This window comes from Mucilaginibacter glaciei (assembly GCF_014773245.1).
In the GTDB taxonomy this organism is placed as follows: Bacteria; Bacteroidota; Bacteroidia; order Sphingobacteriales; family Sphingobacteriaceae; genus Mucilaginibacter; species Mucilaginibacter glaciei.
This window is the reverse complement of sequence record NZ_JACWMX010000001.1, coordinates 1-57,671: the sequence shown is the minus strand read 5'-3', so window position 1 is coordinate 57,671 and position 57,671 is coordinate 1. Positions and strand designations below refer to the sequence as shown.

Below are 57,671 nucleotides of genomic sequence, written 5' to 3'. Positions count from 1 at the left end.
GATTCCCTTACCTATCGAGAAATCAGCTTTACGGCGCTCGTCAAGCAAGGCGCCGTTATCCGGTTCGCACTGGTCTATCCACCAGGCATCCCAGCCGTAGCGTTTCACCAGGCTATCGCGTGCCTGCTGCCAGTATAATTCGCGGGCTTTGGGGTTATGTGCGTCATAATAAGTATCAAAGGTATGGGTAACCACATTATCCCAGGTGATGCTGGTGAGGCCGCCCATTTTTTCTAAAGCATCATAGTTGGGTGTGCCTTTTCCAAACACAGGCCATATCGAGATCATGGCATGCAGGTTAGCCTTATGCAGTGCATCTACCAGTTGTTTGGGGTGCGGATAACGCTCGGGTTTCATGATGTGCGACCCGATAGGCAAGGGGTCCCAGTAATACCAGTCCTGCACCAGCACATCAACCGGGATGTGGTTGTTACGGTAATTGTCTTTCACGGTTAATATCTCCGCTTCGCTCAGGTACCTGTCTTGTGATTGGAACAAGCCGTAAGCCCATTTACCAAACATGGGCGCCTTGCCCGTGGAGATGCGGTAAGAATCGATAATGTGATCAAAATCCGGCCCGTAAAAAAAGTAATAATCTACCTGTTTGCCGCTTTCTGATACATATTTGAATTGGGTGTTACCCGCCTCTGCACCGTAAAAGTTAGATGCCGAATAGTTATCCCACATCAGCCCGTAACCTTTTGTAGACAGCATTACAGGGATAGCGCCGGTTAAATACTTAATGGCCATATCCTGGTTACGGCCCTTATAATTTATGGAAAGCGAATCTAAAGGGTGGCAGCCCATACCAAACAATGCTTCGTCGGCCGGTGACTTAAAGCTGGTGGTACAATTGTAAGTTTCAATGCCCGCAATAGTAGCGGCCTGCATGCTTTTGTTGCTGCTATCTTCGGCGGTGATCACCTTGCCCGCCAAATCCATATAGGTAATGGCGTTGGTAGCTTTGTTGATGCTGATCTTCAGTTTTGCGGTAGTGATCAGCACATCGGTTTTGCCATCCTTTACCTGGAAGGCAGTAGGCTGTGCCCACTTATTGTTCACCACTAACGATTCCTTTTCGTTAAAGGAGTTGAGGATGGTAAATTTTATTTCTACAATATCTGCCCGGCAGATATTGATCTTCATCAATCCTTTATCGAGTTTGAAAGTTACACTGTTGGCTGTTTTTGTGAAAGACAACACACCGGCATTTGCGTTACTGAAAACAAATACACAAAGCATGAGTGCCAGAAATTTACCGGCCCTTAAATTTAAATGAAGCATAGGTGTTATTAGGCTAATTTAGTTTTTAAATATAGCCTAAGGTAGGCTGATAACCAATACCACAAATGTTTCAACTTGATAACACTAATGTTAAATAGAGCGCTAAATTATGCCATAGCAGTAAAATGGGCTTGCTGATGGAGCGGGTGAACTGCTAATTTGGGATATTAATGTTTAAATGCAGTAAAGCACTCACCCTTAAGGGTGAGTGCTTTACTGCCCATTGCTTCAATGTCTATTTCAACACCACCTTTGTAGCACCGTAACCAAACTTCTCTTTACGGGCATCCATAAAGGTTTGTACTTTAGGGTGCTTACTTAACAGCTTGTGTAATTCATGTTTTAAAATACCGTTGCCTGTACCATGAATAAAAGTAATATCGGGCATCTGGTGTACTATAGCACCATCAAGCGCATGTTTAAAGGCATTCACCTGAATGTTCAGCATTTCGCTGCTGCCTAAAAACTGATGATCGTCGCGCAGTTTTTCGATATGCAGGTCAAGCTCTGCTACCGGCTTTTGTACCACTTGCTTCTCTTCGGCGGGTTTAAAAAAGCTTTCCTTCAGCTTTTCGGCATCGATAATTAATTCCGGCTGATCTAATTGTACCAGCCAGCCTTGTTGTTTTAATATCGGCACAATCTTTTTAGCGCCCGCAAAATCTTTGGCTTTAAATTGTTCGGTAACGTTAAGGGGTAATTCAAGCGGCTGGTTTTGGCGGGTATGGAACAACACCTGGAAAATAAACTTTGGCCATAGCTGCAGATCGGATAGTTTGGCCGAATAAACTTTTACTGCCGATTGTGGCTCTATCATCCCCACAAACTCCCCTTTAATGGTTTTCTGCGCATCTGTTACAACAGATGCCAACAGTTGGAAAGAGGTTTCGTTAACCAGGTACAAATGTACCAGCGCATTCGCTTTAACATCGGCAATTACAGCGATGTGTACCCCTTTGCTTTTAAATTCACCGGTAGTGATGGCACTGGTTTGCGTTACGGCCTCTTCATCGTGACTGGCCGCGCCATGCCCGTGTACATAGGTAACTTTACTTGCCAAAACCGGGATCTCGAAATCATCCTCCACCGTTACCCCTATCATCTGCTCGTCAATGATCTTGGTTATATAACCTTCCAGCTTCTCATCAACAAAACGCACAAAATCACCTAATTTATATCTCATAGTTTGTGTAGTAGTTTGCAAAGGTATCAAATACGCTAACAACGTTAATTAATTTATCTTTATACTGCTTTTAGTTTTTAATTTTGCTCAATTTTACTGCCTCTTCCCGGTCTGCATGTTTCGCCCGGCGATTGGCCATCCATATAGATGGTGGCGTAAGGCTGTCAGTAAACACAATAGTATACTTTACTAAACCGCTGATTATGAGATGTTCACATTTGTTCACGGTGTTCATGTGATGAACGTGAACATGAATTGGAGAAAAAAGGAGAAAAAGAGTATAGATAAAAATATTATTTAAATACCATGCCTGCAAATCACAACATCCCCGACAAAGCCTATTTAAAGGCTATCTTTCTGCATCACCTCAACCGTATTTATAACGGTAAATGTTTTTTACGAAAAAGCCTCGCTCATTTGATCAGCCTGGCATCTTTTGAAGGCCTGCGCCTTGCAATGCAAGAGTTTGGCGGTGATGTTCAAAGCCAGATAGACCGGATGGAAAAGATCTATGCTATTATTAATGAATCGTCTAAAGACCTTGAATGTAACCCTATTACCTCTATTATAAAGGATGAGTTCTGCATAGATAAAGATCAAACTATGCCGGTTTTGAATGATCTTGACCTGATATTGTACGTACAGCTACTGGAGCATGTGAACATTACCTCGTACCGGATGCTGATCATGATTGCCAAGATGCTGAAGTATGATGAGGCAAAGCAGCTGCTGATTGAGAACTTTGATGAATCGGCTGATAACGATAAACTGTTCCAACTCATCGCAAAGGAATATATCACAAAGGACTAATGGATAGCTTATAAAAAAACAAAGCCCGGCATAAAGCCCGGCTCTGTTAGTTATTTAATACCCCTACTAAAATAACTTACAACAAAGGAAAAAAATAAATTTTACGCCCGCAAGGATTTAACTAAAACGAATTGTAACAATTCGTTTACGCAAAAGTCTATACTTTGACTGTAATCCATTTTAAATTTGCCTTTATAAAAAGGCATTTAAACGATAATCCCCCAATATTTATGAAGATTCTGAAACCCATATTACTGAGCGCATTATGCAGTATGGCATTGATGCAAACGCAGGCGCAAAGCTTGTACATGCCGCGCGATATTAAACAGGCTTACACCAAAGGCACACGCGCTGCCGATGGTAAACCCGGCGCAAAATACTGGCAAAACCGTGGCCGTTACAATATATCTATCACCACCAACCCGCCGGGCCGTATGGTAAAGGGTGCCGAGCAGGTTACTTATATCAACAACAGCCCCGACACCCTAAGAAGGATCAATATGAAATTGATCCTGAATATTCACCGCCCAGGTGCTGCACGCGACCGGTTTACCGGGCCTGATTATTTAACGCAGGGCATCCAGATAGACACGTTCCTGATTAACGGGCAAAAGAAAACCTGGAATAACAATACAATGGGATCTACCAACCAGTCCGTTAGTTTGTCGGCACCGTTAATGCCGCATGATTCGATCAAGTTAAACATCGCCTGGCATTTTGATGTAAGCAAACAAAGCGGCCGGGAGGGCATGATCGATTCGACTACTTATTACCTGGCCTATTTTTATCCGCGCGTAGCTGTCTATGACGATTATAACGGTTGGGACCGGATAGAATTTGTGGATTCGAAAGAATTTTACAACGATTTTAACGATTACACCCTTAACGTAACCGTGCCGAAGAACTACATTGTTTGGGCTACCGGCACGCTGCAAAATCCAACGCAGGTTTTGCAAAAGACTTATGCAGACAAACTAAAAAAATCAATGACCGACGATAGCACAACACATATTGCTACGTTAGAAGATCTTGCCGCAAAAAAGATCACGGCGCAAAACGCCATGAATACCTGGATCTGGAAGGCTACCGACATCAGCGATATGGCTGTAGGTATCAGCGATCATTATCTATGGGATGCCGGTAGTGTTGTTGTCGACAAGAAAAGCGGCCGCCGTGCAAGTTTGCAGGCTGCTTATTCGGAAAAAGGTACTGATTTTAAAAAATCAGTTCAAAATGGGCGTAACGCATTGGGCTGGTTTAGCAATAACTGGCCGGGCGTGCCTTATCCTTTCCCTAAAATGACGGCTTTTCAGGGCTTTGCCGATATGGAATACCCTATGATGGTAAACGACAGCCAGGTGGGTAATGATTCCTTCGCCCAATTGGTGCAAGATCATGAGATTGCGCATACCTGGTTCCCCTTTTATATGGGTATTAACGAGAGCCGCTACGCCTTTATGGACGAAGGATGGGCTACCACACTGGAATATTTGATAGGCATCGACGAGAAGGGCCCGGAGGCAGCCGCTAACTTTTACAAACAATTCCGGGTAAATAGCTGGATAAATGACCGGTCAACTTCAGAAGACCTGCCGATTATAACGCCGTCTAACGAGCAAACCGGCGGCTACGGTAACAATGCCTATGGTAAGCCGTCACTAAGCTACCTTGCGTTGAAAGATATGCTTGGCGACGATCTATTTAAGAAAGCACTGCATGGTTATATGGAAAGATGGCACGGCAAACATCCTATCCCTTGGGATTATTTTAATTCGATGAGCAACGTGAGCGGTAAAAACCTTAATTGGTTTTTCAACAATTGGTTTTTCACAAATGGCTATATCGACCTTGCATTTGGCGAAACAGTAAGAGGTAAAGACGGCTACACCTTAACGGTAAACAACGTGGGTGGTTATGCCGTACCATTCGATGCCATACTTACCTTTGCCGATGGTACTACGCAAACCATACATCAAAGCCCACAGGTTTGGGAGGCCAATCAAAAACAAATGTACTTAACCATCAAGGCTACGCCCGGCAAAAGCCTTAAATCGGTAACGCTGGATGGAGGTATTTTTGTTGATGCCACCAAAGCTGATAATACGTGGGTAGTAAAATAGTATAAGCAATTTTCATTGCCAACAAAAAAGCGCCCTGATCAAATGACAAGGGCGCTTTTTATATCATATAATTAAGCTTATGAATTCTGGATAGAGTTGTTCCAGTCGTTAGCTGTAGCTTTTACTTTTGATTTTGCATCACCATAACCGTTTTCGGCATAGTCTGTTGCTTTTGATTTTGCATTATCAACAGCATCTTCAGCATCGCCAACAGCACTGTTAAATTTTGATTTCACAGAATCAACAACATCGCTGCCGTACTCTTTTGCATGGCTTGCATATTCTTTTGCACTGTTTGCAGTGGTTTGAGCTTTGTCTTTAGCTGTCTGGATAAGGTCGTTAACGTAATCAGCGATATCGCCTCTCAGGTCTTCACCTTTTTCAGGAGCCAATAATAAGCCTAAAGCGGCACCGGCTGCAGCACCCACTAAAAGTGCTGCTATAATTTTTGCTTGATCTTTCATATTCTTACTTTTTAGTAGATGATTTGTTACAACTTTAACAAATACCATACCGCACTGTTTAATAAATAAAAAAATAGTTTAAAATAGTACAGGTTAGCCTTAATACAAACTCAATTGATAATATTTACCTGATATGGGCCGCTTTTAATGGCTCTGTTTTTGATGACAAGGGTTTAAATGGATATACATCGCTTGCAAAACATACTGCAAAACCTACAATATCGTAAAGAGGCATTCATAATTGCTATTATTTTGGTAGCGGTATTAATGTTTTTGAACTATAAAATAATACCTGCATTAGTCGGCAACTCGCCGCGCGCATATAGCATCCTGCAAGGCATCATTAACTTTTTGTTGTTTTTGGTTTGCGGTATTATTGTTATAGGCGCGGCATTGCTTTGGTTAGTGGGCAACCGCCCTAACGTATAGGTTATAATGCAAAAAAACACCCTCCGTTGCCGAAGGGTGTTTTTGTAAGCTTAGTTTATTAATATAATTAATTAAACAACTTTTACGTTTACTGCGTTTAAGCCTTTACGTCCGTTTTCTACTTCGAACTCAACTTTATCGTTTTCACGAATTTCGTCAATTAGACCTGTTGAATGAACAAATACGTCTGCGCCGCCACCTGCTGGTGTGATAAAGCCAAAACCTTTTGTCTCATTGAAAAATTTTACTGTTCCTTCTTTTTGCATTATTTTATTTATTAAAGGCCGCAAGGTAGGGATAAAATTTCATATTTACGCAAATCGGGCAATTTGCCAACAACTTTAGCTGCAAAATGATGATGTAATTACTTTACATCAGGCTACAATAGCCAAATGACGGCCGTGCAGAGTATTCTCAGAATCTTTTACAATGCCACGGATCTTTTCGTCCAGCTCATTAATAGTAAGCTCCATCATCTCAAAATAGGTAAAATCGATGTTTTCCATCTTTAACAGGTCCATAATCCCTAATAATGATGCCACAGGGCGGCGCAGTTCATGCGATTGGATAATAGCTATCCGGTTCAATGCTTCGTTTTGGATGTTAATATATTCTTCCTGCTTCTTATGATGGGTAATATCGTTAGAATTCAGGGCCACTCCTATTACATCACCTTTTGCATTTTTAACAGGTATAAACGTAGTAATTTTCCAGCAGGCGTTGGCCGTTCCGCGCATCAGCAACCATTCGCGCTTGGTAGCACGACCGGATAAGGCCACATTAAAATATTTTTTGAACTGATTAAGAATTGCCTTGTCTATATAATCTAAAATTGAATCGCCGTTGGCTATTTTGTGCCGGTGCGTACTATTTATAAAAGTTGCGGCAGATTTGTTAAAGGCCAATACCGCATAATTCTTATCAATGAGTAAATGCGTATCGTTACTGCTGTCGAATAAAGCCTTCAACTTTAATTCCGACTCGTTAATGGCCTGGTTTTGCTTTTGCTCTGTTTTATGTTTTTCATCCAGGGCTTCTAAACTATAATTAAGCTCCATCAAATTAACCACCTGTTTGGCCATAACGGTCAACGTTTTTTTTTGGAGTGCCGAAAGTTCGCGGGGTTTCATATCAATTACGCAAAGGCTGCCAATGGGATAACCGTCTTTGGTGATTAAAGGGACACCCGCATAAAAACGCACATGAGGTTCGCCGGTTACAAGTGGGTTTTTCGCAAATTCACTTAACAGCATATCATTTATAATATGCAGCTCATCTTTGAGTATCGTTTTATTACAGAAGGCAACCTTTCTATCGGTACAATCTATCTCTGTACCTACAGCGGCTTTAAACCATTGCTTATCCTCATCAAGCAAAGTTACCAATGCTACAGGGCTATTACATGTATCGGCCACCAGGCTAACCAAATCATTCAGATCTTTGGTTATACCAGCACCAAGTTGCTTAAACCTGTTTACAGCATTCAGGCGTCGATGCTCGTTGTGTTTCATGATGGATTAACGCAAATAATTTCACTTAAACGATTAAATATGTCGCGCTACTTGCACTTATACGCAATTCGCTATTAACAGTTGCTTTGTACTTCCAAATAAAATAATTTGTTTATGAGGATATTGCTAAATACGTTTTTTTTACTCTGTTTAGTTTTATGTAAAAGCAAAAAAAGCCCCCGGCTCAACACCTTGGGGGCTTTGCTAAATTAATTAAGCTTGGGCATAAACCATGTACTCAGCTTAAAATATAGCCATATCATTTGCTTATTGCTTGAATATCAACAGCAAAGACGCATCTGTATAACGAAAATACGAGGTATGAAATGAAAAAGTTTTTACACTCCCAAAAGCAAAAAAGGTTACCGTTGTTGCCGGTAACCTTTAAATTAATTAATGTGATCATTTAACTATTCAGAATAGATGCTCTGCACAAGATCGCGCAGGTTATAGCCTGATGCCATCACTTCTCCGTAAGCACCTGCCGTACGGATAGCTATCAAATCGCCACGGTAGGATTGTGGTAGGTCTACATCCTTACGGAAACAATCTGTACTTTCGCATATCGGGCCTACAACGTCGTACTTGATTTCGGATTTCGGATGTTCCATTGCGGAATTATCATCTTTTGACTTTTGACTCAAATTCTCAATAGCGTGATACGCCTGGTAAAGCATCGGTCTCATTAACTCGGTCATCCCGGCATCCAGTATCAGGAAGTTTTTCTTTTGCCCGTTCTTTACATATAGTACTCTGGAGATGAGCGAGGCTGATTGCGCCACTAATGCGCGGCCCAATTCAAAGTGTACCTCCTGCCCCGGTTTTACATTCAGGAATTTTTTAAATATGCTGAAGTAGCTTTCAAAATCAGGAACAGGGTTGGTATCGGGATTGTAGTAATCTACCCCAAGCCCACCGCCGGCATTTAATATTGCTACAGCGAAGCCCTGGTTTTCAAACCAATCCTGCATTTCGTTAATACGGATACACAGACTGCGGTAAACCTCCATATCGGTAATTTGTGAGCCGATGTGAAAATGGATCCCTAAAAATCTCAGATTGGCACATTTGCGCAGCATCGCTGCCACATCGTTCAGCTGCCAGGTATTGATACCAAATTTATTCTCGTCCAGCCCGGTAGTAATATAATGGTGAGTATGGGCATCAACGTTTGGATTAATACGGATAGCGATACCCGCGGTTTTACCTTTAGCCGCCGCCAGGTCGTTAATGATCTCCAGCTCCTGAACCGACTCTACATTAAAGCAAAAAATATCTGCGTCGAGCGCCAGGTTAATTTCCTTGTCAGATTTACCTACACCCGCAAAAACAACCTTGTCTTTACCAAACCCATGGGCAATAGCCGCCTTTACTTCGTTACCGCTCACGCAATCGGCCCCAAAACCATATGATTGAATAGTATCTATCACCCTTGAGTTAAAATTAGCCTTCATGGCGTAATGCACATGGAAGTTATGTTTTGCCGATGCATCGCGGCAGGCATCAAGCGTTTGTTTCAATGCGTTTAAATCATAGTAATAGAATGGAGTTTCTATATCTGTAAAGCGTTGTATAATATTGTTATTTAACATCTCTTTAAAAGTCAAAATTAAAAAGTCAAAAGTCAAAATCAACTTTTGTGTACTGTGATCATTGCGAGGCACGAAGCAGTCTCCCGATGAGCATATCGAATATGCAAAGTTTTGAGATGGCACCCGCACTTCGTAACGACGCGATTATTATAGCTCCGGATAAATTCGAAATCGAACGTCCGAAATTCGAATTCTAAAACAGCCTGTTATGCAAGCTCCTTAAAACCTCCACCTTCTCTTCTGTTTTTACCAGTAACGACATATTATGGTCGCTGCCACCGTATGATATCATCCTTACCGGGATATGCTTTACAGCTTCCAGCACCCGTGCTGCATAGCCATGCTTCTCGGCACCAAAATCTCCCACAACGCATATAATGGTATGGTTCACATCTATCTCTACCGAACCGAAAGCACCTAGTTCAGTAGTGATCTCACCTAAATAACTAGTATCGTCGATAGTTAAAGATACGGCCACTTCTGATGTAGTGATCATATCGATAGAAGTACGGTAACGCTCAAACACTTCAAACACGCGGCGTAGAAAGCCATGCGCCAGTAGCATCCGGCTGCTCTGGATCTTTATAGCTGTAATCCCATCTTTAGCGGCGATAGATTTTATCCGGTCTTTTTCGCTGGTGTTAGTAATCAGCGTACCCGCAGCCTGCGGATCCATCGTATTTAACAACCGTACCGGGATCTTATATTTTTGTGCCGGGAAAACGCTTTGCGGATGCAAGATCTTCGCGCCAAAATACGCCAGCTCGGCAGCCTCATCAAATGATAGCTGGGCAATTGGCGTAGTACCTTTAACAATACGCGGGTCGTTGTTATGCATACCGTCAATATCCGTCCATATCTGTACTTCCTCGCTGCGGATACCCGCACCTATTAAAGATGCGGTGTAGTCGCTGCCGCCGCGGCGCAAGTTATCTATCTCGCCAAAAGCGTTACGGCAAATAAAACCTTGCGTAACAAAAAGGTTAACACCAGGGTGTTTTTCTAAAAGTGGCGTAAGCTGTTGCGTAATGTAGTCTACCACCGGCTCGCTGTCCTCATCGGTTTTCATAAACTCCAGCGCAGGTAACAATACCGATGGCACACCAATTTCTTTTAAATAGATGTGATATAAGGTGGTTGACAACAACTCGCCCTGGGCCAAAATTATCTTATCCTCAATAGGTGTAAACAGGTCGTTCGCCAAAGTGCTCAACAGCTTAAAATGATAGTCTATCACTTCTTTACCCTGTGCCAAAAACTCCGGTCTTTGCAACAATTCCTTTATAAAAACTTCGTACTTATCCTTTAATATATTGATCAGGTTAGCGGCCCCGGCCTTATCGCCCGTAAGATACGCTTGCCCAATTTCTACTAAACTATTTGTAGTGCCCGATACTGCCGATAACACCACAATTTGCCGCTCAGCAGGATTGATGATATCCAGCAGTTTTTGCATACGGGAAGGGCTGCCAACAGATGTTCCGCCGAATTTTAAAACTTTCATTATTTGTTTCCGTTTACCATAAATGATTGATATTCTTGTATCAATATTTGAGGCGCTAAAATTAGGATTTTAAACCATTATATCTAAAATGAGTACAATAAAATTTGGGACAGATGGCTGGAGAGCGATCATTGCCGACGACTTTACTGTCGAAAATGTAAAACGCGTAGCCTACGCAACCGCATTATGGCTGAAACAAAATTTCGAAAACCCGAGTGCCGTAGTGGGATGCGACCCTCGTTTTGCAGGCCCTATGTTTGCCGATGTTACCACAACGGTACTGGCATCACAAGGCATCAAGGTATTCCGTGCCGAAAATATGTTTATATCTACGCCAATGATCTCATTAGGTACAGTGCGTACAGGTGCATCTGCTGGTATAATTATTACTGCGAGCCACAACCCACCGGCATACAACGGATACAAAATAAAAGCATTTTATGGTGGCCCCGCTACCCCGGATGATATTGAAAAAGTTGAATCACAGATCCCGGACACCGTTAGCCTAGAGTTAAAAACAGTTACCGATTACGTTACAGAAGGATTGGTAGAGTATATTGATCTGGAAGACATGTATGTTGAGCATGCCGAGGCAAACTTTGATATCCCCGCCATTCGCGATAGCGGTCTGCAATGGGCTTATGATGCCATGTACGGTGCGGGCCAAAATGTAATGCGCCGCCTGTTCCCTGATATCACCTTTTTGCATGCCGACTATAACCCAAGCTTTGATGGACAGGCACCCGAGCCTATCCAGCGTAACCTGCAGGAGTTTGAGCAACTGATCAAGCTATCAGAAGGCGAAATTGCGTCTGGTTTGGTAACCGATGGTGATGCCGACCGGATTGGCTTGTATGACGGCGATGGCAATTTTGTCGATTCGCACCACATACTTTTACTGTTGATCCATTACATGTACAAAGTTAAAGGCGAAAAAGGAGAAGTTTACTCTACCTTCTCTTGTACCAGCAAAATCCAAAAGCTTTGCGATGCATACGGCTTGAACAATACAGTTACCAAAATTGGCTTTAAATACATTTGCGACCTGATCGTGAACAGCGGCAAACAGTTTATGGTAGGTGGCGAAGAATCCGGCGGGATTGCCGTTAATGGCCATATTCCTGAGCGTGACGGCGTTTGGATAGGATTAATGATCTGGGAATTTATGGCAAAAAGCGGCCGTAGTTTGAAAGACCTGGTACAGGAAATTTATGACGTGGTAGGCAAATTTGCTGTTGAGCGTTATGACCTGCACGTAACCGAAGAGAAAAAACAAGCCATCATCAGCCGCTGTAAAGGTGGAGTGGATAGCTTTGGCCACTTGAAGGTGACGAAGACTGAAGACCTGGATGGGTTCAAATTCTTCTTTGAGGACGAGACTTGGGTAATGATCCGCCCGTCGGGTACCGAGCCGGTATTGCGTGTTTACGCCGAGGCGCCAAGCACCGCAGAATCATTCAAGATCCTGGATATTGTGAAGGCAGACTTGCTTAAATAAACCGGAATTTATACGACTCTAAAGGCTTGCTTCGGCAGGCCTTTTTTGTGCCAAAAAAACGGTAAATGGGTTTACAAAGGTTTACATATTTCACTAAAAAAAAATTTAATACATTGATTATAAGAATCTTATAAAAAAGTTGGGTTTACACGATTTTTCAGCCATCCGGCCGCATTGAGCTAATCCCTTTTTACTATCCTGAGCCATAACGAAGGGGCTTCCAAATAGTGGTAAAGTAAAAAGATGCCTCGCTATCGCTCAATACGACAAGTTTGAAAATTTTTTTTGCAATTTAGTGGTGATATATCTCCCGGGTAAGGCACATACTATTAAACACCTATATAATGGTTTGCAATCAACAATCGATAAAGACTGAACAACTCATTATGCGGCTTTACCAAACGGCCTTCCCGGCGGTTGCAAAGTATGTTTATAAAATGGGCGGCAGTTTTGATGATGCTAAAGATATATTTCAGGATGCGCTGGTAATTTATTATGAAAAATCGGTTGCCGGTAATTTAAACCTGCATAAAGCCGACGACAAGCCGTACCTGTTAGGCATCGCTAAAAACTTGTGGCTTAAAAAGTTCAGGGGCGATAAGGATAACCTGCCCCTGTTGGATGGATTTGACTTGACGGAGGAACGGGAAGAAGAATTATCATCAGACAAGTTGATGTACTACCTGCAAACTGCCGGCAAAAAATGCATGGAGCTATTGAGCGCGTACTATTACGAGAAAATGCCGATGAAGAAGATTGCCGGGTTGTTTGGCTTTATCGGGGAGCGGTCGGCAACGGTACAGAAGTATAAATGCCTTGAAAAAGTGAGGGAAACAATTAAAGAAAACGCATTGACTTATGAGGACTTCGTTGCGTAATATCAAAGAAACCGACGATCATCTGCATGGGCAATTACCGCCACAGGATGCCTTGCTTTTTGAAGCGCGCTTGCTTTTAGATGCCGAGCTTGCCAATAATTTACACTGGCATCAACAAACTTTAGGCCTTGTGCATCAATACGGCCGCAACCATCTGCGTAGCATTATAGAAAACGTACACCAGCAGTTATTTACACAAACACAACATTCCGGCTTCAGGCAAAAGATCTTGCAGCTTTTTAAATAACCACAAACTTTTATGGAAATGAATAAAAATGAATTCCGCAAATATGCGGTGAGGCACCGCCATGTCAATTCTTTACATCTGGATAAGTTTATCGGCCAGGTAAACACCTATACCCTGCCCATGAGCATGACCCCTCATATTATGGAAGAGCGGCAGCTCAACATCTCACAGATGGACGTATTTTCGCGCCTGATGATGGACAGGATCATTTTCCTGGGCACCGCTGTTGATGACCAGGTGGCCAATATTATACAGGCGCAACTGCTGTTCCTGCAATCGGCCGATGCAAAACGCGACATCCAGATCTATATCAATTCGCCGGGCGGTTCGGTTTATGCGGGCTTGGGTATTTATGATACTATGCAGTTTATATCGCCCGATGTGGCAACTATTTGTACCGGCATGGCTGCTTCTATGGCGCAGGTATTACTTTGCGCGGGCACAAAGGGAAAACGTGCCGCCCTGCCCCACTCCAGGGTGATGATGCATCAGCCGTCGGGCGGCTCGCAAGGTGTAGCATCTGATATTGAGATCGCTGCCGTGCAGATCGCTAAGATGAAGCAAGAACTTTACGAGATCACCGCCAAACATACCGGGCAGGATTACGAAACCGTTCATCGTCTGTCTGACCGCGACCACTGGATGATAGCCCACGAAGCATTGGAATTTGGAATGATAGACGAGGTGCTGGGGAGGACGGATAAGATTTAAGACAGCTCCTTTTATATTTAGCGTATAGGCTTGCCGCAGCAGCCCTATACGCTAAATATGCTTGATAATTCTATCCTGCAAATTCGATAATTCTGTAAATTCTGATTATTTTTAGCTGCCAACTAAACTTATAATGAAATACATTTTGCTGCTGCTTTTGTTACCGGCTTTCGCGCTGGCGCAAAAAAAGCCTACTAATCAAAACCTGTTTGATACCATCCCCTTTATCCCCGACCATACTACGGACAGGTTAGCCCAGTTTGCCAAACAACCGGTCACTCAAGGCGGCATCATCTTTTTAGGCAACAGCATTACCGAAATGGGTAACTGGGCCAAACTGCTTAACGATACCACCGTATTAAACCGCGGTATTGGCGGCGATATTACCTTCGGTGTGTTAAAACGGTTGGATGATATTACCAACCGTCACCCTAAAAAGGTTTTCATCTTATTAGGCATCAATGATATCGGTAAGGATATTCCTGATTCTGTTATCGCTTACAACTATGCCAGGATTGTTAAACAAATCCATGCAAACAGTTCGGCTACAAAAATCTTTGTACAAAGCATCTTGCCGGTAAATTCGGCGCATACCAATTTCCCGCAGCATTATGATAAGGGTGAACATATTCCCCGGGTGAACAAAATGCTGGAAGCCAATGCGAAGGCTTTAGATTATACCTACATCAACATCGCCTCGCTGTTTTTAGATGCCAATAAACGCCTGGCCGACCAATATACAATAGAGGGCCTGCACCTTAAACCTGCCGCGTATGAAGTTTGGGTGGCGTACTTAAAGAAATTGAAATACCTTTAATACTAATATGAACAAAACCAAGATCGCCATTATCGGCGCCGGTTATATCTCAGATATCCACCTCGAATCGTACCATCGTTTTGTGCCCGAAGCTGAGATAGTGGCCGTGTACGCCCGCAATATAGATAAGGCTAAAGCATTTGCCGGTAAATACCACATTCCACAGTATTTTGACGATGTTGATCAGTTATTGGCGCAGGCCGACGTAGAAGTGGTTGACATCTGCGTGCCCAATTACCTGCATGCTCCGGTTTGTATAAAGGCGGCTAAGGCCAAAAAGCATATCATCATCGAAAAACCTTTGGCCGTTACTTTAGAGGAGGCCGACGAGATGATAGCCGTTTGCAAAGAAAATAACGTGAAGCTGATGTATGCCGAAGAGCTTTGCTTCGCGCCGAAATATGAGCGCGCCAGGCATCTGGTAAAAGAAGGCGCCGTTGGCGAAGTTTACATGCTTAAACAGGCCGAAAAGCACAGCGGCCCGCATACCGATTGGTTTTATGATATCGACCTGGCCGGTGGCGGTGTAATTATGGATATGGGCTGCCACGCCTTAGGCTGGTTCCGCTGGATGATGCCCGGCGTACAAGTTAAGGATGTTTATGCCACCATGAGTACCGTGCTGCACAAAGGCCGTACCCGGGGCGAAGATAATGCCGTAGTGATAGTGGAATTTGAAAATGGTGTTACCTGCGTTGCAGAAAGCAGCTGGGCCAAACACGGCGGGATGGACGATCGCTGCGAGATCTATGGCACGGGCGGTGTGGTTTATGCCGACCTGTTCCAGGGAAATTCGGCCTTAACCTACAGTAAAGATGGTTACGGCTATGCAATGGAAAAGGCAGATACCTCGCAAGGCTGGAGTTTCACCATATTTGAGGAAGCCTTTAACCAGGGCTACCCGCATGAGTTAAAGCACTTTATTGAGTGCGTGCGCGAAGACAAAACGCCTTTAGTTACCGGTGAGGATGGCCGCGTTGTGTTGGAAATTATCTATGCCGCCTATGCATCGGCGGGGTTGGGCCGTAAAGTTGCCCTGCCCTATTCGGCAAAAGTTGCCAAACCCATTGACCTTTGGTTTAACCCTAAACAAAACAATTAATATGAAGATCTATAAATACGATACCTACGACAAAATGTCGAAAGCAGCAGCCGACATAGTTGCCAAACAATTAAAGGAAAAGCCGGATTCAGTGATCTGTTTCCCCTCCGGCGATTCGCCAACCGGGATGCTGACACATTTGGTTGATTGCGCCAATAGCGGCAAAATAGACCTAAGCCAATGCTTTTTTGTGGGCCTGGATGAATGGGTGGGCATGGATCAGAACGATTTTGGCAGCTGCAAGCATTACCTGCACGCTAACTTCTTCAGCAAGTTAAATATCGCGCCTGATCATATTACACTGTTCGATGCAAAGGCAGACGACCTGGAAGCAGAATGTGAAAAAATGAATGCCTTTATCAAATCAAAGGGCGGTTTGGATATGATGATCGTTGGCATCGGCATGAATGGCCACCTGGGCTTGAACGAGCCCGGCACACCGTTCGATCTGTATGCGCATCTTTCAGAATTAGATCCCTTAACGGTTGAGGTTGGGCAAAAATACTTTCAGCAGGAAACCGAATTAACACATGGTATAACGCTTGGTTTAAAACACCTGCAGGAAGCAAAGATCCCCGTATTGATTGCATCCGGCATAAAAAAAGCGCCGATCATTCACGAAGCGTTACAAGGATTGGTATCGACGGAAGTACCCGCATCTATCCTGCAAAATATTAAACCTGCCATTATTTTATTAGACGAAGACGCAGGCTCTGAACTGGAACATGGCGCCTGATCATGAAGGATAAAATCCAACAGATCAAACAAACGCTCAAAACCGCGCCCGCCACGCTGGCTAATAAAAAAGTGGCAGCGGGCTTTGATGGCTTTGTAGATTCAATCGTTAAAGTGGTGAACTACAAATCGGACCAGGAGGGAACGGTTTATTTTAACGACATTAAAGAATTCGGGAATTATATCTCGGCCAAAAGCGGGTCGGGCTTTAGTTTAGAGAGCGAAGAACTGCTGCAGAAACTGGGCGGCAATATGCCTATTATGGCCAACGCTCTGGCACAAATGGGCTCGCCTGTCAGCTGTGTGGGCGCGCTGGGCGTTCCGGCCATTGCCCCTGCTTTTTTGAGTATGCACCCCAATTGCAAACTGCATAGCTTTACCAACCCCGGTTTTACCACCGCCATGGAATTTGCGGATGGTAAGCTGATGCTGGCGCAGATGACGGAGCTGAACAAGGCTAATTGGGGAGCGATCAAAGAAGCTATCGGCCTCAAAAACCTGCAACATATTTTCACCGAAGCCGACCTCATCTGCCTGGTTAACTGGAGCGAATTGGATCATTCCAACAACATCTGGCAAGGCTTACTGGCCGATGTTTTTTTGAAAGTTGAACCAGGTCACCGGCAATTCTTCTTCGACCTGGCTGATTGCTCCAAACGCAAATCGGAAGCTATTGAAACGGCTATCTCCCTGATTCAACAATTTGCGAATTACGGGCAGGTAACATTGAGCCTTAACCGCAACGAAGCAAACATACTGTACCGGACTTTTTTTGGCGAAGAGCCCGGTGATGATCTGCAATTAACAGGTAACAAACTTTTTACCGCGCTTAATATCGATACCCTGATTATCCACAGTGCAAAGATTTCAGCAGCCTGGGATAACAAAGTAACTTACAAAACTGAACCCGCTTTTATAGCTAATCCCAAATTCTCTACAGGTGCAGGCGATAATTTTAATGCGGGATACTGTATAGGCACCCTATTGGGGCTTGATGCAGAATTATCCCTGATATTGGCTAACAGTACATCAAATCGGTACATTACAAGCGGCACAAGCCCGGATATTGAAACGCTTGATGCTTATTTTTCTGAATTAATAATCGCATCTTTATAATACCAATTATTTAATCTTCATGTCAACAATTTCTGCGGATACTACTTCGGCTGCTATGACCGAAAATACCTTTGATGCGATAGTAATCGGCTCGGGCATTAGCGGCGGCTGGGCAGCTAAAGAGCTTTGCGAACAAGGACTTAAAACGCTTGTTTTAGAGCGTGGCAGTGATGTTAAACATTTAAAGGACTACCCTACCGCCACAAAAGCGCCTTGGGAATTTCCCTACCGGGGCCGTATGAGCGAGGAATTTTATAAAGAGAACCCGCTTATTACCAAAGCAGCAGGCTTTGGCGACGACTGCGACCACTTTTTTATTAAAGATGCCGATCATCCCTATGTGCAGGAAAAACCTTTCGACTGGATCCGCGGCTACCAGGTTGGCGGTAAATCTTTAACCTGGGGCAGGGCTACACAACGCTGGAGCGATTTTGAATTTACCGCGCCAGAGCGTTTTGGCTACGGCATTGGCTGGCCGATAGGTTACGAGGATGTAGCCCCCTGGTATTCTCATGTAGAAAAATTTATAGGGATCTGCGGTAGTAAAGATGGGTTGGAAGCTATGCCCGATGGCGAGTTTTTGCCGCCGTTTGATATGAATGTGCCTTTGCAGCACATCAAACAATCATTAAAAGATAATTATACCGACAGGCACTTGGTGCATGCACGATGGGCGCACTTAACTGAACCTAAGCAGATCCACCTGGATCAGGGACGTGGTAAATGCCAGGCACGCAACATGTGTATGCGGGGCTGCCCGTTCGGTGGGTACTTCAGCTCGGTGAGCTCGACGCTGCCCTGGGCCGAGAAAACGGGCAACCTCACTATCCGTCCGCACTCGGTGGTGCACTCTGTTATCTACGATGAACAACTGGGCAAAGCAACCGGCGTGCGCGTGATAGATGCCAATACTAAACAGGTGATCGAGTACCATGCAAAGGTGATCTTCATGAACGCTTCGGCGTTAAACACTAATTTGATCCTGCTTAACTCAACCTCTAAGAGATTCCCTAATGGTTTGGGTAACGATAGCGGCCTACTGGGAAAATATATCGCCTTCCATAATTACAGGGCATCGGTATCGGGTACCTTAGATGGATACCTGGACGATTACTACTTTGGTCGCAACCCTACCGACCTGATCCTGGTGAACTATCGTAACCTGCACAAACGTGATACCGATTACTTTGGCGGATTTACCACATTCATGAACGCTTACCGCGACCAACATCCGCAGGAAACAGATAGGGAACAAATTGGAGCCGATTATAAAGACAGCCTTTCTGAACCCGGTGGCTGGCATGTATTTGCCTATTTACAAGGCGAAACCGTGCCGGTAGAAACCAACCATGTTCGGCTTAGTAAAACCGAAAAAGATCAGTGGGGTATCCCGCTGCTCATCACTTCAGTGGAGTATCACGAGAATGAAGACCGCATGACCGAAGATTTTCTGACCCAGACGGCAGAGATGCTGGAAAAATCCGGAGTAAAGAACATCAAAAAATATAACAGCAAGCAGGCCCCGGGCTTAGATATCCACGAAATGGGCGGCGTGCGGATGGGTAAGAACCCTAAAACTTCATTGCTCAATAACTGGAACCAGTTGCATGCCTGTAAAAACGTTTTTGTGACCGATGGTGCCTGCATGACCAGTACCGGCAATCAAAGCCCCTCCATTTTATATATGGCCTTAACGGCGCGGGCCGCTACCTATGCCGTTAACGAGATCAAGAAAGGAAACCTATAATTACACCTGCTATGAGAAAACTAATATTCGCCTTAATGATCGGCATGGCCGCAAGCGCTTGCAACTCGTCGGCCACAAAAGAAGCAAAAGAAGGGCTCGATACTGCCGCGATTATGAAAGATACCGCTGCAACAGAGTTCAAGTCGCTGTTTGATGGTAAAACCACCAACGGCTGGCATACCTATGGCAAAAAGACTATCGGCAGCGCATGGAAAATGGATAACGGTGTGCTACACCTGGATGCATCGGAAAAAAACGACTGGCAAACTCTTAACGGGGGCGATATTGTAAGTGATGAAGAATATGAAAACTTTCATTTAAAGGCGGAGTGGAAGATCTCCCGCGCGGGCAACAGTGGCATCATGTTTTATGTGCATGAAGACACTACTAAATTTAAATATGCCTGGCAATCGGGCATGGAAACGCAAGTGGCCGATAACAAGGAAAACGAGGACGGTAAATTGATCAGACACCGTGCGGGTGATCTTTACGATTTGATGTCGATATCAAAAGAAGTGGTGAAACCGGCCGGAGAATGGAACAAAACGGAAGTAGTGGCCAACAACGGCAAACTGGAGATCCTGGTAAATGATCAAAAAGTATTGACCACCACGCTTTGGGACGAAAATTGGAAAAAGATGATAGCCGGTAGTAAATTCAAAGAGTGGCCGGGCTTCGGTACTTATAAAAAGGGCCATATAGCACTGCAAGACCATGGCGCCGATGTTTGGTTCAGGAATGTGGAAATAAAAAGACTATGATAACAGCACAGTAGCGTATGGTTTATCTATATTTTTGAAATATTTTTAGAGTCGGCTGATATACAAAGCTACAGCCTATTTAATATTACCTGATTACATCATCTAAGTCCGACTGTATACAATGACTATCTCCCTCAAATACAAATTGACTGCAAAGACCTATATTGCTGGTCTTATTCTTTTAATCACGGGTGCTGTTTTATCATCGCATGATGTGGTCGCACAAACAGCCAGGCCGGTTGGTTTGCGCACGGAGTATCTTGAAAATCCAATTGGCTTAGATAATGAAAACCCTCGTTTAACCTGGATGCTCGCCGATAATCGCCAGGGCGCAAAGCAAACCGCTTACCAGGTTTTCGTCGGGACGGATTCAGTAGCGGTTAGCCGGGGCACGGGTAATAGCTGGGCAACTCCAAAATTAGCATCGTCTAATATTTTGGCAACTTATAATGGCAAACCTTTACAAGCCTACACCAAATACTTTTGGCGGGTTGATGTTTGGGATATGAACGGTGTTAAAGCTGCATCATCGGGCGTAAGTAGTTTTGAAATGGGGGTTATGAAAATAACCAACTGGAAAGGCACCTGGATAAGTGACGAGGAAAGCGTAAATGTAAAACCGGCCCCTTACTTCCGCACCACATTTGGGACGGGAAAAAGGGTTAAGTCGGCACGTGCTTACATTGCCGTAGCAGGGTTGTATGAGCTGTACATCAACGGAGAAAAAATTGGCGATCACCGCCTCGAACCAATGTACACCCGGTTCGACAGGCGTACACTGTACGTTACCTACGATGTTACCCAACAAATAATGGCCGGTAAAAATGCTATCGGCGTGTTGTTAGGTAATGGCTGGTACAACCTGCAAAGCACTGCGGTATGGAATCTGGACAAAGCATCGTGGCGCAACAGGCCCGCTTTTTGCCTGGACCTACGCATAACTTATGACGATGGAACGGTGGAGACTGTAAGCTCTAACGAGCATTGGAAAACCAGTTTCAGCCCGATTACCCTGAACAGTATCTACACTGCCGAGCATTGCGACGCCCGCCTTAACCAGCCTGGCTGGAACACCATTAACTTTGACGATACCAAATGGAAACCGGCATTTAATCGCCCTACCCCATCGCAAAATATTACCGCGCAGGCCATGCACCCCATTCGCAATGTAGAAGAGATCCCGTCTGCATCGGTCAATAAAATGGGCGATGGTGCCTACGTTTTTGACCTGGGCAGGAATATATCGGGTGTAACTAAAATAAAAGTAACGGGTAAGGCCGGAACGGTGATCCGCCTGAAACATGGCGAAAGATTATATAAGGATGGACATGTCGACTTATCCAATATCGATATTCATTACCGGCCCACCGATGATAAAGATCCATTCCAGGTTGATATTTTTACCCTAAGCGGCAAAGGCGAAGAAACCTTTATGCCCAAGTTCAATTACAAAGGCTTTCAATACATTGAAGTTACGGCAAGCGAACCTGTTGTACTAACTAAAGAGAGTTTAACCGGCTATTTTATGCACAGCGATGTACCGGCCGTTGGTAAAATGCAAACCTCTAACCCAATAATTAACAAGATCTGGTCGGCAACTAATAATTCTTACCTGAGCAACCTATTTGGCTACCCTACCGATTGCCCGCAACGTGAAAAGAATGGCTGGACGGGTGACGCGCACATAGCCGTAGAAACCGGCTTGTACAACTTTGATGGTATTACCGTTTATGAAAAATGGTTATCCGATCATCGCGACGAACAGCAGCCCAATGGCGTGTTGCCGTCCATTATCCCGACACCGGGATGGGGTTACGAATGGGGCAACGGGCCCGACTGGACCAGTACGATTGCTATCATCCCCTGGGATATTTATTTGTTCTACGGCGATACAAAGATCTTAAAGGATAATTACGAGAACATTACCCGGTATGTAAACCACATCAATGATGTTTACCCCACCGGTTTAACCACTTGGGGGCTGGGTGACTGGGTGCCTGTAAAATCGAAATCGCCGGTGGAGATGACCTCTACCGCATACTATTTTGCAGATGTAACGATTGCAGCAAAAACGGCTAAACTGTTAGGTAATAAAGCCGACGAAGCGAAATACACGGCATTAGCTGCAAAAATTAAAAAAGCCTTTAACGCCAAATACCTGAACGAGCAAACCGGTAACTATAACGTAGGTTTGCAAACAGAGTTAGCAGTGCCGCTTTACTGGGGTTTGGTGCCCGACAACTTTAAGGCCAATATAGCCAAGCGTTTGGCCGACCGTGTTGCGGCAGATAATTTCCACCTGGATGTGGGGATCTTGGGTGGGCGCGCCATCTTAAGTGCATTGAGCGATAACGGTTATGCCGATGTGGCCTACAAAATTGCATCGCAGGAAACCTACCCATCATGGGGCTGGTGGATGGTAAACGGGGCTACCACGCTTTATGAAAACTGGAAGATCGACGCAAAAGCCGACATATCTCTTAACCATATCATGTTTGGCGATGTTGGAGCCTGGCTATACCGGGGTATCGGCGGCATTAAACCGGATGAAAATGCCGGGGGATTCAAAAATGTGATCCTGCAGCCTAACTTTGTTAACGGGCTTGACCAATATTCGGCTACCCACAAAGGGCCTTATGGAGAAATTACATCGACCTGGAAGCATACTGGTAATACAATTGAATATGCGGTAACCGTCCCTGCAAATACTACAGCAGATATCCGCTTTCCAACAGAGGGCGGTAAGAAACCTTACTTAGCAGGCAAACCGGTGACGACTAATTATCATGTGGCGGCAGGCGTATATCAGTTTGAAGTGAAGTAGTTGAAGCCATCATTGCGCGCCGGCATTTCGTGTTCATGTTCACGTATGAACACCGTGAACACCATGAACATTTTTAAATAACTCATTATCAGCGCTATAAAAAATGATATTTGCAAGGTTTGTACTGATTGGATAATGGAGCAGAATAAACAACGCGGTTATAATGGCTTAATTGCTATTCAGCCAATCTATCCAATTAGTTATGTTATACCTGTAGCCCAAAATTTCGGGAACGTTAACGCTATTCACCATCTTCCATTCGTTTAATTCAGCAATAAATTCGGGTGGCTCTAATCCGGCCTTTTTTGCCGCTAAACCGTAAAATTCGGCTTTAGGCGGATGGTTTGGTATGCAGGCATTAAACGTGTGGCCGAAAGCATCTTTATCTATAATAGCACGCGCTACGCCGATACAATCGCCCAATTCTATCATATTAACGGGTGCTAAACCGTTCGGGATGTCTTTTCTACCCGCAAAAAACCTGCCTGGTTCACGACCCGGCCCTATTAGTCCGCCAAAACGGATAATGACTGTTTTGAATTTGGTTTGTGACCGAAACAATTCCTCGGCAGCAAACAAAACCTCAGCACCCGGCGTGCCCGGCTGCGGATCGGTTAGTTCATCGACGGCTGTATTCAGATCGGCATATACACCTGTCGAGCTGATCAGGATAACCTTTTGCACCCGGCCCTGGTTAACAGCATCAACAACACGCTGTAGTTTTGGCACATACTCCGCCCCTTCGCCCGATCGGCTTTTTGGCGGGATAGCAATGATCAGCACATCACAATCGAAGAAAACGGAGTTGTTAACTTCGGTAGAAAGGTCGATCAAATATGGCGAGACACCAGCTTCGGTTAATTTGGTTAGCTTATCTGTAGAAGTAGTTGAGCCCTTAACTTCCACACCATCCGCAATAAGCGATTTTGCCAACGCAAAACCAAACCATCCGCACCCTAAAATACTAACTGTCATAACTGGCGGCTAAGATAAAGGATTAAAGTAGCTATTGGCTGGCAGGCATGGTTTGTATTTTTGCCCATATCGTATTCCCAATGGTGCGCATACCCTTATCGCCAGGATGCGACTGTACGCCATGATCGGGAAAAAGGCCCCAGGCGTAATTACTCATATCTAATCCTAACGGTTTAAGTGTTATAAATTCAGAGTGTTTTTTCATAATAGCATCCACCGCATCGTTACCCCAAAAACTCCCAACGGCCAAAATAGTCACCTTCTCATTCCCCATTTTAAAATAGGCTATTAAGTCCTCATATCGTTTTCCAAAAGCAGTCGCATCAAAATTATCCTGTTGCACATTCTCTCCAATGCGAATAATGATCAGGTCCGGTCTTTCGTCACGTAAAACTTTTAGCTCCGCATCAAAATCATACGTCAAAAATCCACGTTCGAAAGCCGCGATATTTTTAGCAGCAACAGTGTTTTTCTGGTCGATAGCTTTAAAATTACGGGTTAGCAGATGTACGTAATCCGAGTCGGGTTTACTTGCGGCCATTCCGCATGCACAGTTCCAGCCTAAATTAGGGTCGGTTGGCGCAAATGTAATGCTGTTACCTAAAATCAATATTTTGGTAAAAACAGGTTGAGCGGCAATGACCCGTTCCCCTTTATTACAAGAAGCAAATAGCACTACGATTAACACCAGCGAACCGATGATCTTACTTATTTGTTTTAATGACATACTATTCAAATATATCAACTATTAGGAAAATAAACAGGCGTATAAATAAATAGAGCTATTTCTGTAGGCCTTAAAATCAAATTTTATATTTGTGCATGGATACGCCACAAACATTACCCGTTTTAACTGATACCGAATTACGCGTACTGGGTTCGCTGATGGAAAAAAGCAAAACCACGCCCGATTATTACCCTATGACGTTGAACGGGCTTACTGTTGCCTGTAATCAGAAAACTGCACGCAAGCCGGTCGTAGAGTACGATGATAATACGGTTATGCAGGCTCTTGATACCTTGAAACGCAAGGGGCTGATATCTACTGCCACAGGCGGATCGAGCCGTGCCATAAAATACAAGCATAATTTTGGTATCGTTTTCCCGGTAGTACCTGCAGAAGTTGCAGTAATATGCCTGTTAATTTTACGCGGGCCGCAAACACCCGGCGAAATCAATACCAACTCGGGTAGGCTGTATGAGTTTGAGGACCTGGACGAAGTGAACGCGATGCTGGAGAAACTGGCAAGTGGCGAAATGCCTTACGTGTTGCAGTTATCTAAACGCCCCGGGCAAAAAGAAGTACGTTACCGCCATTTGTTAGGCGGAACCATCGTAGAAGATGATGCACAGGACGACGCACCACGTGCCAGCAGATCTTCTGACTTGGAAGAGCGGCTAACGAAGGTGGAAACCGAGTTGGCCGAATTGAAAGAAGCTTTTGATAAGTTGATGAAGGAGCTGACTTAATTATTAAAAGGGTGCTCGTCATTCCGCATGGTGCGTTCGATGCGCCTGTCGGGTATAAACCAAATACAAGCGACTATAAAGTATAACCCAAAGCCCAGCCAGGGATGAATAAATGATACCGCGATAGCCGTTGCGTAAATCCCTACCGAGATCTTCCCCTTTGTATCACTGCCAATAGCATGCGCCAGCACCGAGTTTTCGCCATGATGATTGATTAGCTGTTTGGCTAATATCGTATAGGCGATGGCATTCATGATCAGCACGGCACCGTAGCAAATTACCGGCCATTTTGCAAAGTGGTTCTCGCCCATCCAAGCGGTAACAAAGGGTATAAGAGACAGCCAAAACAGCAGGAACAGGTTAGCCCAAAGCGTTGCACCTGTTACAGATTTTACCGCATGCAGCATATGGTGGTGATTGTTCCAGTAAATGCCCACGTAAATAAAACTGAGGATGTAACTCAGAAATACCGGCGCCAAATGCTTTAACGCCTCCAAACTGGCATCGTGCGGCACTTTTAACTCCAGCACCATAATTGTGATGATGATGGCAATTACCCCGTCGCTAAAAGCCTCTAAACGCCCTTTACCCATATTGTGTGTTGGTTGATAAGCTAAACTATAAAACATTTGGCAGCCAGCCAACCGCTATCTATTTAATTTATTTTGTAGCAAAAGCCTTGTACCTTGCCATTGCCTCTACAAAATAATAATCGGCATAGGTAAGCGGCACGTCAATCTCGGTACCTGCCGGGAAATGGCCTACGCTATGCAGTAATAAAAACCCGCCGTTAGTACCCTTGGCTGATTTATAAGTTGGCGACGACAAGTTTTGAATGATGGTTTGTGCCGTATTAAAATAGGTTTGACCTTTGGCCCTATCGGTATACCTGCACAATTCCAGCAACGCCGACGCCATGATGGCTGCTGCGGATGCATCGCGCAAAGCATTGGGGATGTTGGGTGCGTTAAAATCCCAATAGGGAATTTTATCTGGCGATAGGTTTGGGTTGTTTAAGATAAACTGTGCGATATGATTAGCCTGATCCAGATATTTCTTATCCCCTGTTTCGCGGTACATCAAAGTAAAACCATATAAACCCCATGCCTGCCCCCTTGCCCAAGCCGACTCATTAGCGTAGCCCTGAGCCGTTTTCCGTTCTTTTACTACTCCGGATTGCGCATCGTAATTAACCACGTGATACGAGCTGTAATCTGGCCTGTAATGGTTTTTCATGGTAGAATTTGCATGGGTTACTGCAATTTTATAATAGCTGGAATCGCCGGTTACCTTTGTTGCCCAAAACAGCAGCTCCAGGTTCATCATATTGTCAATGATCACCAGGTAATCGCCCGGTTTGGAATCCCATGACTTGATAGTCCCGGTCACCGGGTTAAATCGGGTGGACAATGATTTTGCACTGTTAAGTAAAATTTGTTTATACTCCGGCTTAGGGTCGATACTGTTGGCATTACCAAAACTGCAGTACATCATAAAACCCAAATCATGCGTGTGTGTATTATACTGTTCTTTAGCCAGTACCTTTAAAATTCGTTCCGACTCGGTTAATAAAGCCTTGTCGTGATTTTGTTCGTAGATCTCCAGCAGGGTTCCAGGGTAAAAACCGCTGCACCACCATCCCGAATTGCTGGTTTCCATTTTATTCTCTTTGGGATGAAATGCCTTAGGGAATTGGTCGGGCTGCAACATAGCACCCATTACTTTGTATTGGGCATCGGCATCTTTAAAGTTTTGTTGGATGGTTGCGAGCAGTGCCTTTTGCGGGGTAAATTTATTTTGTGCGCCGGCGTTGAAATATAGGCCAGCCAATAGCGCAACATGTAGAATAGATCTCCAATTCATAAGATTAGGTTTAAATAGCTAGAAGTTTATTATAACCTTTCTATTTTCATATCAAATATATCTTTTAACGCTTTTTTAGCAGAATAATAACCGCACATGCCATGTACCCCTCCGCCGGGCGGGGTTGAAGCAGAACATAAGTAAAGCCCTTTTGCGGATGTGGTATAGGGCGAAGCGCGCAATACCGGGCGGGTAAACAACTGGCCAATATCAATCACCCCGCCGTTAATATCGCCGCCAATATAATTAGGGTTATAAGCTTCCATCTGTTCGCTATCCATTGTATGGCGGCCCAGTATCAAATCGCGAAAGCCCGGTGCAAAACGCTCTACTTGTTGCTCAATAATGTCCGTCATGTTCTTAGTGGACCCGTTAGGCACGTGGCAATAAGCCCAGCCCGTATGCTTGCCTTTGGGTGCGCGGGTATTATCAAACAAGCTTTGCTGGGCCAGCAGCACGTAGGGTTTATCAGGGTGTTTGCCGTTAGCCGTTTGCTGTTCTGCATTACGGATCTCCTCAAAGGTATTGCCGATGTGGATGGTACCGGCTCTTCGGCAGGCATCGGCAGTAAAGGGAATGGGCCCGTCTAAAGCCCAGTCTATCTTATAAACACCCATGCCATAGCGGTACCGCTCTAACTGCCATTTGTAAATGGAAGAGAACTTATGCCCCGCTATTTGCAGCAGCTGCTTTGGCGATACATCAAACAATACAGCATGTGCCGATGGTAACTGATCTAAAGAAGTAATGTATCTGCCCGTTTCTATCTGGCCCCCCATTGACGTAAAATACGATGCCAGCGCGTTAGCAATTCGGTTAGACCCGCCTTTGGGGATTGGCCAGCCGCCTAAATGCCCTGTGGCCATCAATACCAGCGCAATAGCCGATGTAGCCACATTACTTAACGGTTGCATAGCGTGTGCCGCCATGCCAGCGATGAGTGCCTTAGCTTCGCGAGTGGCAAACTGTTGAGCTAAAAGCGTAGCGGGTGGCAAGGCTTTTAAACCAAAGGCAGCCAGTGCAAGTGGATCCTTTGGAAAATGAAGTGGCCCCAGTACATCGGCATCAATTAATGGCCAGTTGGTGGTAACCGACTGCATCAGGCTTTTGTAGGCCACTTCGTCCTTACCTAACAACCGCGCGGTATCGCCTATGCTTTGCAGTAAAACCGCAGCAGTGCCGCCATCTAAGGGATGCGCAGCAGCAATGGTAGGCTGTATATATTCCAAGCCATAATTGGCCAGTGGTAAAGTTTTAAAATACGGTGAGGCCAGTGCCAGCGGGTGAATGGCCGAGCATATATCATGCATAAAACCGGGCAGCGTTAACTCCGCCGACCGCAAACCGCCGCCTATCTCTTCTTTCCCTTCAATCAGTAAAACAGATAAGCCGTTCTGCTGCATTAAAATAGCAGAAGCCAACCCATTCGGGCCCGAGCCTACTATCACTGCATCATAATCGCGCTTATCTAATTTCATATCTCCTTAAAAGTCCGAGTAATCCGTCGGGTGTAAAAACGTGATGTCGTTTTTTGTCACGTTGTTCTTATATTCGTCTTTTGCTATCAAAACTTTCCACTCCGGCGCTGCCGAAAACACTTCCCAATGCTTATCCCTCTCCTTCATACTGTCGTAAGCCGTCATGTACATCAGGTTAGGCATCTTGGCTCCGGCAATTACGCTGCCATAAAATACCGGGTTAGATCCAATCCTGTCAAAAAGATCGGTTTCACCACTATTAAACATTTTAACCTTATTGCGGTGATATTGTTCGGTAGCGCTTTCATAACTGCGCAATTCATAAACCCTATCCGCCTTTGGTGCCGTTAGTTTTGGTACCGATGGTGAAGTCCTGGTAGCAAATGCATTCAGGATAATGGTTTCCATACGGGTGTATGGAGGGTTTTTGAAATCAGCATTGATGTAGTCGCGCCCGGCTTGGGTTGTCTCATCGCTTACATTCGCATCCAGGTTTTCTATCTTTTTCCAGTTATCGAACGGGATCAATACATAAATCCGTTTGTTGGTTGTATCCTGGTCAAGGGTTTTAAATACGCCTACATTCTTAATATTAAGCTTATGCAATTTGGGTACATAAAATTCTTTCAGATAACTTTCCGTTAACTGCTGCTGTGCGCTGTTTTTAAGGTGATAAACCTTTAGCATATAGTAACCTTTATTGGTTTGCGCCTGTATTTCCTGTACTGAACAGACAGAAAAAAACGCAAGCATCAAAACGATGCAGCGAACGAGATTTTTTTGAGATAACATAATTTTTGAGGGATTTATGCAGTAAAGTTAACTATTTTATTTAGCTGTATGGGGCTTAAAAAAACGCGTAATTTTTAAGATTTATAACTCTTGTAATAGCGTTAAAAACAGAGAAAGCCTGCCGTTTCCGGCAGGCTTTCTTTAAATTTCCTTGATAGTTCTTAAAGTTCCCTAACCCAAATGTTACGGAAACTTAGTGGCTCGCTCTTATCGCCGTGGGCTTGCAATTTAATTGGCGAAGGGCCATGGGCCGCGCGGTAACCAGGCGCACCAATATATTGCGTTGGGCCTAACAATTCAATGTTATTCTCAACCAGTACACCGTTAAATAAAACAGTAACACGTGCAGGGGTTTTCACCTTGTCGCCATCAAACGTTGGCGCCGTCCAGATCACGTCATAAGTATTCCAAGTGCCCGGCGGCTTGGTAGGGTTGGCTAAAGGAATAAATTGCTTGTAAATACTGCCCGCCATACCGTTAACGTAAGTTTTGTTGTTGTATGAATCAAGCACCTGCAATTCGTAGCCCAGGTCTCCTTTACCTATAGATGCCAGGAAAATGCCGCTGTTACCACGGGCTTGCCCAGTACCGCTGATGTTTGATGGCACCTTCCACTCAATGTGTAACTGGTAATTGCCGAACTTCTTTTTGGTTTCGATGTTGCCTGTAGCTTTGTTAACGGTCAATACATCGCCTTTAACATCCCATTTGGCAGGGTTGCCGCTGGCTACATCCACCCATTCGTCCAGCCCATTTTTGCCATCAAATAAAATGATCGCATCAGACGGGGCATCGCTGGTTACCTTGCCTGCAGTTACAACTTTAGGTACAGGTTCCCATTTTTCGGTATCCTCGGGTTTACCGGTTTGCTGTGCGTTCGCCATAAAAAAGCATCCGGATAACAAAGCGGTTAAAATTAGTTTATATTTCATAATTAGTATGATTGGTGCTGATTAAAGGTAAAGCTTAGTTTTTAAGTAAGCTGCACTTTGCGCTATACTCTTGTATGGATCTATGTTAGTGAAGTTTTCCTGCTCAACAATATAGTGTTGAATGCCCGCTAATTTAGCCTGGCCCAATATGGTTTTAAAATCCAAACCACCGGTACCTATTTCGGTATTCAACTCATTGTTGCCTTTATCCATATCCTTAATATGCACAAATTTAAAACGTCCGGGATGTTTCTTAAAGATCTCTACCGGGTTTTGGCCCGCACGAACTACCCAATACAGGTCCATTTCCATATTAACCAGTTTTGGGTCGGTATGGTTCAAAATGGTATCGTAAAACGTAGTGCCTTCTGTTGCCTTCCACTCAAAGTTATGATTGTGGTAGCCCAGCTTTAGGCCATGCGTTTTTAATACTTCGGCAGCTTTGTTCAACTTTCCGGCAATGGTCATGAAATCAGCCTTGGTTTTGATGAAATCATGATTAAGCGACGGTACGATGATATAGCTTTGGCCGGTAGCCAATGCCGATTCGATGTAGCTGTTGAACTCATCCATTTTACCGGTGCCAAAAAACTGATCGAGACCGTAGTGGCCGCTTGGCGTTTTTAAACCGTTAGCCTTTAAAACCGTGCTGAATTCCTTCGCGCTTAATCCCCAAAAACCGCCGGCCTTTGAGTAACCAAAAGTTTCAACTTCTTTATAACCTGCCTTTGCTATTTTTGCCAAAACGCCTTTTGGGTCTTTTGGTAACTGATCACGCAGGCTGTATAGCTGCAACCCTATCCCATTAGGGCTTTTTGCCGATACTAAATTAGGTGCTATTACCATACCGGCAGCGGCTAAGCCAGCCTGCGCCAGGAATGTTCTTCTGTTTGTCATGTAGTGTAGTATGTTGGTTTATATTGGTATTAGATGTTTTAAGCAGCCAAAGGTTTAAATGTCGCAAATTTGCACCGCCTTACGCAGCGACGCTAAGTGGTCCTTTTGTTTAGGAATAAATTCCTGTGCTACGTACCCTTTATGGCCCACCTCAACGATAGCGCGCATTATGGCGGGGTAATAAAGCTCTTGCGTGTCGTCTATTTCGTTACGCCCCGGCACACCACCGGTATGGTAATGTGCTATATACTGATGATGGGCTCGGATATTGCGGATCACATCCCCTTCATCAATTTGCATGTGGTAAATATCATAAAGCAGCTTAAAGTTTTCAGACCCCAGGCGTTTGCACAGTTCGGCACCCCACCAGGCGCGGTCGGCCTGGTAATCTTTATGATCAATTTTGCTGTTTAACAATTCCATTACCAATACAACATTATGCTGCTCGGCAATTTTCATTAAGGGCTTAAGGCCCTCCACACAATTGTTCCATCCTTCTTCATCGGTTTTACCCCGGCGGCTGCCACTAAAACAGATCAGGTTTTTATAACCTGCCTTAGCCACTAACGGGATCATATCCGAATAGCTTTTGAACAACTGGGCGTGGAACTGCTTGTCACCAAAACCATCCGTCAGGTTAATTTCGGCACCGTTACACATGGACGAATAAAGGCCATGCTTTTTCAAGGTAGGCCAGTCGGCAGGGCCAACCAGGTCAATACCTTTTATGCCGATGTCTTTGGCAGCTACACAAAGCGCCTCAACCGATATATCACTATAGCACCAGCGGCACACCGCATGATTGATATTGCCTTTCAGTTTATCAGACATAGTAACCCCGCTCTTTTCTGTTGTGAAAGAGGAAAGCACGCCCGCGGCGCTAATCGCCGCGGTACCTGCCAACATATTTTTTATTGCCGATCTTCTGTTCCCGTTTGTTGCCATAGTTATACTTCTAAACGGCCTTTTGGCTCTTCTAATTGTACTTTAGCAGAGTCTTTAAAGAATACCGTGAACAGTAAGAATACCACTGCAGCAATACCCGCAGGGATCAGCCAGATCATTTTCCAATCGTGACCGGCAGCTGAGTTGTAGCTATCAGATATTAAACCTGCGATATAAAAACCGATCAGCATGCCTATACCATAGGTGGCTAAGGTAATCATGCCCTGCGCAGCACTTTTGTACTGTTCGCCTGCTTTCGAATCTGTATAGATCTGGCCCGATACGAAGAAGAAATCGTAACATACACCGTGCAAGGCTATGCCGATGATCAGCATAAAGCTTAAATCGGTAGCGTTACCATATGCGAATAATGCGTAACGGATAGCCCATGCAGCCATACCCACCAAAATCGTCCACTTGAAACCAAACTTTTTGAAGAAGATAGGTAAGCAAAGGAGGAATAATACCTCAGAAATTTGCCCTATGGTCATTTTACCTGTCGGGTTATCTACCTTAATATCTGTTAAGAACGCGCTTGCATTTTGATAATAGAATGCCAGCGGGATACAGATCAGGATAGACGCGATAAAGAATACCAGGAAGTTTTTATCCTTTAATAGTTTTAAAGCATCTAAACCCAGCATTGATGATACGCTTACCTTGCCTGTTGTTGTTTTAGGAGGCGTAGCCGGTAATGTAAAGCTGAATAAGCCTAAAATCAATGAAGCAATACCTGCCATTAAGAATGTTTTCTGCAACAAACCTGCAGTAATACCTTCCGGCGAATCCCAGTGAAACAGGTAGCTAATCGCTAAACCTGCAATGATCCAACCAATGGTACCAAAAATACGGATGGATGAGAATTCCTTTTCAGGATCTTTCATTTGGTTAAATGACACCGAATTCACTAACGCCAGAGTCGGCATGTAAATAACCATGTAACCTAACACGTATGGGTAAAATACGGCTATATCAGCTGCCTTATACATCTGATACATCAATATTGCCCCGATGATGTGCAACACGCCCAAGATGCGCTCGGCATTAAAATACCTGTCGGCAATTAAACCGATAATGAATGGCGCAATAATAGCCCCCCATGATTGCGTTGAAAAAACTGCACCGGTTTGCGCGCCGGTAGCATGTAGAGTACTGCCTAAAAATGGGCCTAATGTTACGAACCATGCACCCCAGATAAAAAACTCCAGGAACATCATAGCCGACAACTTAAAGCGCGTTGTTACATTCATAATTGGTTATGGTTTAAATTGGTTAGGTTTAATTAAGGTTTTATTTTACGGTAAGTATATAGCTTACCATTGTTTTAGCATCGGCTAATGATAACTGCGGGTGAGCTGTCATTGGTACATTACCCCAGTTGCCGCTGCCGCCAGAAATTACTTTTTTAGCTAAGGTTTCTACATCGGCTGCGGTGTATTTTTTAGCGATGTCTACCAACGCAGGGCCAATTACCTTGCTCTTCTCATTGTGGCAGGTATTGCAATCGCTTGCTGCCATTAATGCTGCGCCTTTGGCTGATGAGCTACCGGCATTGCTATCAGTACCTATTTTATTTGCTGCGGTATCGTTAGCTGCGTTAGTTTCTGAAGTTACAGCAGTTTTATTGCTTGCTGATGTACTATCGGCATTGCCACCTTCAGCCTCGCCTGGTTTGCTGCCGCCGCACGCTGCAATGGTTAATGCTATACCTAAAATGATAAATATCTTTCTCATGATGTTCGTTTGTTTTATATTCCTAATAGTGATTTGTTAAATGAATCGTCGGATCCTGACGCTGCAAAATCATCAAAGGCACGCTCGGTAACCCTGATGATATGATCCTTAATAAATGGCGCTCCCTCGCGGGCCCCGTCTTCGGGATGCTTTAATGCGCATTCCCATTCCAATACCGCCCAGCCTTTGTAATCATATTGGGTTAGCTTGCTAAATACCGCCTTAAAATCTACCTGCCCGTCGCCTAATGAACGGAAACGCCCGGCCCGGTCAATCCAGTCTGAATAGCCGCCGTAAACGCCCTGCCTGCCGGTAGGGTTAAATTCCGCATCCTTTACGTGGAACATTTTGATGCGTTCGTGATAAATGTCAATGTACTCCAGGTAATCCATCGCCTGCAATACAAAGTGCGACGGATCATATAACAAGCAAGCACGCTTATGGTTGTTAACTTTGCTTAAAAATCTTTCAAAGCTTACGCCGTCATGCAGGTCTTCACCCGGATGGATCTCGTAGCAAAGGTCGATACCGCATTCTTCGTAAACGTCAAGGATAGGCAGCCAGCGTTTGGCTAATTCATCAAAAGCGGCATCAACCAACCCTGCGGGGCGTTGTGGCCAGGGGTAAACCATGTGCCATATTAACGCACCACTAAATGTAACGCTTGCGGTTAAACCTAAGTTTTGTGAGGCCTTAGCCGCGTATTTTAATTGGTTAATTGCCCATTCCGTCCGGGCGGTTGGGTTATTTTTTACCTGCTCTGGCGCAAAGGCATCAAACAAGGTATCATAAGCCGGATTAACGGCAACTAATTGCCCCTGTAAATGTGTCGACAGTTCGGTTATTTCTAACCCGGCTGCATTCACAATTCCCTTAATCTCGTTGGCATAAGCCTGGCTTTCGGCAGCCTTTTGCAGATCGATAAAACGCAGATCGTTCGTGGGTAACTGTACGCCTTTGTAACCTAAACCGGCTGCCCATTCGCAGATAGATTCAAGGCTGTTAAAGGGCGCCTGGTCACCTATAAATTGCGCTAAAAATATAGCGGGTCCTTTAATGGTTGTCATGCCTTAGATGGTGTATTTGGTCCATTTTTCGTCGCTGGCATTTGAAGCCACAACGTTATTTATAAATGCCATGCCCCTGATACCATCATCAATAGACGGGAAATCCAGCCATTCCGGCTTTGGCTCAGTACCTTCTATCTTGGCGCTTAAGGCTAATGCAAAGTTGCGGTACAGGTTACCAAAGGCTTCTAAGTAACCTTCGGGATGGCCACCGGGTGTACGGCAGTTTGATGTAGCGTAGCTGGATAACCTATCGGCATAGTTGCTGCCTGCGCGTAAAGTTTCGGCAGGTTTGTCTATCCATTTAACGGTTAAAGTGTTAGGCTCCATTTGTGCCCACTCCAAACTACCCTCCGATCCATACACACGGATCTTTAAAGCGTTCTCTTCGCCTGCTGCCACCTGCGATGCTATCAATGTACCGGTAGCGCCTTCTTCAAAGCGTAGCAAAACAGCGCCGTCATCATCCAGCATGCGGCCGTCAACGACAATATTTAATGAAGCGTTCAGCTCTGTAATTTTCAATCCTGATATGTATTCAGCCAAATGTGCAGCGTGGGTGCCTATATCGCCCATGCAACCGCTCTTGCCCGATTTTTTAGGATCGGTACGCCAGGCAGCGCCCGCATTGCCTTCGCGCTCGCTTAATCGGCTTAACCAACCCTGGATATATTCTACATAGATTTTCCTAACCTTGCCTAATTTACCGCTCTTCACTAATTGCTTAGCTTCTTTTACCATCGGGTAACCTGCGTAAGTATGGGTAAGTAATAACATCAGGCCGGTTTCTTCAACCTTGGCCTTTAGCTGTTGCGCTTCCTCTAAAGTAAAGGTTACCGGTTTTTCAACAACCACGTTAAAACCATTCTCTAAAGCCTGCATTGCCGGGGCAAAGTGAGCGAAGTTCGGTGTAACTATAGTAACAAAATCCATCCGTTCATCAGCCGGCTTCCGGGCTTCGGCCGTAAACATTTCGTCGTAAGTGTTATAGATCCGGGTGGGATCAAGGAAAAGTATTTTGCCGCTTTCCTGCGCTACATCGGCATGCATGCTTAGGGCACCGCAAACCAATTCAATTTGGCCGTCCATGTTGGCAGCAATACGGTGTATAGCGCCAATAAAGGCATCTTTACCGCCACCAATCATGCCCATGCGCAATTTTCTGTTACTCATATAATATAGATAAACTTTTAAAGCCCGTAACTAATTAGCAACGAGATTTTAAAAGTATAAAATTTAGATTAAAAACTAAAGCCTTTCTGCCCGGTGGGCAGAAAGGCTTGTTTAATTTATCACGAAAGTGCCCAGGCCTTATCACCCTTTTTGTAGGGGTAATTACCATCGTATTTGCCCGGTACGGGCAAATAACGCAGTGCCTTGGTCGCCCCTACTTCTGATGTAAAGAAACCTAAAGTGGTCAGTTGCTTCATCATGGTAAAGTAATGGTTAGGCACATCAGGCGCCTTGTAGTTTTTATCATCCTTATGCTTCAGCTTGTCGGCTGTGGCATCAGCACCTCGTTTGGTAGCGTAATCCTTAGCTTCTTTATCCAACCCGGTTAAAAGTTCGGTACGCTGTTTTGCATCAGCCTCCATGAATTTTTTGCCGAACTTTTTATTGCAGGCTTCGTCCAGTTTACCCACACCTTCTTTGAAAACCTTTTGGTCGGCTTCGGTGTAGCAATCCCTTACCATCACGGCCATAAAACCACCAACGTTTGCTGCTTTAGCACCTGGGGTTTTGGTTTCCGGCAAAATGGTTTCACCCACTTCGTTTAAAAAGGCAATGGTATCTTTTGAGAAAAGGTCGTCAGTATTAACTGAACTACCCGGCTTACAGCCCGAGATAAAGAACTCGGCACCGATGATGGTTCCTCCTAAAAGCAAACCCACCCTGCCTAACGCGTCTCTTCTGTTCATTTTTTTATCAATTATTGAATTAATGATTTTATTAAATTATCGATCTTAAGCTTTCAACTCAAAACCCGGGCGGTACTCACGTTTGATGTATTGGTTAACATCATCAAAGTTGGTCACCTTCATCTGGTTGTTATCCCACAGCAATTTGATCTGGCCGCCCTTTAGCTCATGACCGCGAACTGCTAAATTAGCCATTAGCAATGCCTCGGTAAGCGGGCCTGCCTTTTCGAAAGACGAACTTAACTCCGTTTTACCATAACCTGCCAAACAACCTTCAACCCATTGCGCATAGTGGCCATTTGCACCACCCGGTACACGCGCCCATTTCTGCGGTGCTTTAGCGGTTTTGGTGCGCTCGGTTGGTAACAACGTTGGCGCATCTGAATAGGTACTTGAGTACATTTTACCCTTTGTACCGATGAATAAAGTACCGTTACCTGCTTCGCCGCCAAATTTTTCACTTGGTAATAATTCAATCGGGCGTTCGGGTTGGATACCACCATCCATCCAGTGTAACGTAACATCACCTTTGGTTTTGTTAGTTTTAGGGAATGTCATGGTGATATGGCTTGACGGAGGGCAGCTTTCAGGGAAGTGGCCTTGTTTAAACTCATCTACATATACACTGCCTACGCTGGCCTGTACATCTTTCACATACTGTATACCTAACACACGGAAAGGTGCTTCCACCAGGTGGCAGCCCATATCGCCCAGGGCGCCGGTTCCGTAATCCCACCATCCTCGCCAGTTAAACGGCACTAATTTATCTACATAATCCTTTTTAGGTGCTGTACCTAACCACAGGTCCCAATCCAATTCTTTTGGAATGTTCTGTTGGGGCTCGGGCCATTTAATGCCTTGCGGCCAAACCGGTCGATTTGTCCAGCAGTAAACGGTGTGTACATCACCAATTAAATCGGCGTCATACCACTCAGATAATAAACGGGTACCATCGTTAGATGAGCCCTGGTTACCCATTTGGGTTACCACCTTATATTTCTTAGCAGCTTCTGTTAATAAACGCGCTTCCCAGATATCGTGCGTCATTGGTTTTTGCACGTAAACGTGCTTGCCCAACTGCATTGCATGGTAAGTGATGATGGCGTGGTTATGATCGGGCGTGGAGATAGAAACGGCATCAAAGTTTTTGTGCTCTTTGTCGTACATCTCGCGCCAGTCTTTATAATACTTAGCTTTAGGGAATGCTGCGCGCGATTTTGCGGCACGGCGGTCATCAACATCACATAAAAATGCGATGTTTGCTTTACCACTTTTAGCAAAGTTAGCAATATCGCTTTCGCCTTTGCCGCCCGCACCTACACCCGCAACATTCAGCATATCGCTTGGTGCGCGATAACCTTTACCGCCTAATACAAAACGGGGTACAATCATGAACCCGGCCGCAGCAAGCGACGTGGTCTTGATAAAATCCCGCCTGGAGGGCTGGACTATTTCCGGAGAATCTTTCTTTTCAGTCATTGTGGTAGTGTGTCAATACTGTTATTAAATATTTCCTTTTTTCAATTCTGTAACTGCATAGTCTGCCGCACGCGCGGTAAGTGCCATGTAAGTAAGTGACGGGTTCTGGCAGGCTGACGAAGCCATTGCCGCGCCATCCGTAACAAATACGTTCTTGGCATCCCAAACCTGGTTCCACTCGTTCAATACAGATGACTTTGGATCGCGGCCCATACGAGCTGTACCCATTTCATGGATGCCACGGCCTAAAACCGGATCGGTAGTATATGCGTTCACATCCTTAACGCCTGCAGCTTCCAACATTTCCTTGGCATCGTTCATCATATCGATACGCATCTTATGCTCGTTCTCCTTACACTCAACATCAAACGCGAGAATAGGAAGGCCCCATTTATCTTTTTTGGTTTTATCCAAAGTGATCTTGTTTTCGTGGTAAGGCAATGTTTCGCCGAAACCGCCCATACCAAACGTCCATGTACCCGGTTCTGATAGCGTGTCTTTAAACTCGCCACCGATCGCCAGCTCCGCAATATCACGGCTCCAGCCGCTTCGGCTGCCGCCACCCTGGTAACCAAACCCGCGGATGTAATCGCGTTTTTCGCCGTTAAGGTTACGGTAACGTGGTATGTAGATACCGTTTGCACGGCGCCCAAATGTATATTTATCTTCAAAACCTTCTATACGGCCGCCTGCACCTACACCTAAGTGGTGGTCCATCACGTTGTGGCCCAGTTCGCCGCTGCTGCTGCCCAAGCCGCCTTCCCATACGTCGGTAGCGGAATTCATTAACACCCAGGCACTGTTTAATGCTGATGCGTTAACGAAAACGATCTTTGCGAAGTACTCATACGTTTTGTTAGTTTCTGCATCTAATATTTCAACACCTTTAGCCTTCTTGGTATCCTTATCGTAAATAATTTTAGTTACGATAGAGAACGGGCGAACGGTTAAGTTACCCGTAGCCATTGCAGCCGGCAAAGTTGCCGACTGGGTACTGAAGTACGCACCAAACGGACAGCCTAACCAGCATTTGTTGCGATACTGGCAGTTGGTACGGTTATTATGTGGTACGGTGATATTAGCAGTACGGCCAATAATAAAGTGGCGCGCCTCGTTATAGTGCTCTTTAAAACGTTTTTGAACATCTTTTTCAACCACGTTCATATCCATCGCCGGCATAAAATCACCATCCGGAAGGATAGGTACGCCATCGCGATTACCGGATATACCTGCAAATTGCTCGGCATGGCTATACCACTTAGCCAAATCTTTATAACGGATAGGCCAGTCGGTACCGATACCATCTTTGGCATTCGCTTCAAAATCGGTATCGTGCCAGCGGTATGATTGCCTGCCCCACATTAATGAACGGCCACCCATGTGGTAACCCCTAAACCAGTCGAAACGTTTAATTTCGGTGTAAGGGCTTTCTTTTTCATTGGTCCAGTAATCCAGATTGGTTTCATTCAAAGGATAATCACGCTTTAAAACCGGATAATCCTCTATCATTTTCTGCGTACGACCGCCCCTGTGCGGGAATTCCCACGGGCCTTTATTCGCGTTCACGTAACCCTTAATGTGCTCGATATCTTTACCGCGCTCTAACATTATGGTTTTTAAGCCTTTCTCGGTCAGTTCTTTTGCAGCCCAGCCCCCTGAGATACCTGAACCAATGACGATGGCGTCATAAGTGTTTGTAGACATATTAGTATAGCGTTAATAAAATTTTTTAGTAATTGGTTGTCCCGTTAAATGTAGGAATTAAATTTATTTTCTAAATATATTTCATTGTGTTTTTTAAACACATTCTTATTCTTAAACGTTCTGTTTCTTCTTCTCGCCAATGTAATGGTCAACCGCGCGGGCGGTTAGTGCCATGTAAGTAAGGGATGGGTTTTGGCATGAGGTAGATGTCATGCAGGCTCCGTCAGTTACATAAACATTTTTACAAGCATGCAGGCGGTTCCATTTATCCAGCATAGATGTTTTAGGGTCGTTACCCATACGTACGCCGCCCATTTCATGGATATCCAATCCCGGGTTGCGCGGATCAACCTGCGTTTTGATATTTTTGAAACCGGCCGTAGTGAACATCTCTGTCATCTGCTCAAAATAGTCGTCGCGCATTTTTTTATCGTTATCGTCATAATCAACAGAGATTTTTAGCTGTGGAACGCCGAACGGATCTTTTAACGATTTATCCAGCTTAACATAGCTGCTTTCTTTAGGGATGGTTTCGCCCATCATGTGCGATCCTACATGCCAGGCGCTCAAATCATCTTTTACCAAATTCTTTTTAAGTTCCTCGCCGATGCCGTCCTGGCTGGTTTCCCGCCAGCGGTAAGCGCTAAAACCAGCCGCATAGCCACGTAAAAAATTGGTTTCCTGCTTATATACGTTACGGAAACGCGGAATATATCCGCCACCTGCGGGGTTGCGCCCATCAGTTGTCCATTCTTTAGCACCATCATATTCTGCACCTATACGTGCCGAATAGTTGTGGAACGCTATATATTTACCCAGCACACCGCTATCATTACCCAAACCGGTAGGGAAGCGGTTTGATGTCGAATTAAGCAGCACCAGGTTGGTATTTAACGCCGCCGCATTTACAAAAATAACATCGGCATAATATTCGATAGCTTCTTTGGTGTTAGCGTCAATAACGCGTACGCCGGTTGCCTTGCCCAGTTTTTCATCATAAATTATAGACTCTACAACCGAATGTGGCCTTAAAGTAACATGGCCCGATCTTAGAGCCCAAGGTATAGTTGATGCATTAGCACTAAAGTAGCCACCGAACGGGCAGCCGCGCTGGCAAAGCGTACGTTTCTGGCATTGCCCGCGGCCCTGATCCAGATGGATCTGGTTGGGTTGTGATAAATGGGCGCAACGTGCGCTGATTACGTGCCTGTTTTGATATTTGCTTTTAACGTGTTTGCTAAAATAAGTTTCTACAGCATTTAAAGGGAAGGCGGGTAAAAATTCACCATCTGGTAATTCGGCTATGCCATCTTTATTACCGGATATTCCTGCAAATTTTTCTACATAACTATACCAGGGTGCAACATCTTTATAACGGACAGGCCAGTCAACCGCAAAACCATCGCGGGCAGGGCCTTCATAATCAAAATCACTCCAGCGCTGGGTTTGGCGTGCCCACATTAATGATTTACCGCCGGTTTGGTAACCACGGATCCAGTCGAAAGGTTTATCCTGAACATACGGATGCTCTGCATCTTTCACAAAAAAGTGCATCGCATCTTCGCCAAACGCATAGCAACGGTTTACAATGGGGTTTGCTTCCTGGATCTTTGCCGGTACCACCCCATGATGCGGAAATTCCCACGGGTTCAAATTGGTGGTAGGATAATCCTTTAGATGCTTAACATCGCGGCCGCGCTCTAAAACTAAAGTTTTAAGGCCTTTATCACCAAACTCTTTAGCAGCCCAGCCCCCGCTCATACCCGATCCAATTACAATGGCATCAAAGGTGCGGTCTTTTACACTATCTATATTTAAAAATGCCATGGTTATACTGCTGCTGTTTTTTTAACGGGGAACATAGCGTTGTACCGGCCCGGTACAAGCTCATAAACGATTTGCTTAGTCATGAAATATTGCGATGTGGTGTAACCAAATATGGTTTGCCCTTTTACCATTTGGTAAAAACTGTTCAGCTTAGGCGCATCCTTTGGTTTATCTTTTTTATCAACGGCATTTTTAGCCATTGCGGCCTGTTCATCCTTCGTTTGCTTTTCTAAGGCGGTTACAAAGGCGGTGCGCTCGGTAACAGTACATTCGTTAAAAGATTTACTGTACTTTTTATTGACCGCATCATCAAAATCCTTTAAGCCGCCCATAAAGTTTTCCTGCTGCTCTTTATTGGTGCAATCATCAAGCATCTTAAAAATAAACAGATTTATACCCAATTCATTAGCGCCCGGGGTGCTGGTTTTTGGCAATATAGTTTCTGCAAGGTTACTTACCAGGTTTTCCTGGTCGGCATCAATCTTGAGCGTTTTAAGTTCAACTACCGGCTTGCCCTTTTTATCGTTTAGGCATGACGGCAACACAGCCACACTGCCCAAAATGAGGGCCATGTTTCTGATCGCGATCCGCCTGTTCATATTTAAATTCACTTATGCGGGAATTATTGGTTTATAATAAATGCCGGGCACGGTTAACTAAACCCGATATTTGATTTGGAAAATGAAAGATAAGGTTAAACTATTAATAACCCCACTTTTTCATGGTTTGTAAGTCTATTTTTACACAATCTAAAGAGTCGGCCCCCTGGTATGACTCATGCTCGATGATCAATGACGTGATGCCCTGTTGTTTAGCAAGCTTTAAGATGTCTTTCACCGGTACGAGCCCCTTACCCAAATAAGTACTTTCGAAACCGGTACCTACCTCGCCTTTTTCTTGGCTTTTTATTTCATCCTTAACGTGCAGCGATTCAAACCTGCCCGGATATTTCTTCATATAATCCAGCGCAGTCATATTGCCTTGCAGGTACATATTTCCAATATCCAATTGCTGTATCACCAGTTTAGGGTCGGTGTTATCCAATATATACTCGTATAAAACTTTGTCGCCAACTTTAGTTACAAATTCAAACTCGTGCGTATGGTAACCGAATTTCATGCCCGATTTTTGGCAAAGCTCGCCGCATTTATTAAACTGATCCATAAACTTCTTCAGCTCTTCGGGGTTGCTGCGGATGCTGTCTTCCATCCAGGGGCTAATCACAAACTTTTGCCCCATGGTGGCGGCATCGTCAATGGTGTATTTCCATTTGTCGGTAAAATCACCTTTAGCGCTATCCCAGTCTTTAGTAGTCATTACAGTATGACCGCTTGGCATCACCAAACCTAAACCGCCCAGTAATTTTTTAAACTCGGGCGCGGTATATCCGTAAAATTTACGATCGATATAATTAGCATGCTCCACGTAAATGTAACCCATATCAGCCAGTTTTTTCAAAGTACCTGCCGGGTCGGTTTTCATGTGATCGCGTACGGAATAGAGTTGCAGGCCCACCCTTTGAATTTTGGGAGCCGCAAATAAATCATTGGGCATGATTGCCGCGGCCGATACCGCTACGGCGCTGGTTTTGAGAAAGTTTCTGCGAGATGCGTTCATATTATGGAGATTTAGTTTTTTGCTTTGGGGAACATGGAGAATAATAAGTCGGAGTTGCTGACGAAGGCAATATGTTTGCTATCGGGCGACCATGAAGGCGTGTTGATGGTACCCTGCCCGCCGTATAAATAGGCCACAACCTTAATAGGGCCGCCACCTACCGGCATGGTACGGATATAAACGTGTTTATAAAAAGGGTGATCGCCGGGTTTGACTTCATTTTTTAGGAACGTGATGAAGACGATAGATTTGCCATCGGGCGATACATGGGGAAACCAGTTATTAAAATCATCATTGGTTACTTGTATTTGATTACTGCCGTCTGCATCCATCCGCCAAACCTGCATCAGGCCGCTGCGTACCGAGTTAAAGTAAATGTATTTGCCGTCTGGGGTATATTCCGGGCCATCATCCAGGCCGGGCGTTGTAGTAAACCGTTCTTCGGTCCCACCAACTGCGGGGATGCGGTAAATATCATACTCACCGCCACGTTCGCCGCAAAATACCAGGTACTTACCATCCGGCGACCAGCCGTGCATATAAGATGCCCCCACTCCTTTTTTGGTAACCATTTTAGCCTCGCCCCCATTCGCCGGGACAGTGTAACCTATTGACGGGCCTCCATCGCCACTGCTTATCGTCAGCATCTTACCATCAAAGGATAGCACATGGTCGTTATTATTATTTTTGGCCAGCCCCGTATTCAAAACCACGGGGGTGGCGCTTGCTATATTAAATTTATAAAGGGAGCCATCGCTGTTATAGATCAGCGATTTACCGTCTGCCATCCAGTTAGGCGCCTGCAGCGATTTTGGAGACTGATAAACTATCCGGCTGTTTTGGGTGGACATATCCAATAGTTCGATACTGCTGCCCAGGTATTGTTTATAAGTAACCAGATCTGCCGGTGCGGGCTTAACTACACGCACATTACTGAATACAGCCTTCTCCGACACATCCGGATTGTGCGAGCAAACAAAAATGCCTACATAAACTTCATCACCTAATTCAAGTTCAACTTTTTCTTCGGGGCCGAAGGTATCGCCTTTGCGGGCAGCCGCCATGGTGTAGGTTTTGCCTACCCGCTCTAACTGGATAACGCCTGCGCCGGTTAAGCTTAATTTTTGCTCGTTTGTAATTGCCCCTGTTGCTTTGCGATATTGCAAGGAAGTAAGTCCGTCGCCATGTACTACAGCGTTTATATGTGCCGAATTTCCGTCTAATGAACTGCGCACCATCAACCCAAACTTTCGGTGAAGCTCTTTACCCGTACCGATGAATTCTGCGTTTGTACGCAATAAAAAATCGCCTTTCATCTTCCTCCAAACAAAGTGAAATTCATCTTTTTCTGCCCAAATATTGGTGCCTGCGCCACTAACAGTGTATTGTTGGTTATGACTGTCATACTTAACATCACCCTTCAGTTTAGGCGATCCTACATTTGTGTTACCTTCAAAGATGCCCAAAGGAAATGTTTGGGCAAAGGCACCATTTAAAAGTACGACAGTTGTCAGCAAGACTGTAAAAGTGCAGGTCAGTTTCTTAAACATCACATCTTCAGGTTAAAAGAATAATTGGTTGTCTAAGTTAATTATTCCTTTGTAAAAATCACAGTCTAAAAATTGGTTTTAAACAAAAAAGAGAGGTGCTGTAGCACCTCTCTTTAATTCACCCGTAGTTAGCGGAATATAATAAGCGTAGTTAGTTAATTTTTACTGTTGCAAATATAGGTTTGCCGGTTAAAGGGCAATACTCGGTTTCGGGTTTCAGCGCCGGTTTCACGTATTCTTTAATGAATTGAGCTTTTGAATCTTTATAATGGCTTACCGCGCCAATCAAACTCATAAACTTAATATAATACCATGCCGTATCAACCTGGTAAGCCTTAAAGCCCGAGCGTGCACTTTTAGGGAATAAATGGTGATTGTTATGCCATTCGCCGGCTACAATACCTGGCCAAAGCTGGTTGATAGACATATCCTTGAGGTTATGGTCTACACCTTCGCGGCGTTTATCTTCGCCCTTACCATGGCCTTCATAATTAAAGGTACGCACACCAACAGCCCAAAAGCCAGCCGCGCCAAAAATAGCGCAGGCTAAACCAATTCCGCCCATCAGATAAAATGCCGTGAACCAAAATGCCCAACTGGCTAACACACCTACAATAGCGTGAAAAGGATTGGCTATAGACCCCCATTTTTTGTACTGCGCATAAGTGTTGGTAGTTACACCGGTATGTTTCATTAACGTAACACAGCGATTAAACTCGCGCTCGGTCATGTTACGGTTTACCGGCTGGTGGTTAGCATCTGCCAGGAAACAATATAAAAAGCCGCCTTGTGCGTTATAAGGATCGCCGGGGGTATCAGATAAGGCATGGTGCACGTGGTGCGATATCGCATAGATCTCTTCCGGAATGATTTTCAGGGTAAGGTTTTGAGTTACAAAGCGCCAAAAGTTATTGCGGAATTTGTAAGCACCGTGGGTGCAATACCTGTGATACCAGATGGTGCCATGGCTTCCCATTACTACCATGCTGTATAGGAATGCAATTAGCAGTAATTTAATGCTGAAATATTTAAAAACGAACAGCAAAAGGAATGGTGCAAGGGTAAATACCATTAACCAACTTACAAAAGAAAGCCAATTTTTTTTATCCTTAAAAACATTTATACGTGTTAAAAATTCTTTAAGTATCTGCTTGTTCGTAGGCTTTGATAAGTTACCATTTTCGTCCTTCCATCCGTAAGAAGGTTCTTCAAGCACATTATGAATAAATGCCATGTAGTATCGGGAGATTTAATTAATCAATTAGGTTTATTTAGCTTAGGGGACGGAATAAAGATAGGTATTCACTTTTAAATACCTTACAAAATTTTTACAAAAAATTAATTTGTCATTCTATTGTCGCCTAACTTTATCATAACGCCACAACGATCGTAATATTTCAAAAAGAGGCAAAAGAGTTTCCAAATAGTTTAAAAAACTTGCAGGCAGGTTAAAATTCATCTTAATCTCATCTCCGCTGACACGATTGTATGTATAATTTTTTTATTCCGAACCCAACGTTGATATCCAACTTGGCCCGGATATTTTGATTGCGCACAAGGGTGGTAGTTTTGGCGGTGGCGGCAGGCGTGGATTAAATTTTATAAATTTACAGCATGAGCAACGACCTCCACATTTACCGGTCAAAACAAGGCATTATCAGTTATCTGCCTATTTTAATACTGGCTATTGTAATGGCTATCAACATTTATACAGGCAAATACTTGAGTGGCATTATTGCGACCGCTGTGATCAGCATTGTAGTATTGCCTATGCTGCTAAATACAAAATACACGATAACTGGCGACGGCAAATTGTATGTTCGTTGTGGCTGGATAGTAAATATTGAAATGGATATCCAATCGATCCGTAAATTAGAAGATACGCGCAGTGTATTAAGTTCGCCTGCATTATCTTTAAACCGGATAGAAATATTTTACAACAAATTCGATTCCGTAATGGTTTCTCCTAAAAATAAAGCTGAATTTGTAACCGAATTGCAGCGCATTAAACCATCTATCGAATATAGAGTCTCTAACAAAGGCTAAAAATTATTTTATGTTGAAATACTACTACCTGCTTTTAACCGCGGTGCTTCTATCGGCAACTGCCGTGGCCCAGGAAACTATCGAAGTTAAAAACAAACTTACCAATGATGTCAACGAGGTTTTTCAGGTTAGGGCAGATGATCATGCAATCAAACGTGGCCTGTACCAGGCATTTTATAAGAAGAAAACTATCGTTGCCACCGGCATTTATGAGAGCAACAGGCGGGTAGGTATTTGGAAATTTTATAACCAGTTTGGCCAATCGATGCAGGTTTACGATTTTAACAAAAAACAACTTTTGGGCGAGGCGGCCGAAGATACCACATCAAGTTTGCACTATTATGTTGATAAGGAACTGGACAGCACCACGAGAGCGACCAAACCTGTTAAAATAGGCGGGCGTTATTATGGCTACCTCCCCTATCTAAATTTATTTACACTGCCTAAAGACCTAAGAGAATTTGATAACAACATTTTTGAAGGCGTTGTTGAGTTATTAATTAGCCCGCTTGGCCGCCTCGCCGAGTATAAAGTACATCTTACCGCAAGGAACTTTGAACGGGTTATTAAGATGAACGTACACCTACCCGATCCGGACGACACGGTATTTATACCAGCGACATTAAATGGCGAGCCTATTGCCTCGAGAGTTGTAATTCGTTGTTATGTGACACCTGCGGGCCATCTAGATTTTAATTAGTAGACGTTAAAACAGAGGTTTTAAATACAAAAAGCACGGTATCTACCGTGCTTTTTGTATTTAATGTAATGTTCTTAGTGATCCTGATGACCATCAGCACCGTGTGCGTGGCCGTGAGATAATTCTTCTGGAGTTGCCGGGCGAACATTTAGGATCTCGCCTTTAAAGTGCAATTCCTGGCCTGCCATGGGGTGGTTAAGGTCCACAATTACCGAGTCTTCCGTTACAGAAACAACCTGCCCCTGAAAACGGTTTCCGTTGTTATCCTGTAAAGGCAATACTTCTCCAATCTGAGGCACTTCTGCACCCTGGAACATATCTAAAGGTAGATTAGCAACAGCTTCTTCGTCAAATTCGCCGTAACCTTCTGCGGCGGCTATCCGGAAATCATAAGTATCGCCGGTAGATAGTGTGCTTAATTCCTGTTCAAACTTAGGTATCATTTGGCCTGCACCAAATAAAAAGGTTAAAGGCTGCTCTTGTGTTGCGCTTTCTGCCAGGCCTTCCGTTCCGTCTTCCTGCTTAACATACAGATCGTATGTTAATGATACTACGTGTTGTGGTTCAATTTTCATCTATTGATAGTTTTAACGATAAAAAACCGTATCCTGTTAATGATCAGAATAAAGCCTGTGTTGTTTAATGTATATATAAAGGAATCAGTTATTTATTTGTTTTAAAGCTTCAGCGATATTACAGGCCGGTAACCCGCAGGTACGATCGCGGCAAACAAACACCCTGGTCTCGTCAGCAAATCTTTCAGCCAGCAAAGGTAAACTTCCATTCTCACCTCCCAATATAATTTTATTAGGGGTGTAATTTTGTTCCATTTCTCTGCGGTATGTTTCGGCATTGCTCCCTGTAATGGCTATTTCATAAGTGCCAAAAACCTCTTCTAACAGCAGTATTGTCCAATTTGAATAGGCTGAACCATATTTGGCCAAATGCGATACAATGTTTCGGAGCAGTTGTGCAGAAACCTCTAAATATCCCTCATTATCAAAAAACAACCCCAATTTTCTCAGGTTACGCGCCATTACCGAATTGGACGCCGGAATAACGCCATCCATAATTTCAGATTTTCGGGCTATCAACTGCTCGTCATTATCAGCCGTGTAATAAAATATGCCGCCCTCGGCGTTGTAATAATGGGCCAGGGCATAATCGGCCAGTTTTTGTGCCTGGATGATATAGGTTTCGTTAAATGTGACTTCATATAGCGCGATAAAACCATCAATGATATTGGCATAATCGTCAAGGAAAGTCGCGACCACCCCCGCCCCGTAAACCCGTGAAAGCTTTGCTTCGTTCAATAGATTCTTTAATATAAAGTCAGAATTTTTGACAGCCAGATCTAAATATTCAGGGTTATTAAACGTTCTGTACGCTTCGCAAAGACCTTTTAGCATGAGCCCGTTCCATGATGCCAGGATCTTGTTATCCAACCCCGGTCTTACCCTTTCAGCACGAGCGGCTAATACTTTTTGGCGGGAGGCGGTAATCTTTGCAACAAGTTCTTCTACAGATAACCCTAACTGTTCTGCCAGTACGGCATCCTCCTGTTTGCGGAAGAATACGTTGGACTGTTCCTCTTCCCAGTTACCATCAGCTGTAACATTGTAATAGATGTTAAACAGGTCGGCGTCATCGCCTAAAATCTCTTCTATCTCTGCTTTGGTGAAAATATAAAACTTCCCCTCCTTACCCTCACTATCGGCATCCAGGGCCGAATAAAAGCCAAAATCGGGCGATGTGAGTTCTCTGCTAATGAAAGTGATGATCTCGCCGGCAATGGTTTTGTAAAGCGGGTCGGGGTTCCAGGTGTAAGCCTCAGCATAAAGGCTCAGCAATTGCGCATTATCATACAGCATCTTTTCAAAATGCGGCACATGCCACACGCCGTCAACCGCGTAACGGGCAAAGCCGCCGCCTATATGGTCATAAATGCCACCGAACGCCATTTTCTTTAACGTAAGTTTTACATTTTCGGCCAGTTCGGCATCTTTCATTAAATGCGCATACCGCATCAGAAATAGTGAGTTATTGGGCATCGGGAATTTGGGCGCACCGCCAAAACCACCTTCCACCGGGTCGATGTACCTGCGCCAGGTTTTCAGGATCGCCTCCAAGTCAGCCCTGGTGTATTTTGACTGCTCTTGCACAAACGCCACCGACTCATACTTTTCTATGCCTTCGGTAAGCCTTACGGCGTAATCTTCGGCTTCTTCGGGTTTGGTTTTGTAAAAATCGGCCAGGTTAAAGAGCAGGCTTGTCCAGTCGTTCTTTTTAAAATAGGTGCCACCGTAAATAGGCCTTTGATCGGGCAGGCAAATACAATTTAGCGGCCAGCCACCCCTGCCGCTCATCAGTTGGATGGCACTCATATAGATCTGGTCGACGTCAGGGCGCTCCTCCCTATCCACCTTGATACAAACAAAATACTCGTTCATTACTGCGGCAACGCTTTTATCCTCAAAACTCTCGTGTTCCATTACGTGGCACCAGTGGCAAGCCGAGTAGCCGATGCTCACCAATATCAGTTTATTTTCTGCTTTAGCCTTAGCCAGTGCTTCGGGTCCCCAGGGGTACCAGTTAACCGGGTTGTTGGCGTGCTGTAAAAGATAGGGCGACGTTGAATTAGCGAGACTGTTCATGCGGGTAGATTGCTTTGCTTAGATAAGGGGCTAAATTGTTAATTGTTTTGCCGATGTGCAAGTGGGGTAACGGATAAGATTTTTAACCACAGAGGGCATGGAGATTTGCGGTGGTGTTCCGTTCCGTTTTAAACGGAACACTGCGGAACACTTTATAAAAAACGGAACACGCAGCGGAACACCCAACTATGCGAAAAGCTTGAGTGGTGAACAGGTCACCATCATTTACTAACACAGGCCGGTAAAAGTTGAAAACTGTGTGCTCTAAATCCTTTTCCTTTCATGCTAAAACCTTAATTTCGCGGTACAAGAAAAGAGGAAAAGGATTTGGATTATTTAGAAGGGTTAAACCCCGAGCAAAAGGCTGCCGTACTGCAAACAAAGGGCCCGGTTATGATCATAGCCGGTGCGGGATCTGGCAAAACACGTGTTATTACTTTCAGGGTAGCGCACCTTATCCGCAGCGGTGTAGATTCATTTAACATACTGGTGCTTACGTTTACCAATAAAGCCGCGCGCGAAATGCGCGAACGGATCAACCACATTTGCGGCCCGGAGGCAAAAAACATCTGGATGGGTACTTTCCACTCGGTTTTTGCAAAATTGCTGCGGGTAGAGGCCGATAAAATTGGCTATCCAAGCAACTTTACCATTTACGATACCGACGATAGCAAGAGCGTGTTGCGCGCAATTTTAAAAGAGATGCAGCTGGACGATAAGCTGTACAGCGTAAACTTTGTACTTAACCGCATCTCGGCAGCTAAAAATAACCTGGTTGCCTGGACAGAATACCAGCAGAACGACCAGATCCAGGCCGACGATATATCGAGCGGGCGCCCTATGATGGGCAAGATCTACGAAACTTACGCGCAGCGTTGCTACCGCGCCGGTGCTATGGATTTTGACGATCTGTTGTTCAAGACCAACGAGCTGTTAAAACGCTATCCCGAAGTGTTGAACAAATACCAGCACCGCTTTAAATATTTAATGGTTGATGAGTATCAGGATACCAACTTTTCGCAATACCTGATCGTTAAGCGCCTTGCTGCGGTTAATGAAAATATTTGTGTGGTAGGCGATGATGCGCAAAGTATTTACGCTTTCCGTGGGGCCAATATCCAAAACATCCTGAACTTTGAAAAGGATTACCCCGATCTTAAAGTGTTTAAGCTGGAGCAAAATTATCGCTCCACCCAAAACATTGTAAACGTTGCTAACAGCGTTATTGCCAATAACAAAGAGCAGCTAAAGAAAAACGTATTTTCTGAAAAAGAATCGGGCGATAAGATCAAAGTAATGCGTGCCTTCAGCGATAACGAAGAAGGTAAATTAGTGGCCGATGCCATTATGTTTCAGCGCAGCTCTAACGGTTTAAAATGGCACGATTTTGCTATTTTGTACCGTACAAATGCACAATCGCGCTCGATGGAAGAGGCGCTGCGTAAAAACGGCATCCCGTACAAGATTTATGGCGGCCTTTCATTTTACCAGCGTAAGGAGATCAAGGACCTTATAGCCTACTTCAGGCTTACCTTTAACCCTAACGACGAGGAAGCATTGAAACGTGTTATCAATTATCCTAAACGCGGCATTGGCGATACTACGGTTGACAGGATAATTGTAGCTGCTGATAAAAATAGTATTACGCCTTTCGAGGTAATATTGGAGCCGCACCGCTACGTAGAAAAGGCCCCCGCGTCGTTAACAGCCTTCGCCGTGATGATTCAAAGTTTCCAGGTGCTTACTAAAACACTAACTGCTTATGAGGCAGCGTTGCACATTGCACAGCACTCGGGCTTGCTTAAAGATCTTTACGAAGATAAATCTGTTGAAGGCCTTAACCGTTACGAAAATATTCAGGAGCTATTGAATGGTATAAAAGAGTTTAGCGAGCGCGAAGATATCGAGGAAAAAGGCCTGGATGTTTTTATGCAGGACGTGGCCCTTTTAACTAATGATGATAAAGATAAAAACAAGGATGCCGACACGGTATCGTTGATGACCATCCACTCTTCTAAGGGGCTTGAATTCCCGCAGGTGCATATTGTGGGGCTGGAAGAAAACCTGTTCCCCTCGCAAATGTCGCTCAACTCACGCAGCGACCTGGAGGAAGAACGCCGCCTCTTTTATGTTGCTATTACCCGAGCCGAATATAAACTGACGATCAGCTACGCTACATCGCGTTTTAAATTTGGCACGCTGATAAGCTGTGAGCCCAGCCGTTTTTTAGATGAAATAGATGCCCAATATTTAGAGCTTGATTTCACAGCTAAACCGGCCCCATCCGCAGGTTCGTTTGATGATGAACGCAGTGCCTGGACACGCAAAAACGACACTTACAGCAAGCCAAAGGCCGCTACTGCACCGCCGGTAAAAACAACATCTATACTGGCAAAAGCACACATACCATCGCCCGATTTTAAGCCATCAGATACAACTAACCTGCAGGTTGGGATGCAGGTAGAGCATGAGCGTTTTGGTTTCGGGAAAGTTATTAGCTTAGAAGGAAATAAACCAGATATTAAGGCAACCATCTTTTTTAAGGAAATAGGCCAAAAACAACTGCTGTTAAAATTCGCAAAACTAAGTATTCTAAGCGGGATAGAATAAGAATTTATACCCGTACTTGTAGAACAAATTCCACGAAAAAATTTCCCCAATACTTTAACTATATGTTAATACAGCCTGTTAAGGGCATATTTAATTATGGCACTGGGTTTGGATACTCGTTTATACCCTTTTTCCAATAATTAATTATTACTATGTTCATGATGACCGAAACTATTAAGAAGAAAACCAACAAGTCTGCCGGTAAAAATATCCGCACCCTGCGCCACGAGCGTAGCTGGAGTCAGGAAGACGTCGCTAACCGCCTTGGTATTTCTATTCCCGCTTTTTCAAAAATTGAAACCGGCGTAACCGATATTAATTTATCGCGGCTGGAGCAAATTGCCAATATTTTTGAAGTTAGTGTAGTTAACCTGCTATCGTTAGAATATGTTGAAGAGCCAAGCGTGCAAGACGCCAACCTTAACATTATCCAAAAGAAACTTATCGACAGAGAATTGGAGATCACTAACCTGCAACGTAAAGTAATTTTGCTTTATGAAGAATTGCTGAGCAAAGGCAGCGTAACAGTTTAATATACTGCACACTGTTCATTAATAACAACAGGTAGTTTTGTTTACAGTGCGCCATTCTTTTTACCTTCATTTAATATTTTTAAATGAAATGAAATTTAACATGGTATTTTGCTTAAGGCTTATCGTAATGAAAAATATGCTGTAGTGTTTGCATTTGTGGTTTTATAATTGCATTAGCTTTTGTACAAAAAGTTGTACTATGTCAAACTACATGATATCGATATCGAGTGCGGACGTGACCGGTGATGGAACGATTCACGATACCCAAAGTAAGTTAAAGGTTAAAGCCTTTGATCTGTTTAAGGCGCGTTTTAAACCTTCAAGGGGCGAGGTGGCTTTTTTTGTAACCGCGGGCAAAAAAACTATCGCCTTTGAAACAGCGGGATATAAAAAACATAAACAGCTACTCATTTTACAAATGATATCCCGATATTGTGTTTATCTCGGTTTGTTAGAGGCGAAAATTCACAGCAGTATACCGGCAAGGCTGGCCAGTTAGCTATTAAAAAACTGTCTTGCTGGTATCATTAAGCATATCGCTCATTTCAATAATTTTCTGATCGATATCTGATACGCATTTATCCATCATGTTAATACATTCCTTCTCGTCAACAAGACCTTCGCGCTCCAGGTTCATCAACCCGCGCAGTGTAGCGATTGGCCCCCGTATCTGATGAGACAAGTACGATGAATACTCAGAAAGTTTCCTGTTCTTAATCTGTAAATCCTTCGTTCGTTCGTCAATAATCTCTTCCAGATGATGGTTGATCCTGTCAAGATTATCCTTCTGGCGTAATACTTCGGCGTTCAACGTGGTAAGCTGTGCATTCGTTGCAGTTTTGCGCTTTACATTGTTCATCAACAGGGCAATTACTACCAACAACAAGCCTGCAACTACGGTAACCGCCCAAAATTTTATCCGGTCGTTTTGCTGGCGCTGCAAAATGAGGTCATTCTCCCGCTGTTTAGCTTCCTGCTTGAATTGTTCCTGGATAATGTTTATCTGGGTCGATTCGTTAGAAATGTGAATGGTGCTATCCTGCCTGAAAACTATTTGAAGGTAATGTAACGCCTTTTCGTAATTCTTCCGCTTTAGCTCCAACTGGTAAGTAGTAAAATTATAATCGGATGCCAGTTTATCATCCTTTACCGCTAATGCAAACGCCTGCCCCTCTTGTATGGCGTTTTCAGCCTCGGCAAACCTGTCTTGCGCTATGTAAAGTGAGGCCAGAGTAAGATTTGTACTGGCTACAGATTTATTCATATCCTTTTCCTTGGCAGCTTTAACGGCAGTGGTAAGCAACTGTTCGGCTTTAACAAACTGATTGATACTGAAATAAATAACCCCCCGGTTTTGCAGAGCTTGAATCAGGTTAACAGAATCTTTGATGGCGGTAAAGATAGCGTTGCCCTTATCATAATAGGCCAATGCCTGGTAGTAGCTTTTTTTACGATAATATACGTTACCGATATTGAGATAAGAAGAGCCGATAAGGCCCTGGTCTGATAGTTTTTGTGCTATTTGCAGGGAGGAGTTAAGGTACTCTAAGGCTTTGCCGTAATCGCTGTCCAGGTAAAGGTTACCAATATTGTTGTTCACCTTGGCTTCGCTGCGCAGGTCGTTCAGATCACGGAATATGTTACGGGCCTTCAGATAGTCATCTATAGCCGCGCGCGACTGGTTTAAATAATAATTACCTATACCCTTTATACGATAAGATTCGCCCAAAAATTTCTTGAATTGCGGCAGATCGGGCAGTTTTTCGGCAATGGCTAAAGCTGCTGCGGCATCATCAACAGTTTGCTGTGGATCGGTATAACGATAGTCAAAACCACGGCTATATAATTTTTTCACCTCTATAGTATCCTGCCCGGCAACTCCGTCTGACTCTTTTGCGTAAACAGAAAAGGAGTAACCAGCAAACAGTAAAATTAAAAAGGTATAAAATTTAATCATCAGAACTCTATACGTTGAATTGCGGGGAAAGTTATGAAATAAATAACAACTATAAACCTTTGCTAAAAATTTGTAAAAATGAACCGAAAAAATTATTTTAAAATATTTCCTAAAAAGTAAAAAACATATTTATATTTGCAGTGTTAAATAATTGATTGTTAATAAGTTATCAACATTTTTGCGTGCGTATTATTTAATAAAATAATAATACACAAGACCAGGTGAAATTATAAACCAATGGTTACAGTTTTATCGCGAAAGCTATTAACTAATTAGTATAAAGCACATGGCAAATAATTAATTTTAATAATAAAACTTAACTTATAATATAATGAAAAAAATCTTCCTTGCCTCATTATTAGTGTTTGCAGGTATACTTACATCATGTATTCAGCGCACTCATGTTAAAAGTACAATAGACGTTATTTTACAAAGCACAATAGGTATCCGTAAGGATATAGGTACGGCAGATTAATCCATTAGATCGATCAGGTAATAAATATAATAAAATATATCATGAAAAAAATAATCATCGCAGCAGCATTAATTTTCTCTACAGGTATTTTACCATCATGTACCAAGCAAACGCCGGTACAAACTACCGCAACCCTTGAACGCAGCACAATAGCCACCAAAAAAGACGTAGGCACTGCCGATTAATTCATTCACTCAACCATTAAAAATCCGATACAAAATATTATGAAAAAGATAACTATAGCAGCAGCATTATTACTAACCACCGGCATTTTAACATCATGCAGCAAACAAGCACCGGTAAAGCCAACTGCTACTATTGAGCAAAGCACCGTATCAACCAAAAAAGATGTGGGCACTGCCGATTAATCGTCGTATCAATTTCATAAAACTTTCAACACAGATCATATAAAATATTCAAAATATAAAATCATGAAAAAGTCAATCATCGCAATCGCATTAATTTTAAGCACAGGCGCTTTATCTGCAGCAACCATTACTACCGCTAAACGCGATTCTGTTAAAAAATCATTTACCAAAAAAGATGTAGGTACTGCCGATACCAAGAAAGACGTTGGCACTGCCGACTTAAAGAAAAGCGCTGCCGGCACTAAAAAAGACGTAGGCACTGCCGACTAATCAACCCCAATAAATAAAAAATTCAATTACAAAAAGACCCCAATATATAATCATGAAAAAATCAATCATAGCAATCGCTCTTATCCTTACTACAGGTTTATCTATCAACGTTAATGCTGCTGCACCGGCTCCTAAAAAAGCACAAACTACTAAAAAAGATGTTGGCACTGCCGATACTAAAAAAGACGTAGGCACCGCTGATACTAAAAAAGATGTAGGTACTGCTGATACCAAAAAAGATGTAGGCACTGCCGATTAATAATCCCCCACTTCCGATATAAAAAATTCAATTACAAAAGGACCCAAACACATATATAATACAATCATGAAAATATCAATTATAGCAATCGCACTTATCCTTACTACAGGTTTATCTATCAACGTTAACGCTGCTGCACCTGCTCCTAAAAAAGCACAAACTACTAAGAAAGATGTTGGCACTGCCGATACTAAAAAAGACGTAGGCACCGCTGATA

General features: G+C 44.0%; 56 protein-coding genes (1 of these 56 running past the window's edge). 25 read left to right on the top strand and 31 right to left on the bottom strand.

What is annotated here, in order from left to right; all coding sequences use genetic code 11:
• Together IDJ76_RS00285 and IDJ76_RS00280 are read right to left on the bottom strand one after the other, a co-directional pair.
• Positions 1-1,284, bottom strand: the 5' portion of a protein-coding gene (locus IDJ76_RS00285; protein ID WP_191159535.1) for a glycoside hydrolase family 31 protein. Its footprint begins 1,110 nt before the window's first position; only the first 1,284 of its 2,394 coding nucleotides appear in the window; the start codon lies at positions 1,282-1,284; its stop codon lies off the left edge, out of view.
• Between the two features lie 235 nt (positions 1,285-1,519).
• The gene (locus tag IDJ76_RS00280; RefSeq protein ID WP_191159533.1) at positions 1,520-2,467 is read right to left on the bottom strand and encodes a Smr/MutS family protein; all 948 of its coding nucleotides are present in this window, start codon (positions 2,465-2,467) and stop codon (positions 1,520-1,522) included.
• Between the two features lie 306 nt (positions 2,468-2,773).
• On the opposite strand from IDJ76_RS00280, the gene IDJ76_RS00275 reads away from it, so the two are divergent.
• Both IDJ76_RS00275 and IDJ76_RS00270 read left to right on the top strand, forming a co-directional pair.
• On the top strand, positions 2,774-3,277 hold the full coding sequence (locus IDJ76_RS00275; protein WP_191159531.1) for a DUF892 family protein: 504 nt from the start codon (positions 2,774-2,776) through the stop codon (positions 3,275-3,277).
• A gap of 230 nt (positions 3,278-3,507) precedes the next feature.
• Positions 3,508-5,397, top strand: a complete 1,890-nt coding sequence (locus IDJ76_RS00270) for a M1 family metallopeptidase (RefSeq protein WP_191159529.1) — start codon at positions 3,508-3,510, stop codon at positions 5,395-5,397.
• 77 nt (positions 5,398-5,474) lie between these two features.
• On the opposite strand, the gene IDJ76_RS00265 is transcribed toward IDJ76_RS00270, so the two are convergent.
• Positions 5,475-5,861 (bottom strand): YtxH domain-containing protein, encoded by a 387-nt coding sequence (locus IDJ76_RS00265; protein ID WP_191159527.1) that lies wholly within the window; start codon positions 5,859-5,861, stop codon positions 5,475-5,477.
• Between the two features lie 177 nt (positions 5,862-6,038).
• Here IDJ76_RS00265 and IDJ76_RS00260 point away from each other — a divergent pair, with 177 nt between their 5' ends.
• The gene (locus IDJ76_RS00260) at positions 6,039-6,290 is read left to right on the top strand and encodes a hypothetical protein (RefSeq protein WP_191159525.1); all 252 of its coding nucleotides are present in this window, start codon (positions 6,039-6,041) and stop codon (positions 6,288-6,290) included.
• A gap of 71 nt (positions 6,291-6,361) precedes the next feature.
• Here IDJ76_RS00260 and IDJ76_RS00255 read toward each other — a convergent pair whose 3' ends face one another.
• The 4 genes from IDJ76_RS00255 to IDJ76_RS00240 form a co-directional block, all read right to left on the bottom strand.
• Positions 6,362-6,556, bottom strand: coding sequence for a cold-shock protein (locus tag IDJ76_RS00255; protein WP_067191358.1), 195 nt, complete (start codon positions 6,554-6,556; stop codon positions 6,362-6,364).
• A 108-nt stretch (positions 6,557-6,664) separates the two neighbouring features.
• Entirely contained in the window at positions 6,665-7,801 is a 1,137-nt protein-coding gene (locus IDJ76_RS00250) for a GAF domain-containing protein (protein ID WP_191159523.1), read from the bottom strand.
• Positions 7,802-8,211: 410 nt separating this feature from the next.
• Positions 8,212-9,393 carry a diaminopimelate decarboxylase gene (gene lysA / locus IDJ76_RS00245; protein ID WP_191159521.1) on the bottom strand — a complete coding sequence of 394 codons (1,182 nt, stop codon included), beginning with the start codon at positions 9,391-9,393 and terminating at the stop codon, positions 8,212-8,214.
• Between the two features lie 193 nt (positions 9,394-9,586).
• Positions 9,587-10,897 (bottom strand): aspartate kinase, encoded by a 1,311-nt coding sequence (locus tag IDJ76_RS00240; RefSeq protein WP_191159519.1) that lies wholly within the window; start codon positions 10,895-10,897, stop codon positions 9,587-9,589.
• An 88-nt stretch (positions 10,898-10,985) separates the two neighbouring features.
• On the opposite strand from IDJ76_RS00240, the gene IDJ76_RS00235 reads away from it, so the two are divergent.
• The 11 genes from IDJ76_RS00235 to IDJ76_RS00185 all read left to right on the top strand — a co-directional run bounded on the left by IDJ76_RS00235 (position 10,986) and on the right by IDJ76_RS00185 (position 23,333).
• On the top strand, positions 10,986-12,395 hold the full coding sequence (locus tag IDJ76_RS00235; RefSeq protein ID WP_191159517.1) for a phosphohexomutase domain-containing protein: 1,410 nt from the start codon (positions 10,986-10,988) through the stop codon (positions 12,393-12,395).
• A 344-nt stretch (positions 12,396-12,739) separates the two neighbouring features.
• Positions 12,740-13,273, top strand: coding sequence for an RNA polymerase sigma factor (locus IDJ76_RS00230; protein ID WP_191159515.1), 534 nt, complete (start codon positions 12,740-12,742; stop codon positions 13,271-13,273).
• Positions 13,254-13,520, top strand: coding sequence for a hypothetical protein (locus IDJ76_RS00225; protein WP_191159513.1), 267 nt, complete (start codon positions 13,254-13,256; stop codon positions 13,518-13,520). Before IDJ76_RS00230 ends, IDJ76_RS00225 begins: the two co-directional genes overlap by 20 nt.
• Positions 13,521-13,532: 12 nt before the next feature.
• Positions 13,533-14,231 (top strand): ATP-dependent Clp protease proteolytic subunit, encoded by a 699-nt coding sequence (locus IDJ76_RS00220; RefSeq protein ID WP_191159511.1) that lies wholly within the window; start codon positions 13,533-13,535, stop codon positions 14,229-14,231.
• 133 nt (positions 14,232-14,364) lie between these two features.
• On the top strand, positions 14,365-15,048 hold the full coding sequence (locus tag IDJ76_RS00215) for a GDSL-type esterase/lipase family protein (RefSeq protein ID WP_191159509.1): 684 nt from the start codon (positions 14,365-14,367) through the stop codon (positions 15,046-15,048).
• A gap of 7 nt (positions 15,049-15,055) precedes the next feature.
• Positions 15,056-16,150: a Gfo/Idh/MocA family protein gene (locus IDJ76_RS00210; protein ID WP_191159507.1), complete on the top strand. Its 1,095-nt coding sequence runs from the start codon at positions 15,056-15,058 to the stop codon at positions 16,148-16,150.
• Between the two features lies 1 nt (position 16,151).
• Positions 16,152-16,886 carry a 6-phosphogluconolactonase gene (locus IDJ76_RS00205; RefSeq protein WP_191159505.1) on the top strand — a complete coding sequence of 245 codons (735 nt, stop codon included), beginning with the start codon at positions 16,152-16,154 and terminating at the stop codon, positions 16,884-16,886.
• Between the two features lie 2 nt (positions 16,887-16,888).
• Positions 16,889-18,001, top strand: a complete 1,113-nt coding sequence (locus IDJ76_RS00200; protein ID WP_191159503.1) for a carbohydrate kinase family protein — start codon at positions 16,889-16,891, stop codon at positions 17,999-18,001.
• Between the two features lie 19 nt (positions 18,002-18,020).
• Positions 18,021-19,748, top strand: a complete 1,728-nt coding sequence (locus IDJ76_RS00195; RefSeq protein WP_224746141.1) for a GMC oxidoreductase — start codon at positions 18,021-18,023, stop codon at positions 19,746-19,748.
• An 11-nt stretch (positions 19,749-19,759) separates the two neighbouring features.
• Positions 19,760-20,509 carry a 3-keto-disaccharide hydrolase gene (locus IDJ76_RS00190; RefSeq protein WP_191159501.1) on the top strand — a complete coding sequence of 250 codons (750 nt, stop codon included), beginning with the start codon at positions 19,760-19,762 and terminating at the stop codon, positions 20,507-20,509.
• Positions 20,510-20,630: 121 nt separating this feature from the next.
• Entirely contained in the window at positions 20,631-23,333 is a 2,703-nt protein-coding gene (locus IDJ76_RS00185; RefSeq protein WP_191159499.1) for an alpha-L-rhamnosidase, read from the top strand.
• Positions 23,334-23,501: 168 nt separating this feature from the next.
• Here IDJ76_RS00185 and IDJ76_RS00180 read toward each other — a convergent pair whose 3' ends face one another.
• Positions 23,502-24,308 (bottom strand): SDR family oxidoreductase, encoded by an 807-nt coding sequence (locus IDJ76_RS00180; RefSeq protein WP_191159497.1) that lies wholly within the window; start codon positions 24,306-24,308, stop codon positions 23,502-23,504.
• Positions 24,309-24,339: 31 nt separating this feature from the next.
• Positions 24,340-25,035, bottom strand: a complete 696-nt coding sequence (locus IDJ76_RS00175; protein ID WP_191159495.1) for an SGNH/GDSL hydrolase family protein — start codon at positions 25,033-25,035, stop codon at positions 24,340-24,342.
• A 95-nt stretch (positions 25,036-25,130) separates the two neighbouring features.
• Between IDJ76_RS00175 and IDJ76_RS00170 the strand changes: the two genes are divergently transcribed.
• Positions 25,131-25,778: a YceH family protein gene (locus tag IDJ76_RS00170; RefSeq protein WP_191159493.1), complete on the top strand. Its 648-nt coding sequence runs from the start codon at positions 25,131-25,133 to the stop codon at positions 25,776-25,778.
• Here IDJ76_RS00170 and IDJ76_RS00165 read toward each other — a convergent pair.
• The 19 genes from IDJ76_RS00165 to IDJ76_RS00075 form a co-directional block, all read right to left on the bottom strand.
• Positions 25,775-26,371: a TMEM175 family protein gene (locus tag IDJ76_RS00165; protein ID WP_191159491.1), complete on the bottom strand. Its 597-nt coding sequence runs from the start codon at positions 26,369-26,371 to the stop codon at positions 25,775-25,777. The genes IDJ76_RS00170 and IDJ76_RS00165 overlap by 4 nt on opposite strands.
• 67 nt (positions 26,372-26,438) lie before the next feature.
• Positions 26,439-27,641 (bottom strand): glycoside hydrolase family 88 protein, encoded by a 1,203-nt coding sequence (locus IDJ76_RS00160; RefSeq protein WP_191159489.1) that lies wholly within the window; start codon positions 27,639-27,641, stop codon positions 26,439-26,441.
• Between the two features lie 29 nt (positions 27,642-27,670).
• The gene (locus IDJ76_RS00155) at positions 27,671-29,119 is read right to left on the bottom strand and encodes a phytoene desaturase family protein (protein WP_191159486.1); all 1,449 of its coding nucleotides are present in this window, start codon (positions 29,117-29,119) and stop codon (positions 27,671-27,673) included.
• 6 nt (positions 29,120-29,125) lie between these two features.
• Complete coding sequence (locus IDJ76_RS00150; protein WP_224746140.1) at positions 29,126-29,911, bottom strand: NIPSNAP family protein; 786 nt, start codon at positions 29,909-29,911, stop codon at positions 29,126-29,128.
• Between the two features lie 161 nt (positions 29,912-30,072).
• Complete coding sequence (locus IDJ76_RS00145; protein WP_191159484.1) at positions 30,073-30,843, bottom strand: 3-keto-disaccharide hydrolase; 771 nt, start codon at positions 30,841-30,843, stop codon at positions 30,073-30,075.
• Positions 30,844-30,864: 21 nt separating this feature from the next.
• Positions 30,865-31,740: a sugar phosphate isomerase/epimerase family protein gene (locus tag IDJ76_RS00140; RefSeq protein ID WP_191159482.1), complete on the bottom strand. Its 876-nt coding sequence runs from the start codon at positions 31,738-31,740 to the stop codon at positions 30,865-30,867.
• A 54-nt stretch (positions 31,741-31,794) separates the two neighbouring features.
• Positions 31,795-32,685: a hydroxypyruvate isomerase family protein gene (locus IDJ76_RS00135; RefSeq protein WP_191159480.1), complete on the bottom strand. Its 891-nt coding sequence runs from the start codon at positions 32,683-32,685 to the stop codon at positions 31,795-31,797.
• A gap of 2 nt (positions 32,686-32,687) precedes the next feature.
• Positions 32,688-33,935 carry a nucleoside permease gene (locus tag IDJ76_RS00130; RefSeq protein ID WP_191159478.1) on the bottom strand — a complete coding sequence of 416 codons (1,248 nt, stop codon included), beginning with the start codon at positions 33,933-33,935 and terminating at the stop codon, positions 32,688-32,690.
• A 40-nt stretch (positions 33,936-33,975) separates the two neighbouring features.
• Positions 33,976-34,419, bottom strand: coding sequence for a c-type cytochrome (locus IDJ76_RS00125; RefSeq protein WP_191159476.1), 444 nt, complete (start codon positions 34,417-34,419; stop codon positions 33,976-33,978).
• A 14-nt stretch (positions 34,420-34,433) separates the two neighbouring features.
• Positions 34,434-35,486: a sugar phosphate isomerase/epimerase family protein gene (locus IDJ76_RS00120; RefSeq protein WP_191159474.1), complete on the bottom strand. Its 1,053-nt coding sequence runs from the start codon at positions 35,484-35,486 to the stop codon at positions 34,434-34,436.
• Between the two features lie 3 nt (positions 35,487-35,489).
• Positions 35,490-36,659 carry a Gfo/Idh/MocA family protein gene (locus tag IDJ76_RS00115; protein WP_224746139.1) on the bottom strand — a complete coding sequence of 390 codons (1,170 nt, stop codon included), beginning with the start codon at positions 36,657-36,659 and terminating at the stop codon, positions 35,490-35,492.
• Positions 36,660-36,778: 119 nt separating this feature from the next.
• Positions 36,779-37,405, bottom strand: a complete 627-nt coding sequence (locus IDJ76_RS00110; RefSeq protein WP_191159472.1) for a gluconate 2-dehydrogenase subunit 3 family protein — start codon at positions 37,403-37,405, stop codon at positions 36,779-36,781.
• Positions 37,406-37,450: 45 nt separating this feature from the next.
• Positions 37,451-38,884, bottom strand: a complete 1,434-nt coding sequence (locus tag IDJ76_RS00105; RefSeq protein WP_191159470.1) for a Gfo/Idh/MocA family protein — start codon at positions 38,882-38,884, stop codon at positions 37,451-37,453.
• A 24-nt stretch (positions 38,885-38,908) separates the two neighbouring features.
• Positions 38,909-40,588 (bottom strand): GMC oxidoreductase, encoded by a 1,680-nt coding sequence (locus IDJ76_RS00100; protein ID WP_191159468.1) that lies wholly within the window; start codon positions 40,586-40,588, stop codon positions 38,909-38,911.
• A 111-nt stretch (positions 40,589-40,699) separates the two neighbouring features.
• Positions 40,700-42,415, bottom strand: coding sequence for a GMC oxidoreductase (locus tag IDJ76_RS00095; RefSeq protein WP_191159466.1), 1,716 nt, complete (start codon positions 42,413-42,415; stop codon positions 40,700-40,702).
• Between the two features lie 2 nt (positions 42,416-42,417).
• Positions 42,418-43,014, bottom strand: coding sequence for a gluconate 2-dehydrogenase subunit 3 family protein (locus tag IDJ76_RS00090; RefSeq protein WP_191159464.1), 597 nt, complete (start codon positions 43,012-43,014; stop codon positions 42,418-42,420).
• Positions 43,015-43,117: 103 nt separating this feature from the next.
• A complete protein-coding gene (locus tag IDJ76_RS00085) occupies positions 43,118-44,032 on the bottom strand; it encodes a sugar phosphate isomerase/epimerase family protein (protein ID WP_191159462.1) in 915 nt (304 codons plus the stop codon).
• Between the two features lie 11 nt (positions 44,033-44,043).
• Positions 44,044-45,582, bottom strand: coding sequence for a TolB family protein (locus tag IDJ76_RS00080; RefSeq protein WP_191159460.1), 1,539 nt, complete (start codon positions 45,580-45,582; stop codon positions 44,044-44,046).
• A 151-nt stretch (positions 45,583-45,733) separates the two neighbouring features.
• On the bottom strand, positions 45,734-46,816 hold the full coding sequence (locus IDJ76_RS00075; RefSeq protein ID WP_191159458.1) for a fatty acid desaturase: 1,083 nt from the start codon (positions 46,814-46,816) through the stop codon (positions 45,734-45,736).
• Positions 46,817-47,196: 380 nt separating this feature from the next.
• Between IDJ76_RS00075 and IDJ76_RS00070 the strand changes: the two genes are divergently transcribed.
• A complete protein-coding gene (locus IDJ76_RS00070; RefSeq protein WP_191159456.1) occupies positions 47,197-47,628 on the top strand; it encodes a PH domain-containing protein in 432 nt (143 codons plus the stop codon).
• A 10-nt stretch (positions 47,629-47,638) separates the two neighbouring features.
• Positions 47,639-48,328, top strand: a complete 690-nt coding sequence (locus IDJ76_RS00065) for a toxin-antitoxin system YwqK family antitoxin (RefSeq protein ID WP_191159454.1) — start codon at positions 47,639-47,641, stop codon at positions 48,326-48,328.
• A 74-nt stretch (positions 48,329-48,402) separates the two neighbouring features.
• Here the strand turns inward: IDJ76_RS00065 and IDJ76_RS00060 are convergent, their stop codons facing one another.
• Complete coding sequence (locus IDJ76_RS00060; RefSeq protein ID WP_191159452.1) at positions 48,403-48,903, bottom strand: FKBP-type peptidyl-prolyl cis-trans isomerase; 501 nt, start codon at positions 48,901-48,903, stop codon at positions 48,403-48,405.
• Positions 48,904-48,987: 84 nt separating this feature from the next.
• Positions 48,988-50,982 (bottom strand): thioredoxin domain-containing protein, encoded by a 1,995-nt coding sequence (locus IDJ76_RS00055; protein WP_191159450.1) that lies wholly within the window; start codon positions 50,980-50,982, stop codon positions 48,988-48,990.
• Positions 50,983-51,309: 327 nt separating this feature from the next.
• On the opposite strand from IDJ76_RS00055, the gene IDJ76_RS00050 reads away from it, so the two are divergent.
• The 3 genes from IDJ76_RS00050 to IDJ76_RS00040 all read left to right on the top strand — a co-directional run bounded on the left by IDJ76_RS00050 (position 51,310) and on the right by IDJ76_RS00040 (position 54,624).
• On the top strand, positions 51,310-53,592 hold the full coding sequence (locus IDJ76_RS00050) for an ATP-dependent helicase (protein WP_191159448.1): 2,283 nt from the start codon (positions 51,310-51,312) through the stop codon (positions 53,590-53,592).
• A 152-nt stretch (positions 53,593-53,744) separates the two neighbouring features.
• Positions 53,745-54,125, top strand: a complete 381-nt coding sequence (locus tag IDJ76_RS00045) for a helix-turn-helix domain-containing protein (protein ID WP_224746138.1) — start codon at positions 53,745-53,747, stop codon at positions 54,123-54,125.
• A gap of 211 nt (positions 54,126-54,336) precedes the next feature.
• On the top strand, positions 54,337-54,624 hold the full coding sequence (locus tag IDJ76_RS00040) for a hypothetical protein (protein ID WP_191159446.1): 288 nt from the start codon (positions 54,337-54,339) through the stop codon (positions 54,622-54,624).
• 3 nt (positions 54,625-54,627) lie between these two features.
• On the opposite strand, the gene IDJ76_RS00035 is transcribed toward IDJ76_RS00040, so the two are convergent.
• Entirely contained in the window at positions 54,628-56,082 is a 1,455-nt protein-coding gene (locus IDJ76_RS00035) for a tetratricopeptide repeat protein (RefSeq protein ID WP_191159444.1), read from the bottom strand.
• Positions 56,083-56,413: 331 nt separating this feature from the next.
• Between IDJ76_RS00035 and IDJ76_RS00030 the strand changes: the two genes are divergently transcribed.
• From IDJ76_RS00030 to IDJ76_RS00010, 5 genes are all read left to right on the top strand, one after another.
• Positions 56,414-56,557, top strand: a complete 144-nt coding sequence (locus IDJ76_RS00030; RefSeq protein ID WP_191159441.1) for a hypothetical protein — start codon at positions 56,414-56,416, stop codon at positions 56,555-56,557.
• Positions 56,558-56,598: 41 nt separating this feature from the next.
• Positions 56,599-56,742, top strand: coding sequence for a hypothetical protein (locus IDJ76_RS00025; protein WP_191159439.1), 144 nt, complete (start codon positions 56,599-56,601; stop codon positions 56,740-56,742).
• A 39-nt stretch (positions 56,743-56,781) separates the two neighbouring features.
• Positions 56,782-56,925: a hypothetical protein gene (locus IDJ76_RS00020; RefSeq protein ID WP_191159437.1), complete on the top strand. Its 144-nt coding sequence runs from the start codon at positions 56,782-56,784 to the stop codon at positions 56,923-56,925.
• Between the two features lie 63 nt (positions 56,926-56,988).
• Positions 56,989-57,195, top strand: coding sequence for a hypothetical protein (locus IDJ76_RS00015; RefSeq protein ID WP_191159435.1), 207 nt, complete (start codon positions 56,989-56,991; stop codon positions 57,193-57,195).
• Positions 57,196-57,247: 52 nt separating this feature from the next.
• Positions 57,248-57,454 (top strand): hypothetical protein, encoded by a 207-nt coding sequence (locus IDJ76_RS00010; protein WP_191159433.1) that lies wholly within the window; start codon positions 57,248-57,250, stop codon positions 57,452-57,454.
• Positions 57,455-57,671: the final 217 nt, after the last annotated feature.

Coding starts and splice junctions, on each gene's coding strand:
- IDJ76_RS00065 (WP_191159454.1), top strand. CDS start 47,639: ATGTTGAAATACTACTACCTGCTTTTAACCGCGGTGCTTCTATCGGCA.
- IDJ76_RS00010 (WP_191159433.1), top strand. CDS start 57,248: ATGAAAAAATCAATCATAGCAATCGCTCTTATCCTTACTACAGGTTTA.
- IDJ76_RS00150 (WP_224746140.1), bottom strand. CDS start 29,911: ATGTTATCTCAAAAAAATCTCGTTCGCTGCATCGTTTTGATGCTTGCG.
- IDJ76_RS00160 (WP_191159489.1), bottom strand. CDS start 27,641: ATGAATTGGAGATCTATTCTACATGTTGCGCTATTGGCTGGCCTATAT.
- IDJ76_RS00115 (WP_224746139.1), bottom strand. CDS start 36,659: ATGAGTAACAGAAAATTGCGCATGGGCATGATTGGTGGCGGTAAAGAT.
- IDJ76_RS00265 (WP_191159527.1), bottom strand. CDS start 5,861: ATGAAAGATCAAGCAAAAATTATAGCAGCACTTTTAGTGGGTGCTGCA.
- IDJ76_RS00105 (WP_191159470.1), bottom strand. CDS start 38,884: ATGACTGAAAAGAAAGATTCTCCGGAAATAGTCCAGCCCTCCAGGCGG.
- IDJ76_RS00210 (WP_191159507.1), top strand. CDS start 15,056: ATGAACAAAACCAAGATCGCCATTATCGGCGCCGGTTATATCTCAGAT.
- IDJ76_RS00060 (WP_191159452.1), bottom strand. CDS start 48,903: ATGAAAATTGAACCACAACACGTAGTATCATTAACATACGATCTGTAT.
- IDJ76_RS00220 (WP_191159511.1), top strand. CDS start 13,533: ATGGAAATGAATAAAAATGAATTCCGCAAATATGCGGTGAGGCACCGC.
- IDJ76_RS00190 (WP_191159501.1), top strand. CDS start 19,760: ATGAGAAAACTAATATTCGCCTTAATGATCGGCATGGCCGCAAGCGCT.
- IDJ76_RS00180 (WP_191159497.1), bottom strand. CDS start 24,308: ATGACAGTTAGTATTTTAGGGTGCGGATGGTTTGGTTTTGCGTTGGCA.
- IDJ76_RS00070 (WP_191159456.1), top strand. CDS start 47,197: ATGAGCAACGACCTCCACATTTACCGGTCAAAACAAGGCATTATCAGT.
- IDJ76_RS00015 (WP_191159435.1), top strand. CDS start 56,989: ATGAAAAAGTCAATCATCGCAATCGCATTAATTTTAAGCACAGGCGCT.
- IDJ76_RS00125 (WP_191159476.1), bottom strand. CDS start 34,419: ATGAGAAAGATATTTATCATTTTAGGTATAGCATTAACCATTGCAGCG.
- IDJ76_RS00165 (WP_191159491.1), bottom strand. CDS start 26,371: ATGGGTAAAGGGCGTTTAGAGGCTTTTAGCGACGGGGTAATTGCCATC.
- IDJ76_RS00120 (WP_191159474.1), bottom strand. CDS start 35,486: ATGACAACCATTAAAGGACCCGCTATATTTTTAGCGCAATTTATAGGT.
- IDJ76_RS00270 (WP_191159529.1), top strand. CDS start 3,508: ATGAAGATTCTGAAACCCATATTACTGAGCGCATTATGCAGTATGGCA.
- IDJ76_RS00045 (WP_224746138.1), top strand. CDS start 53,745: ATGTTCATGATGACCGAAACTATTAAGAAGAAAACCAACAAGTCTGCC.
- IDJ76_RS00205 (WP_191159505.1), top strand. CDS start 16,152: ATGAAGATCTATAAATACGATACCTACGACAAAATGTCGAAAGCAGCA.
- lysA (WP_191159521.1), bottom strand. CDS start 9,393: ATGTTAAATAACAATATTATACAACGCTTTACAGATATAGAAACTCCA.
- IDJ76_RS00090 (WP_191159464.1), bottom strand. CDS start 43,014: ATGAACAGGCGGATCGCGATCAGAAACATGGCCCTCATTTTGGGCAGT.
- IDJ76_RS00110 (WP_191159472.1), bottom strand. CDS start 37,405: ATGAACAGAAGAGACGCGTTAGGCAGGGTGGGTTTGCTTTTAGGAGGA.
- IDJ76_RS00140 (WP_191159482.1), bottom strand. CDS start 31,740: ATGACAAACAGAAGAACATTCCTGGCGCAGGCTGGCTTAGCCGCTGCC.
- IDJ76_RS00025 (WP_191159439.1), top strand. CDS start 56,599: ATGAAAAAAATAATCATCGCAGCAGCATTAATTTTCTCTACAGGTATT.
- IDJ76_RS00145 (WP_191159484.1), bottom strand. CDS start 30,843: ATGAAATATAAACTAATTTTAACCGCTTTGTTATCCGGATGCTTTTTT.
- IDJ76_RS00020 (WP_191159437.1), top strand. CDS start 56,782: ATGAAAAAGATAACTATAGCAGCAGCATTATTACTAACCACCGGCATT.
- IDJ76_RS00235 (WP_191159517.1), top strand. CDS start 10,986: ATGAGTACAATAAAATTTGGGACAGATGGCTGGAGAGCGATCATTGCC.
- IDJ76_RS00215 (WP_191159509.1), top strand. CDS start 14,365: ATGAAATACATTTTGCTGCTGCTTTTGTTACCGGCTTTCGCGCTGGCG.
- IDJ76_RS00095 (WP_191159466.1), bottom strand. CDS start 42,415: ATGGCATTTTTAAATATAGATAGTGTAAAAGACCGCACCTTTGATGCC.
- IDJ76_RS00200 (WP_191159503.1), top strand. CDS start 16,889: ATGAAGGATAAAATCCAACAGATCAAACAAACGCTCAAAACCGCGCCC.
- IDJ76_RS00080 (WP_191159460.1), bottom strand. CDS start 45,582: ATGTTTAAGAAACTGACCTGCACTTTTACAGTCTTGCTGACAACTGTC.
- IDJ76_RS00185 (WP_191159499.1), top strand. CDS start 20,631: ATGACTATCTCCCTCAAATACAAATTGACTGCAAAGACCTATATTGCT.
- IDJ76_RS00275 (WP_191159531.1), top strand. CDS start 2,774: ATGCCTGCAAATCACAACATCCCCGACAAAGCCTATTTAAAGGCTATC.
- IDJ76_RS00055 (WP_191159450.1), bottom strand. CDS start 50,982: ATGAACAGTCTCGCTAATTCAACGTCGCCCTATCTTTTACAGCACGCC.
- IDJ76_RS00260 (WP_191159525.1), top strand. CDS start 6,039: ATGGATATACATCGCTTGCAAAACATACTGCAAAACCTACAATATCGT.
- IDJ76_RS00170 (WP_191159493.1), top strand. CDS start 25,131: ATGGATACGCCACAAACATTACCCGTTTTAACTGATACCGAATTACGC.
- IDJ76_RS00035 (WP_191159444.1), bottom strand. CDS start 56,082: ATGATTAAATTTTATACCTTTTTAATTTTACTGTTTGCTGGTTACTCC.
- IDJ76_RS00135 (WP_191159480.1), bottom strand. CDS start 32,685: ATGGCAACAAACGGGAACAGAAGATCGGCAATAAAAAATATGTTGGCA.
- IDJ76_RS00155 (WP_191159486.1), bottom strand. CDS start 29,119: ATGAAATTAGATAAGCGCGATTATGATGCAGTGATAGTAGGCTCGGGC.
- IDJ76_RS00280 (WP_191159533.1), bottom strand. CDS start 2,467: ATGAGATATAAATTAGGTGATTTTGTGCGTTTTGTTGATGAGAAGCTG.
- IDJ76_RS00175 (WP_191159495.1), bottom strand. CDS start 25,035: ATGTCATTAAAACAAATAAGTAAGATCATCGGTTCGCTGGTGTTAATC.
- IDJ76_RS00030 (WP_191159441.1), top strand. CDS start 56,414: ATGAAAAAAATCTTCCTTGCCTCATTATTAGTGTTTGCAGGTATACTT.
- IDJ76_RS00195 (WP_224746141.1), top strand. CDS start 18,021: ATGTCAACAATTTCTGCGGATACTACTTCGGCTGCTATGACCGAAAAT.
- IDJ76_RS00085 (WP_191159462.1), bottom strand. CDS start 44,032: ATGAACGCATCTCGCAGAAACTTTCTCAAAACCAGCGCCGTAGCGGTA.
- IDJ76_RS00075 (WP_191159458.1), bottom strand. CDS start 46,816: ATGGCATTTATTCATAATGTGCTTGAAGAACCTTCTTACGGATGGAAG.
- IDJ76_RS00040 (WP_191159446.1), top strand. CDS start 54,337: ATGATATCGATATCGAGTGCGGACGTGACCGGTGATGGAACGATTCAC.
- IDJ76_RS00240 (WP_191159519.1), bottom strand. CDS start 10,897: ATGAAAGTTTTAAAATTCGGCGGAACATCTGTTGGCAGCCCTTCCCGT.
- IDJ76_RS00100 (WP_191159468.1), bottom strand. CDS start 40,588: ATGTCTACAAACACTTATGACGCCATCGTCATTGGTTCAGGTATCTCA.
- IDJ76_RS00250 (WP_191159523.1), bottom strand. CDS start 7,801: ATGAAACACAACGAGCATCGACGCCTGAATGCTGTAAACAGGTTTAAG.
- IDJ76_RS00230 (WP_191159515.1), top strand. CDS start 12,740: ATGGTTTGCAATCAACAATCGATAAAGACTGAACAACTCATTATGCGG.
- IDJ76_RS00130 (WP_191159478.1), bottom strand. CDS start 33,935: ATGAATGTAACAACGCGCTTTAAGTTGTCGGCTATGATGTTCCTGGAG.
- IDJ76_RS00255 (WP_067191358.1), bottom strand. CDS start 6,556: ATGCAAAAAGAAGGAACAGTAAAATTTTTCAATGAGACAAAAGGTTTT.
- IDJ76_RS00225 (WP_191159513.1), top strand. CDS start 13,254: ATGAGGACTTCGTTGCGTAATATCAAAGAAACCGACGATCATCTGCAT.